Source organism: Pantoea sp. A4 (genome assembly GCF_000295955.2).
GTDB classification, from domain to species: Bacteria; Pseudomonadota; Gammaproteobacteria; order Enterobacterales; family Enterobacteriaceae; genus Pantoea; species Pantoea multigeneris.
On sequence record NZ_ALXE01000049.1, the window covers coordinates 1 to 56,355 of the forward strand.

At 52.7% G+C, this 56,355-nt stretch carries 54 protein-coding genes, 1 tRNA gene and 1 pseudogene (1 of these 56 only partly in view); 27 read left to right on the forward strand and 29 right to left on the reverse strand.

Going from position 1 to position 56,355, the window contains the following annotated elements; translation table 11 throughout:
* The 5 genes and pseudogenes from B880_RS27150 to B880_RS0120320 all read left to right on the forward strand — a co-directional run.
* Window positions 1-432: RHS repeat-associated core domain-containing protein (locus B880_RS27150; RefSeq protein ID WP_237761032.1), on the forward strand; the 432-nt coding region annotated here is incomplete at its 5' end.
* Between the two features lies 1 nt (window position 433).
* Complete coding sequence (locus tag B880_RS25350; RefSeq protein WP_017349301.1) at window positions 434-757, forward strand: hypothetical protein; 324 nt, start codon at window positions 434-436, stop codon at window positions 755-757.
* Window positions 758-846: 89 nt separating this feature from the next.
* Window positions 847-994, forward strand: a pseudogene (locus tag B880_RS27395) (RHS repeat-associated core domain-containing protein); the annotation flags it as partial.
* Between the two features lie 333 nt (window positions 995-1,327).
* Complete coding sequence (locus B880_RS0120315; RefSeq protein ID WP_036646548.1) at window positions 1,328-1,678, forward strand: hypothetical protein; 351 nt, start codon at window positions 1,328-1,330, stop codon at window positions 1,676-1,678.
* Window positions 1,679-1,875: 197 nt separating this feature from the next.
* Window positions 1,876-2,235, forward strand: coding sequence for a hypothetical protein (locus B880_RS0120320; RefSeq protein WP_017349303.1), 360 nt, complete (start codon window positions 1,876-1,878; stop codon window positions 2,233-2,235).
* Window positions 2,236-2,317: 82 nt separating this feature from the next.
* Here the strand turns inward: B880_RS0120320 and dppF are convergent, their stop codons facing one another.
* The 8 genes from dppF to B880_RS0120360 all read right to left on the reverse strand — a co-directional run bounded on the left by dppF (window position 2,318) and on the right by B880_RS0120360 (window position 11,112).
* A complete protein-coding gene (gene dppF, locus B880_RS0120325; protein ID WP_017349304.1) occupies window positions 2,318-3,325 on the reverse strand; it encodes a dipeptide ABC transporter ATP-binding subunit DppF in 1,008 nt (335 codons plus the stop codon).
* Window positions 3,315-4,301 (reverse strand): dipeptide ABC transporter ATP-binding protein, encoded by a 987-nt coding sequence (dppD, locus tag B880_RS0120330; RefSeq protein ID WP_017349305.1) that lies wholly within the window; start codon window positions 4,299-4,301, stop codon window positions 3,315-3,317. The genes dppF and dppD overlap by 11 nt, the downstream gene beginning before the upstream one ends.
* Before the next feature lie 9 nt (window positions 4,302-4,310).
* Window positions 4,311-5,213, reverse strand: coding sequence for a dipeptide ABC transporter permease DppC (gene dppC / locus B880_RS0120335; RefSeq protein ID WP_017349306.1), 903 nt, complete (start codon window positions 5,211-5,213; stop codon window positions 4,311-4,313).
* Between the two features lie 9 nt (window positions 5,214-5,222).
* Entirely contained in the window at window positions 5,223-6,242 is a 1,020-nt protein-coding gene (dppB, locus tag B880_RS0120340; protein WP_017349307.1) for a dipeptide ABC transporter permease DppB, read from the reverse strand.
* A gap of 175 nt (window positions 6,243-6,417) precedes the next feature.
* Entirely contained in the window at window positions 6,418-8,028 is a 1,611-nt protein-coding gene (gene dppA, locus B880_RS0120345; protein WP_026042809.1) for a dipeptide ABC transporter periplasmic-binding protein DppA, read from the reverse strand.
* 722 nt (window positions 8,029-8,750) lie between these two features.
* A tRNA-Pro gene (locus B880_RS0120350) sits at window positions 8,751-8,827 on the reverse strand.
* Window positions 8,828-8,929: 102 nt separating this feature from the next.
* Window positions 8,930-10,621: a kdo(2)-lipid A phosphoethanolamine 7''-transferase gene (gene eptB / locus B880_RS0120355; protein ID WP_017349309.1), complete on the reverse strand. Its 1,692-nt coding sequence runs from the start codon at window positions 10,619-10,621 to the stop codon at window positions 8,930-8,932.
* Between the two features lie 200 nt (window positions 10,622-10,821).
* Window positions 10,822-11,112: an HTH-type transcriptional regulator gene (locus tag B880_RS0120360; protein ID WP_017349310.1), complete on the reverse strand. Its 291-nt coding sequence runs from the start codon at window positions 11,110-11,112 to the stop codon at window positions 10,822-10,824.
* A gap of 608 nt (window positions 11,113-11,720) precedes the next feature.
* Between B880_RS0120360 and B880_RS0120365 the strand changes: the two genes are divergently transcribed.
* The 5 genes from B880_RS0120365 to B880_RS0120385 all read left to right on the forward strand — a co-directional run bounded on the left by B880_RS0120365 (window position 11,721) and on the right by B880_RS0120385 (window position 17,073).
* Complete coding sequence (locus tag B880_RS0120365) at window positions 11,721-12,434, forward strand: DUF3053 domain-containing protein (protein WP_017349311.1); 714 nt, start codon at window positions 11,721-11,723, stop codon at window positions 12,432-12,434.
* Between the two features lie 454 nt (window positions 12,435-12,888).
* Entirely contained in the window at window positions 12,889-14,823 is a 1,935-nt protein-coding gene (locus B880_RS0120370; protein ID WP_017349312.1) for a PTS mannitol transporter subunit IICBA, read from the forward strand.
* Window positions 14,824-14,911: 88 nt separating this feature from the next.
* A complete protein-coding gene (mtlD, locus tag B880_RS0120375; RefSeq protein ID WP_017349313.1) occupies window positions 14,912-16,060 on the forward strand; it encodes a mannitol-1-phosphate 5-dehydrogenase in 1,149 nt (382 codons plus the stop codon).
* 41 nt (window positions 16,061-16,101) lie between these two features.
* A complete protein-coding gene (gene mtlR / locus B880_RS0120380; RefSeq protein WP_192841090.1) occupies window positions 16,102-16,647 on the forward strand; it encodes a mannitol operon repressor MtlR in 546 nt (181 codons plus the stop codon).
* A 63-nt stretch (window positions 16,648-16,710) separates the two neighbouring features.
* Window positions 16,711-17,073, forward strand: a complete 363-nt coding sequence (locus B880_RS0120385; protein WP_017349315.1) for a YibL family ribosome-associated protein — start codon at window positions 16,711-16,713, stop codon at window positions 17,071-17,073.
* On the opposite strand, the gene B880_RS0120390 is transcribed toward B880_RS0120385, so the two are convergent.
* The 3 genes from B880_RS0120390 to B880_RS0120400 all read right to left on the reverse strand — a co-directional run bounded on the left by B880_RS0120390 (window position 17,074) and on the right by B880_RS0120400 (window position 20,447).
* The gene (locus B880_RS0120390; protein WP_017349316.1) at window positions 17,074-18,039 is read right to left on the reverse strand and encodes a VirK/YbjX family protein; all 966 of its coding nucleotides are present in this window, start codon (window positions 18,037-18,039) and stop codon (window positions 17,074-17,076) included.
* Window positions 18,040-18,262: 223 nt separating this feature from the next.
* Entirely contained in the window at window positions 18,263-18,880 is a 618-nt protein-coding gene (gene sodA, locus B880_RS0120395; RefSeq protein ID WP_017349317.1) for a superoxide dismutase [Mn], read from the reverse strand.
* Window positions 18,881-19,106: 226 nt separating this feature from the next.
* Entirely contained in the window at window positions 19,107-20,447 is a 1,341-nt protein-coding gene (locus B880_RS0120400) for an aspartate aminotransferase family protein (RefSeq protein ID WP_017349318.1), read from the reverse strand.
* A 163-nt stretch (window positions 20,448-20,610) separates the two neighbouring features.
* Here B880_RS0120400 and B880_RS0120405 point away from each other — a divergent pair, with 163 nt between their 5' ends.
* Window positions 20,611-21,387, forward strand: coding sequence for a DeoR/GlpR family DNA-binding transcription regulator (locus B880_RS0120405; protein WP_017349319.1), 777 nt, complete (start codon window positions 20,611-20,613; stop codon window positions 21,385-21,387).
* On the opposite strand, the gene fdhD is transcribed toward B880_RS0120405, so the two are convergent.
* Window positions 21,384-22,196 carry a formate dehydrogenase accessory sulfurtransferase FdhD gene (gene fdhD / locus B880_RS0120410; RefSeq protein WP_017349320.1) on the reverse strand — a complete coding sequence of 271 codons (813 nt, stop codon included), beginning with the start codon at window positions 22,194-22,196 and terminating at the stop codon, window positions 21,384-21,386. The two genes, B880_RS0120405 and fdhD, sit on opposite strands and share 4 nt — an antisense overlap.
* Before the next feature lie 214 nt (window positions 22,197-22,410).
* Here fdhD and fdhE point away from each other — a divergent pair, with 214 nt between their 5' ends.
* Both fdhE and B880_RS0120425 read left to right on the forward strand, forming a co-directional pair.
* Window positions 22,411-23,340, forward strand: coding sequence for a formate dehydrogenase accessory protein FdhE (gene fdhE / locus B880_RS0120420; protein ID WP_017349321.1), 930 nt, complete (start codon window positions 22,411-22,413; stop codon window positions 23,338-23,340).
* 26 nt (window positions 23,341-23,366) lie between these two features.
* The gene (locus tag B880_RS0120425) at window positions 23,367-23,975 is read left to right on the forward strand and encodes a glutathione S-transferase (RefSeq protein WP_017349322.1); all 609 of its coding nucleotides are present in this window, start codon (window positions 23,367-23,369) and stop codon (window positions 23,973-23,975) included.
* Between the two features lie 7 nt (window positions 23,976-23,982).
* Here the strand turns inward: B880_RS0120425 and B880_RS26775 are convergent, their stop codons facing one another.
* From B880_RS26775 to glyQ, 3 genes are all read right to left on the reverse strand, one after another.
* On the reverse strand, window positions 23,983-24,345 hold the full coding sequence (locus B880_RS26775) for a hypothetical protein (RefSeq protein WP_071524426.1): 363 nt from the start codon (window positions 24,343-24,345) through the stop codon (window positions 23,983-23,985).
* A gap of 213 nt (window positions 24,346-24,558) precedes the next feature.
* Window positions 24,559-26,628, reverse strand: coding sequence for a glycine--tRNA ligase subunit beta (gene glyS, locus B880_RS0120430; protein WP_017349323.1), 2,070 nt, complete (start codon window positions 26,626-26,628; stop codon window positions 24,559-24,561).
* Window positions 26,629-26,637: 9 nt separating this feature from the next.
* Window positions 26,638-27,549: a glycine--tRNA ligase subunit alpha gene (gene glyQ / locus B880_RS0120435; protein ID WP_017349324.1), complete on the reverse strand. Its 912-nt coding sequence runs from the start codon at window positions 27,547-27,549 to the stop codon at window positions 26,638-26,640.
* Between the two features lie 229 nt (window positions 27,550-27,778).
* Between glyQ and B880_RS0120440 the strand changes: the two genes are divergently transcribed.
* Window positions 27,779-28,774 carry an acyltransferase gene (locus B880_RS0120440; protein WP_017349325.1) on the forward strand — a complete coding sequence of 332 codons (996 nt, stop codon included), beginning with the start codon at window positions 27,779-27,781 and terminating at the stop codon, window positions 28,772-28,774.
* Window positions 28,775-28,806: 32 nt separating this feature from the next.
* Here the strand turns inward: B880_RS0120440 and B880_RS0120445 are convergent, their stop codons facing one another.
* The 4 genes from B880_RS0120445 to dnaT all read right to left on the reverse strand — a co-directional run bounded on the left by B880_RS0120445 (window position 28,807) and on the right by dnaT (window position 33,041).
* Complete coding sequence (locus B880_RS0120445; RefSeq protein ID WP_017349326.1) at window positions 28,807-30,063, reverse strand: carbohydrate porin; 1,257 nt, start codon at window positions 30,061-30,063, stop codon at window positions 28,807-28,809.
* A 454-nt stretch (window positions 30,064-30,517) separates the two neighbouring features.
* Window positions 30,518-31,651: an ROK family transcriptional regulator gene (locus B880_RS0120450; RefSeq protein WP_017349327.1), complete on the reverse strand. Its 1,134-nt coding sequence runs from the start codon at window positions 31,649-31,651 to the stop codon at window positions 30,518-30,520.
* Window positions 31,652-31,764: 113 nt separating this feature from the next.
* Window positions 31,765-32,505, reverse strand: coding sequence for a DNA replication protein DnaC (dnaC, locus tag B880_RS0120455; protein ID WP_017349328.1), 741 nt, complete (start codon window positions 32,503-32,505; stop codon window positions 31,765-31,767).
* Entirely contained in the window at window positions 32,505-33,041 is a 537-nt protein-coding gene (dnaT, locus tag B880_RS0120460) for a primosomal protein DnaT (RefSeq protein WP_017349329.1), read from the reverse strand. The genes dnaC and dnaT overlap by 1 nt, the downstream gene beginning before the upstream one ends.
* A 203-nt stretch (window positions 33,042-33,244) precedes the next feature.
* Here dnaT and B880_RS0120465 point away from each other — a divergent pair, with 203 nt between their 5' ends.
* The 6 genes from B880_RS0120465 (at window position 33,245) to B880_RS0120490 (ending at window position 39,451) form a co-directional block, all read left to right on the forward strand.
* Window positions 33,245-33,811, forward strand: coding sequence for a DNA-3-methyladenine glycosylase I (locus B880_RS0120465; RefSeq protein WP_017349330.1), 567 nt, complete (start codon window positions 33,245-33,247; stop codon window positions 33,809-33,811).
* Between the two features lie 97 nt (window positions 33,812-33,908).
* Entirely contained in the window at window positions 33,909-34,574 is a 666-nt protein-coding gene (locus B880_RS0120470) for an OmpA family lipoprotein (RefSeq protein ID WP_017349331.1), read from the forward strand.
* Between the two features lie 218 nt (window positions 34,575-34,792).
* The gene (locus B880_RS0120475) at window positions 34,793-35,821 is read left to right on the forward strand and encodes a LacI family DNA-binding transcriptional regulator (RefSeq protein WP_017349332.1); all 1,029 of its coding nucleotides are present in this window, start codon (window positions 34,793-34,795) and stop codon (window positions 35,819-35,821) included.
* A gap of 150 nt (window positions 35,822-35,971) precedes the next feature.
* Window positions 35,972-36,946 (forward strand): glyoxylate/hydroxypyruvate reductase GhrB, encoded by a 975-nt coding sequence (gene ghrB, locus B880_RS0120480; RefSeq protein ID WP_017349333.1) that lies wholly within the window; start codon window positions 35,972-35,974, stop codon window positions 36,944-36,946.
* An 80-nt stretch (window positions 36,947-37,026) separates the two neighbouring features.
* Window positions 37,027-38,274 (forward strand): valine--pyruvate transaminase, encoded by a 1,248-nt coding sequence (locus B880_RS0120485; RefSeq protein ID WP_017349334.1) that lies wholly within the window; start codon window positions 37,027-37,029, stop codon window positions 38,272-38,274.
* A gap of 268 nt (window positions 38,275-38,542) precedes the next feature.
* Entirely contained in the window at window positions 38,543-39,451 is a 909-nt protein-coding gene (locus tag B880_RS0120490) for an O-acetylserine/cysteine exporter (protein ID WP_017349335.1), read from the forward strand.
* Between the two features lie 36 nt (window positions 39,452-39,487).
* Here the strand turns inward: B880_RS0120490 and B880_RS0120495 are convergent, their stop codons facing one another.
* Complete coding sequence (locus B880_RS0120495; RefSeq protein ID WP_017349336.1) at window positions 39,488-39,937, reverse strand: nuclear transport factor 2 family protein; 450 nt, start codon at window positions 39,935-39,937, stop codon at window positions 39,488-39,490.
* 143 nt (window positions 39,938-40,080) lie between these two features.
* Window positions 40,081-40,497, reverse strand: a complete 417-nt coding sequence (ibpA, locus tag B880_RS0120500) for a small heat shock chaperone IbpA (protein ID WP_017349337.1) — start codon at window positions 40,495-40,497, stop codon at window positions 40,081-40,083.
* Window positions 40,498-40,783: 286 nt separating this feature from the next.
* Between ibpA and B880_RS25355 the strand changes: the two genes are divergently transcribed.
* Window positions 40,784-41,179 carry a YceK/YidQ family lipoprotein gene (locus tag B880_RS25355; protein WP_017349338.1) on the forward strand — a complete coding sequence of 132 codons (396 nt, stop codon included), beginning with the start codon at window positions 40,784-40,786 and terminating at the stop codon, window positions 41,177-41,179.
* On the opposite strand, the gene B880_RS0120510 is transcribed toward B880_RS25355, so the two are convergent.
* The 6 genes from B880_RS0120510 to dnaA all read right to left on the reverse strand — a co-directional run bounded on the left by B880_RS0120510 (window position 41,157) and on the right by dnaA (window position 49,725).
* Window positions 41,157-42,413: a DUF3748 domain-containing protein gene (locus tag B880_RS0120510; protein ID WP_017349339.1), complete on the reverse strand. Its 1,257-nt coding sequence runs from the start codon at window positions 42,411-42,413 to the stop codon at window positions 41,157-41,159. The two genes, B880_RS25355 and B880_RS0120510, sit on opposite strands and share 23 nt — an antisense overlap.
* Before the next feature lie 3 nt (window positions 42,414-42,416).
* Window positions 42,417-43,226: a sugar-phosphatase gene (gene yidA, locus B880_RS0120515; RefSeq protein WP_017349340.1), complete on the reverse strand. Its 810-nt coding sequence runs from the start codon at window positions 43,224-43,226 to the stop codon at window positions 42,417-42,419.
* Between the two features lie 144 nt (window positions 43,227-43,370).
* Window positions 43,371-45,776 carry a DNA topoisomerase (ATP-hydrolyzing) subunit B gene (gene gyrB / locus B880_RS0120520; protein ID WP_017349341.1) on the reverse strand — a complete coding sequence of 802 codons (2,406 nt, stop codon included), beginning with the start codon at window positions 45,774-45,776 and terminating at the stop codon, window positions 43,371-43,373.
* 17 nt (window positions 45,777-45,793) lie between these two features.
* Window positions 45,794-46,879: a DNA replication/repair protein RecF gene (recF, locus tag B880_RS0120525; protein WP_017349342.1), complete on the reverse strand. Its 1,086-nt coding sequence runs from the start codon at window positions 46,877-46,879 to the stop codon at window positions 45,794-45,796.
* Between the two features lie 340 nt (window positions 46,880-47,219).
* Window positions 47,220-48,320, reverse strand: a complete 1,101-nt coding sequence (gene dnaN / locus B880_RS0120535) for a DNA polymerase III subunit beta (protein WP_017349344.1) — start codon at window positions 48,318-48,320, stop codon at window positions 47,220-47,222.
* Window positions 48,321-48,324: 4 nt separating this feature from the next.
* A complete protein-coding gene (gene dnaA, locus B880_RS0120540) occupies window positions 48,325-49,725 on the reverse strand; it encodes a chromosomal replication initiator protein DnaA (protein ID WP_026042810.1) in 1,401 nt (466 codons plus the stop codon).
* 581 nt (window positions 49,726-50,306) lie between these two features.
* Between dnaA and rpmH the strand changes: the two genes are divergently transcribed.
* From rpmH to mnmE, 5 genes are all read left to right on the forward strand, one after another.
* Entirely contained in the window at window positions 50,307-50,447 is a 141-nt protein-coding gene (gene rpmH / locus B880_RS0120545; RefSeq protein WP_000831330.1) for a 50S ribosomal protein L34, read from the forward strand.
* A 15-nt stretch (window positions 50,448-50,462) separates the two neighbouring features.
* Window positions 50,463-50,822 carry a ribonuclease P protein component gene (gene rnpA, locus B880_RS25360; RefSeq protein WP_036646554.1) on the forward strand — a complete coding sequence of 120 codons (360 nt, stop codon included), beginning with the start codon at window positions 50,463-50,465 and terminating at the stop codon, window positions 50,820-50,822.
* On the forward strand, window positions 50,786-51,043 hold the full coding sequence (gene yidD / locus B880_RS26240) for a membrane protein insertion efficiency factor YidD (RefSeq protein WP_071524427.1): 258 nt from the start codon (window positions 50,786-50,788) through the stop codon (window positions 51,041-51,043). Before rnpA ends, yidD begins: the two co-directional genes overlap by 37 nt.
* A 2-nt stretch (window positions 51,044-51,045) precedes the next feature.
* Window positions 51,046-52,692: a membrane protein insertase YidC gene (yidC, locus tag B880_RS0120560; RefSeq protein WP_017349348.1), complete on the forward strand. Its 1,647-nt coding sequence runs from the start codon at window positions 51,046-51,048 to the stop codon at window positions 52,690-52,692.
* Window positions 52,693-52,760: 68 nt separating this feature from the next.
* Window positions 52,761-54,125 (forward strand): tRNA uridine-5-carboxymethylaminomethyl(34) synthesis GTPase MnmE, encoded by a 1,365-nt coding sequence (gene mnmE / locus B880_RS0120565; protein ID WP_017349349.1) that lies wholly within the window; start codon window positions 52,761-52,763, stop codon window positions 54,123-54,125.
* A 42-nt stretch (window positions 54,126-54,167) separates the two neighbouring features.
* Here mnmE and B880_RS0120570 read toward each other — a convergent pair whose 3' ends face one another.
* Window positions 54,168-55,502, reverse strand: a complete 1,335-nt coding sequence (locus tag B880_RS0120570; RefSeq protein WP_017349350.1) for a HipA domain-containing protein — start codon at window positions 55,500-55,502, stop codon at window positions 54,168-54,170.
* Complete coding sequence (gene hipB / locus B880_RS0120575) at window positions 55,499-55,756, reverse strand: type II toxin-antitoxin system antitoxin HipB (protein WP_017349351.1); 258 nt, start codon at window positions 55,754-55,756, stop codon at window positions 55,499-55,501. Before hipB ends, B880_RS0120570 begins: the two co-directional genes overlap by 4 nt.
* A gap of 308 nt (window positions 55,757-56,064) precedes the next feature.
* On the opposite strand from hipB, the gene B880_RS0120580 reads away from it, so the two are divergent.
* Window positions 56,065-56,355 carry the 5' end (the start) of a malonic semialdehyde reductase gene (locus B880_RS0120580; protein ID WP_017349352.1) on the forward strand. Its footprint extends 300 nt past the window's final position, so the window shows 291 of its 591 coding nt (coding positions 1-291); it begins with the start codon at window positions 56,065-56,067; the stop codon falls past the right edge of the window.

The following is a 56,355-nucleotide window of genomic DNA, read 5'->3' on the forward strand; positions in this document are numbered from 1 at the left end:
GCCGGACAGTACGAAGACAGGGAAACCGGTCTACACTACAACCTGTTCCGCTACTACGATCCGCAGGTCGGCCGCTTTACGACCCCGGACCCGATAGGGGTTCTGGGTGGAACGAATCTTTATCAGTATGCGCCGAATCCAAATGGGTGGGTGGATCCTCTTGGACTGAGTTTCCTTGAGATAATGGGTGATGCAGCTACAACGATAGGGAAAAAATTTCAGGGAGCTGAAATTTACAAATTAACTAGTAAAGTTAAAGTCGGGGGTGTAAATTTCAAAAAAGGTGATTATTTCTATCTTGATAATCTTCATAAAGATCATCATGAAACCTTTTCATCGTTAGATAAATCTAAAGGTGTATTTAATTTAGATGGTTCTTACAACGAAAGAAAATCATTAAAAGCTACAAAAAGAAAAGGGCCTGGCTGTTAAGATGGATAAAAAATTAAAAATTGAGATCCTTAATAATAAAGATGACCTCACTGAGGGAACCTTCTGCTACCTTCTGTTCGAGGATGGAGTTTTCGATGAATCATTGTTGATAAATTTAATAGAAAATACGAGGGACTACCTTTCAAGAAACATTGGCGACAGAGAAATAATTGATTTCTTAAAATGGCTTGATACATGTACAAACCAATGCTTCTCATCTCACAATGAAAAAGATGACTTATACACTATAAGTAATTATAAAATTGAAATGGAAAAAAAATGGCATAATACATGGGAACCTATGATTTTAAGATTAATAAATTAGAATTTAAAGTAATTCTCATCAATAATTTTCGCAAGTTATGGTTTTTAGTGATGCGACATTTTTAAAAAAGAATAACAAGGTTCGAGGAGGGCCAGTTCGGTAGTTTTGGCGAGGTTGTAGGCAGAAGGAAGCCTTCAGCCGCTGCGCTATGACGGACAATATGCCTAAAGAGAGGCGGGCCTGCACTATAATTTTTTCCGGTGTTATGACCCGCAGGTGGGTTATGATGCAGTGCAAACAGGGAGCGTCACGGCCAAGCGGTAGCGTGCGTACCAAAAGTGCGCATCGGTGAAAATCCTGGCCGCAACCGGTAATCCCGGCGTCAAAAAATAAAATTATATCAACCTTGCCGCAAATGAGTGATATTTTAATAAATTCCGACTTGGAATTTATTAACACAGAAGAACTAAAGGGCATGAAAGTATTCCACACGAGTAAGAAGCCTCATGAAGTCATACCCTATCCATTATATGATTACGGGTGAATAATAACGCACAGACAAATAAACCCATGAGGATGAGATGTGGTAAAAATACACCATTGATCTTGAAGTTTTCTTGAGACTATAAAATGAAAAGTGAATTGCAATCAAGATTAAATTTGTTATCAGAGAAAATGAATAACTTTTATTATAAGAAGTTTTCATCTGAAGCAGAAGAATACATTGAGAATAAAAGTATAAAATCCGATATTATCGAAGTGATTATAAAATCCAATGAGTTGGGTGAGTTTTCTCTTGTGCAGGATGCCTTATTTTTCATTTTTGAAAACACTGGTTGCAAGGAAGATTTTGAAATATTGGATGAAATAATCTCACCTTTATTAAAAAATAACATTCTCGATGAGAAGCTACTGAAAAAACACTTTGGCAACTCTCCATTATCAAGATGGAAAGAGTGGCATGAAACCGAAAAAAATTAATCCACCATGACTTTGTCATTGTTTAATTTGATTTTTTCAGCACGCTAAACATCACGTTCTGTATCACCTTGACCATCTGTATCACAGATAACTGCCTACGCCACTGGCTGAAAGCAGCACGATGATAAGGAAATCGGACTACACTATAATCTGTTCCGCTTTTACGATCCGCAGATCAGACGCTAAAGGAATAAATTGTGAGCAATTTAATGGAAAAAGAAAAATTTATTATATATGAAACCGTATTAAAAGAAGAAGGGTCATTCATATATGATCTTCATAACAATCAAAACTTCCAGAAAGAAAAAATTAATTTATTGCTTACAGAATGTCGAGAACTGCTAGGTATATACAAAGATAACGGAAAGTCTAATAAATACGCTACTATTCTAACAGGCATGACTTCAACACTCCAACATACCCTTTTTTTAATTTCATGCCACTTTATGCCGGATGATGAATTTACAATCAAGAACTATGAACGTGATCTATCATCAGAGATAGTCTCCGACTACTACATAAAATTTAGAGTGGTATTACATGATTTAATTTTTTAAATTAAATATTTCTTCTAGGCTCTACCACACCCCCACCAAAAACGGCAGCAAACAGCCTGCCGTTTTCAGTGACTGCGTGAAGCTACGACTCCACTCGTTGATGTTCGTCTTCATCGACGGCGAAGCAGGCAACGGCCTGATCGCCGTAGGTTTTTAGCTGCGGCTGGAACTGGGTGCAGGTGCCGAAACGACGACGGCAGCGGGCGTTAAAAGCGCAGCCGGGAGGTGGATTGAGCGGGCTGGGCAGTTCGCCGGTGAGCTTGATGCGCTCACGCCGCTGCTCTGGGTTGAGGCGTGGCGTGGCCGATAGCAGCGCCTGTGTGTACGGATGCCGTGGATGGGCAAACAGCTCTGCCTTGCTACTTTTCTCCACGCAGCGTCCGAGATACATCACCATCACCTCATCGGCAATGTGTTCCACCACCGACAAATCGTGGGAGATAAACACATACGAAAGCCCCATCTCCTGCTGGAGATCCATCATCAGGTTTAGTACCTGAGCGCGCACCGAAACATCCAGGGCTGAAACTGGCTCATCGGCAATCAACACGTCCGGGTCGAGCATCAGGCCGCGTGCAATGGCAATACGCTGCCGCTGTCCACCTGAAAACATATGCGGATAGCGATCGTAGTGCTCGGTTTTCAGGCCCACTTTCGCCATCATCTCCAGCGTTTTTTCCCGCCGTTCCGCTTTGGTCAGTGACGTGTTGATCAACAGCGGCTCTTCCAGAATCTGGCTGATTTTTTTACGCGGATTCAGCGAGCCATAGGGATTTTGAAAGACGATCTGAATCTTTTGCCGCCGCAATTTTTGCGCCTGCGGATCGTGTTTCAATAAATCCTGGCCGTGCCAGTAAAGCTCGCCCGCGGTGGGGGTTTCGATCATGGTGAGCAAACGTCCCAGCGTCGACTTACCGCAACCCGACTCCCCTACCACCGCCAGCGTCTTGCCGCGCTCCAGATTAAACGACACGCCATCCAGCGCTTTAACCAGCCGTTGTTCACCAAACAGCCCTTTTTTCACCGGGTAGTGCTTTTTCAAATCAACGGCCTGTAACAGGAAATCCTGTTGGCCTGCATTAGTGCTCATAAGTGGGTCTCCCGGCGTCATCCAGCGGAAAGTGGCATTTAGACTGGCGGCCTGGGATATCCCGCAGTGCAGGCTCCTCCTGGCGGCAACGGTCAGTCACATAGGGGCAACGCGGATTCAGCAAACAGCCGGTTGGTCGGTCATATTTTCCCGGCACCACTCCCGGCAATGAAGCCAGACGCGCCTTGTCACTGGAAAACTCGGGCAGCGCGCGCAGCAGCGCCTGGGTATAGGGGTGACGCGGCGCACGGAAAATATCCGCCGCTTTGCCGCTCTCCACCACCTGCCCGGCGTACATCACAATAATATGGTGTGCCGCTTCAGCCACCAGCGCCAGGTCATGGGTGATCAGGATCAGCGCCATGTTCTCCTGCTGTTGCAGCTCCAGTAACAGCTCAATAATCTGCGCCTGAATGGTCACATCCAGCGCGGTGGTTGGCTCATCGGCAATTAACAGTTTGGGTTTACAGGCTATCGCCATCGCGATCATCACGCGCTGGCTCATCCCGCCCGAAAGCTGGTGCGGATACACATCCAGCCGCGAGGCGGGATCGGGAATACCCACCTGCGTCAGCAGGTCTATCGCCCGTTGGCGGCGAGTGCGGCGATTTCCTCCCTGATGCACCTTCAGCGCTTCCATGATCTGGAAGCCGACGGTGTAACACGGATTCAGGCTGGTCATGGGGTCCTGAAAAATCATCGCCACTTCCGCCCCTACCAGCTGACGACGCTCTGCTTCTGAAATCCGCTGTAAATCGCGCTGATTAAATTGCAGCGAGTCGGCCTTCACCTTGCCCGGGAAATCAATCAGCCCCATTATCGCCAGCGAACTGACCGATTTACCGGAGCCGGATTCGCCGACAATCCCCACCACCTGACCTTCATCCACCTGATAGCTAATGCGATCAACCGCGCGGAACGGGTGGCCTTCATCGCCAAAATGGACCGAAAGTTGTTCTACCTGAAGTAATGACATTTTCGGCCCCTACTGCTTAAGTTTTGGATCGAGCGCATCGCGTAAACCATCGCCCATCAGGTTAAATGCCAGTACCGTCAACAGGATCACCAGCCCAGGGAACGTCACCACCCACCACGCGCTTTGCGCATATTGCAGCACGTCAGAAAGCATGGTGCCCCACTCTGGCGTCGGCGGCTGTGCGCCCATGCCGAGGAAGCCCAGCGCCGCCATATCGAGGATGGCGTTGGAAAAGCCCAGTGAGGCCTGCACGATCAGCGGAGCAAGGCAGTTCGGCAGAATATTGATAAACATCTGACGCAACATGCCAGCACCGGCCACGCTGGAGGCGGTCACATAGTCGCGATTGACCTCTACCAACACCGCAGCGCGGGTCAAACGGATATAGTGCGGCAAGGCGACAAAGGTCAGTGCCAGTGCGGCATTAACGATCGAAGGGCCGAATATGGCCACCAGCACCAACGCCAGCAGCAGGCTTGGCAGCGCCAGCATGATATCGACGATGCGCATGATCACCGCATCCACCACGCCGCCAAGGTAGCCCGCCAGCAGACCAAAAATGACACCCAGAATCAAAGAAAGCACCACCACCAGGCAGCCCACCAGCAGCGACAGACGCGCACCGTACATCAGGCGCGTCAGGACATCGCGGCCAACGTCATCAGTCCCGAGGATGAATTTCCAGCTGCCGCCTTCCTGCCACACCGGCGGGTGCAGCAGCGCGTCACGAAACTGCTCAGCAGGGGCATGAGGCGCGAGCAGACCGGCAAAAATAGCCACCAGCAGCATCAAAACGATATAAACCAGACCGACAACCGCACCATGATTGCGCCGGAAGTAGTGCCAAAATTCCTGAATCGGGGTCATTGGCTTGGGTGCAGCGTTTACGCTTGCAGGATCAACAACACTCATTTTTCCCCCTCACTTCTTATGGCGGATGCGTGGGTTAACCACGCCATACAGCAGATCAACCAGCAGGTTGACGAGGATGATCAGGATAGCGACCAGCAGCACGCCGCCCTGCACCACCGGATAGTCACGGCGTTGCAAAGCTTCAATCAGCCAGCGGCCCAGACCTGGCCAGGAGAAAATGGTCTCTGTGAGGATCGCCCCCGCCAGCAGCGTTCCCACCTGCAAACCAATCACGGTGACAACCGGCAGCATGGCGTTACGCAGCGCGTGTACCACGATGACGCGCATCCGCGTCAGCCCTTTGGCCCGCGCGGTACGGATGTAATCTTCTCCCAGCACTTCCAGCATGGATGAGCGGGTCATACGCACAATCACCGCGAGGGGGATAGTGCCCAGCACAATGGCAGGCAATAGCATGTGCATCACCGCATCTTTGAAGTCGCCAGGCTCACCCCAAAGCAGCGTGTCGATCAGCATAAAACCAGTCAGCGGGTGGCTGTCATCGAGGAACAGCGTATCGCTGACGCGCCCGGAAACCGGTGTCAGGTTGAGCTGCACCGAGACCAGCATGATCAGCATGATGCCCCACCAGAAAATCGGCATGGAATAGCCGGTCAGGGCAATGCCTACCGCAGTGTGATCAAAGATGGAACCACGTTTTACCGCCGCCAGCACGCCCACCGGAATGCCCACCGCAATCGCAAACAACATGGCGCAAATGCCCAGTTCCAGCGTGGCTTTAAAGCGCGGCACAAACTCATCCCACACCGGAATACGACTTTTCAGGGAGATGCCCAAATCGCCATGCAGCACCCCATTGACGTAGGTGAGGTATTGTTTCCACATGGGCTGATCGAGACCAAACTGCGCCAGTAACTGAGCGTGGCGCTCGGGGGAGATACCGCGTTCACCCGCCATGATCAGCACCGGATCACCGGGGATCAAATGGACAAACGCGAAGGTCAACAGCGTGATGCCGATAAACGTTGGGATGACAAGGCCCAGACGCCGGAGTACGAACTGCAGCATAAGCCAAATTCTCACTTTTCCCGCACAAACAACGCGGGTACTGATTGCTCACAAACGCGCCCGACAAAAACAGCCGAACGCCACGCCTTACGCGCGCAAATAAAAGGAAGTGACCGGAGCTGGGCGATAACCTCTGGCACCCGGGTAAGTGCCGTTATCGCCCGGTCCGCAAAGGTTATTCCTGAATATCGACGTTTTCGAAGTGATGTTTGCCCAACGGATCAACCACATAGCCAGTGACTTTCTTACTGACCGGTTCATACACCGTTGAATGGGCAATGATCAGAGCCGGAGCCTGGTCATGCATCACTACCTGCGCCTGTTTGTAATACTCAATCCGTTTATTGTGATCGGCTTCAGCGCGCGCGGGCTGAATCAGGTCTTCAAACGGTTTGTAGCACCAGCGGGAGTAGTTGGAGCCGTCTTTGGCTGCTGCACAGCTGAACAGCGTTGCGAAGAAGTTATCCGGGTCGCCATTGTCACCGGTCCAGCCCATCATCACGGTCTGATGTTCACCGGCTTTGGCGCGTTTCAGGTATTCGCCCCATTCGTAAGTCACGATGTTGGCTTTCACACCGATTTTCGCCCAGTCAGCCTGAATCATCTCTGCCATACGGCGTGCGTTCGGGTTATACGGGCGCTGAACCGGCATTGCCCACAGGTCAATACTGAAGCCATCTTGCATGCCTGCTTCTTTCAGCAGGGCTTTCGCTTTGGCAGGGTCGTAAGGATAGTCTTTGACGTCATCGTTGTAGCCCCACATGGTAGGTGGGATCAGGTTTTTCGCCGCCTGGCCCGCCCCTTGATAGACCGCATCAATGATCGCCTGCTTGTTCACCGCCATGGTCAGTGCCTGACGCACTTTGACGTTATCCAGCGGTTTTTTCTCGGTGTTGAATGAGAGATAGCCCACGTTCAGGCCTGGCTGCTCCAGCAGATTGATATTGGTATCTTTCTTCATGCTGGCGATATCTGCCGGGTTGGGATACGGCATCACCTGGCACTCGCCTTTCTGCAATTTGGCGTAGCGCACGGAGGCATCCGGGGTGATGGAGAAGACCAGACGATCAATTTTCGGCTTGGTGCCCCAGTAGTCCGGGTTGGCTTTATACAGGATGCGCGAATCTTTCTGGTATTGCAGCAGCACAAACGGGCCAGTACCGACCGGATTAAGGTCGACTTTTTCTGGCGTACCCGCTTTCAGCATGTTATCCGCGTATTCCGCAGACAAGATGGAGGCAAAGTCCATGCCCAAATCGGCGAGGAACGGCGCTTCAGAACGCGTCAGGGTGAAGCGTACGGTATGGTCGTCCACCTTCTCAATTTTGCTAATCAACTTCGGCATGTCCATGCCTTCGAAGTATTCGTAGCTGCCGCCAGAGACACCGTGATACTTGTTGTTTTTGTCGAGCTGGCGTTCGAAGGAGAACACCACGTCATCAGCGTTGAAGTCGCGCGTGGGTTTAAAATCTTTGGTGGTTTGCCACTTCACGCCCTGGCGCAGGTGGAACGTGTAGGTTTTGCCATCTGCGCTGACGTCCCATTTTTCTGCGAGGCCAGGTTGCAGTTCAGTGGTGCCAGTTTTGAACTCGACCAGACGGTTGTAGATCGGTACTGAGCTGGCATCGTAGGTGGTGCCGGAAGTGAAGAGCTGTGGGTTGAAGCCTTCCGGTGAACCTTCTGAACAGTAAACAAGGGTTTTAGCCTGAACACCGGCGGCCACGGTCATAGCCAATAGGCTAAGACCGACCTTCAGCATCCTGGATTTTGCCAGGGAGTTGCTCATGTCGTTGCTCCATCGTGATGTGTTGTTGTGTGCTTCGTCCGACCTCTGTTTTTTTTGTGCGGTTCGGACAGGTCACGTCAAATGACCCCTGCGCGTGGCGATTTTTTTAGTAAACCGTTCTGGTAAGACGCGGTTTATTTGACCACTGCGCAGCGTGACGACTCAATTTGTCAACAGTTGCAATCAACGTCAATACAAGCACAAGTTATTTACATAGAGTGTGAGTAACCGCAAGCAACGATAAAAAAGTGAAAAAAACGTGACCAGCAGTGATTAATTTTATCTTTCAGTGGAAAAATCCAGTAATCACGCTGTGAACTATCCCCTTATTAGCCATTTTTCATCGCTAAAAAACCTTAGTATATTAGCGGCAATTGCTGACAATATGAGCGATATCGCGTGCGTTATGACGTTCAGACAGCAAAATATGCTGCTTTGCGTGTATAAGAATCAGGCACGTGGTCGATTTTTATCATAAGAAAAATGTGTCACGAATTAAGATTCGAGCGCAGATACCGCAAGGGCTGAGAAGAGATTGATCTGCTTTTTTACGCTTTGAACTAATGAAAAGCCGCTAAGCCGGATTTTTTGGTAATTACTGACAACGGTGACAAAACATGACGTAAGCGCGCCACTCGCGGAGGAAGTCTGGGGAATTTACACCGGCGGGATAAAAAATGGACGAAAAAAAACCTGCTTTTTCAAGCAGGCTTTCTTAAAGATGGTCGGCGAGAGAGGATTCGAACCTCCGACCCACTGGTCCCAAACCAGTTGCGCTACCAAGCTGCGCTACTCGCCGATGGGGGCGCATGTTACTGCTCCCTCATGGGAGCGTCAACCGCTTTTTAATCCCCCCGGTTTGATTGCCTGAAAAGCAGCCAAATCAGAGCCAAAACACCGTTTAAAGTGGATGCGCCACAGGTTTTGCCGGTGGCTGGCACCAGTTGTTCGCCGGGTTGATCCCGCCGTTTGGCGAGGTATAACCGAGGCAACCCAGAATGGAGTCAAACAGCTCGACGTGACGATGGGGTTGGCCCGCACGCTGTTCTGCCTGCAAACGCTCAAAGCGAGCGCGGTTCTGAGCGTCCGCCAGATAGCTATCGGAAGCCCACACCAGCATAGGCACGCGGAACTGCTCTGGTGGAGCCATTTCGCGTGGCGTCCCGTGCAGGTGCATATTTTCGCTGATCGACTCACCGTGATCCGCCGCGTAGAACACAATCGCTTTCTTGTTACGTAGCTGGTCAAACACGCTATCGAGCATGTTATCGACGTACATCACCGAGTTGTCATAAGCGTTGATCAACTGTGCCTTGCTACAGAAATCATCCACACCGATACATTCTGGCTGGTAGTGGGCAAAGCTGCGTGGATAGCGCTGAGAATAGAGATAGTGCGAACCCTTGGTATGCAGGATCACCAGATGCTTGCCCTGCGGATAGCGTTCCAGCGACTTTTGCAATTCAGGCACCAGTAGCATGTCATCCACGGCTTTCCCTGCATTGTCTTTTTCCGAGCCAATCTGCTCGCGGAAGGCAAAGTTGTTGACGTTGGTGTTGTCGTAGAACCACACCTCACTCTGCATCGCAAAGAGCTCAGAGGTGAACCCCAACGATTTCATCACTGCGAAGACGTTTTCCTCTTTCAGGGTGCGGCCTGGGTTATCCATGGTGCCGCCCTCGCGCACAAACATGCAGCGTAATGAAAGCTTGGTCGCGGTATCACATGACTGACCACGGAAAGCCACCAGGTTCTTCTCCTGTGAAAGCTTCGGCGTGGTATTCCGCTCATAACCAAGAATGCCCATGTGATCCCAACGGGTGGTTTCACCGATGACAAAGACCACGTAGGTGTCATCAATACCCGCAGGGGCTACGTAAGTGAAGGCTTTGGCCGGATCGAACAGTGACGATTTATCCATTTTTTCGTCGATGCGCGTCCAGGTGAACAGCCCCAGAGCCGCCAGCCAGTTCGAAGGCAAGTAAGAGTGGGCAACCACACCGCCATAGCTGGGTAAATCGATATTGGTGATTTTCTCCTGCGCTTTTTGCAGGCGATCAAAATAGCGGATAGGCAGCCAGACCAGTGCCACGCACAGCAACAGCGTCAGCGTTGGTCGCAGGCGCTGCCCCGGCGTGCGCAGCTGTTCGAGCAGGGTATTGCGGAGATGACTGCGCCAAATCAGCAGCAACGGCAGCGCACTGACCAGCACCATCCACAGCACATAGTGAAAACCCACCACCTCTTTGGATAAGTCGGTATCGGTGGTCATCACCGAGGCGACAATCCCGTAGCCAATCACCACGTTGAAGAAGGTCATGTAATAGGCGGCAGCCACCGAGATCAGCACCAGCAGGCTGGCGAGGATGCGCCAGGCCAGCTTCCCGCCCACAGAAAAGAGGCGAATTAAGAAGAACGGTAACAGCACACTCGCCATGATTTCAGCGAGTGCAGAGAACAGGTTGGTCAAAGAGGGGTACTGCAAATAACCGTCAAAACGGCGGTAAAAAATCGGCAAATTCAATAAGATGCCGATATAGAGAGCCAGCAGCATTGAGAGCTTTTGCTGGCTCAGAGTTTTAATAAAATTCATTGAACACAGGTATCCCGAGGTAAAGAAAATAAACAACAAGCCTTACTGTGACTAAAGCGACACGCCAGAGTTCGTTTTATCAGCAAATTGTGAGCGGATTGTCTCATTCTGGTGTGGATTCTGAAAGGAAGCAAAACGCGATATGAGTGACATAAAAAAACCCGCCAACGGCGGGTCATTTCATCTCTCTTTGATACTTTTCAATCTAACAGCTGACGTCCCAAATATGGGTTTGCATGTAACAGCTTCATCAATTTCTGAGCCGTAGCAGAAGGACGGGTACGACGTGCTTCCCAGCTTTTTACTGAAGAGACACTTACGCCCATGACTCGGGCAAATTCATCCACCTGCATCCCGGTCAGTTCACGTAAGCGCTGCGGCTCAGGAAGTGATGGGGTTGGTACCTGCACCGCAGGCTTCAGGCTGTCACGCGTTAAAACAATCTGTTCAAGGCTACTCAGTAATTCAAAAACAGGATCTTTTACTTCCATAGAGAACTCCTTAAAACTCACTATGAATCACGCGAAAGTAGGAAGATAAGAATCTGCAAGGAGATCCAAAGACCAGGACCGCAGGCTGCATCCCGCAAGGGTTTATAATTTTTAGTGTAAAACCCCTACGGGACACAGCCTGCCCGTACCACCCGAAACAGCGGTACCAATGCATGTTGGCCTGGGAAGTAATTATGGATAAAGAAAGCGAATTCTGCCGGGCAAAACAGGGAGATTATTTCAGCTTTACTTTTCATTTACATTGCAAAGCCGCTAACGCTTTATTGCGTCTGGATATTCTTCCTACCGCTACGCTTTCATAGCCAAAGCTGATATAGCATAAATTGCTACAACACCGGTCCACCGGCCAGGCCATCACCGGAGAGTAAAGCAATAAACGCGCCATTTTCACCCAGCAGGCCCGCATGGCCTTACGCAGCTTAAGGGCCACCCCGCTGCGCTGTTTTTGTGCAAAATCGCACTAACATGCAGCAACTGCGCCAGTTACCCCTCACCGCCATTGTGCCGACTCAGGCCTTTGTTCTATCCTTTAAGACTGTTCTTATCCCAGCAGATTTTTCGCCATTTTACTGACAGGAGTTGCAGACATGGCAATCGGACTAACCCGCATCGGGAAACGCGCAGGTTTGCTGCTCGTCACCGCGCTTATGGTTGTGCAGCTCACGGGCTGTGGCGACAAACAGGGCGATCAACGCAAAGCATTTATCGACTTCCTGCAAAACACCGCCATGCGAAGCGGCGAGCACCTGCCTTCACTGAGTGAAAGCCAAAAACAGAGCTTTGGCCCCTACGTCAGCGATTACGCCATCATTTATGGTTTCTCACAGCAGGCGAGCAAAGCGGTTGATCAGGGGATTCGCCCAGTGGTCGATGAGCTGGCCGCCATTCATGTGCCACAGGATTACCTGACCCGCCGTGATTCCCTGCGCCAGGCGAGCGGCGCGTTAACGGTGGTCACACAGCAGGTTGAGAGCGCTAAATTACAGGCCGACAGTGCGAAAGCGACCCTGAAACAGCCGGACGACCTAAAAAGCGTGTTTGATAAAGCGTATGACCAGGTTGTCACGCTGCCATCAAACCAGCTGACGCCGCAATTGACCCAGTTGCAGAGCCTCAGCCAGTCTGCGGTTCAGGCAGGCGATCTGCTCCAGGCACAAGGAACCCACGTCAGCTTCAATAATGGTGGCGTGCAGTTCTCCAGCCAGGATCCTGCGACGCAGTACAACGCACTGATGAGCCAGATTGCCACCGATGCCCCCGCATTAGTGCAGGCTCAGCGCACGGTGCAGAGCGCGCAATAACTGAATAGCGGTTAAGCCAATAACTGGGTTTAACCGCTCTCCTGCTATTAGTTACCACCCCGCCGATTCACCAACGCACCCACACGTGACCAAAGTGTGATCTGCGGCATTTTTGACCAAAAATTGTTTGTGATTCAGATCACATTAATGAAACAAACACCCGCCACACAAAAGTGACACAAATCACAAAAACACCTCTGATTTGTACAGAAAAAAACCACATCGCCGCACTTATCGCATTTATGTGTGATCACGATCACGCAAAATGGCCTCCACCCCGGGGGGTTAAAGTGATCCAGATCACACTAAAGTGCACCGCTACGCAGCGTCATATTCGCGTGATAGAGTCCGCGTGCATACAGTAATAGCGACGGCTCCCCGCCGTAACGCCTAAACAAAAACAAACGCGCTCTCCTGGTTTGCAGCGCGTCTCGAGAAGAGAAGGGGTGGATTTATGTCCTCATCAGCTAAGGTCAAAGTTCAAAGCTTTGGTCGTTTCCTGAGTAATATGGTGATGCCTAACATCGGTGCGTTTATCGCCTGGGGTATCATCACTGCGCTGTTCATTCCAACCGGTTGGATCCCCAATGCCACGCTGGCTAAGCTAGTTGGCCCGATGATCACCTATCTGTTACCTCTGTTGATCGGCTTTACCGGCGGTCGTTTAGTGGGTGGCGATCGCGGTGGTGTGGTGGGTGCAATCACCACGATGGGGGTTATCGTCGGTGCGGATATGCCGATGTTCCTCGGTGCGATGATCGCAGGCCCGCTGGGTGGCTGGGCGATTCGCGCGTTTGACCGTGCCGTTGATGGCAAAATCAAAAGCGGCTTCGAAATGCTGGTAAACAACTTCTCCGCAGGCATCATCGGTATGCTGCTGGCGCTGTTGTCTTTCCTCGCCATTGGTCCGCTGGTTGAAGGGCTGTCACATATTCTGTCGACCGGCGTAAACATCATGGTGCAGCACAACCTGCTGCCGCTGACCTCCATCTTCGTTGAGCCAGCAAAAATCCTGTTCCTGAACAATGCCATCAACCACGGTATCTTCTCACCGTTGGGCATTCAGCAGGCCAGTGAAGCAGGCAAATCGATCTTCTTCCTGATTGAAGCGAACCCAGGCCCAGGTATGGGCGTACTGGTAGCCTATATGCTGTTTGGTCGCGGTAGCGCGAAACAGTCTGCGGGCGGTGCGGCAATCATTCACTTCCTTGGCGGTATCCACGAGATCTACTTCCCGTACGTGCTGATGGCTCCGCGCCTGCTGCTGGCGGTGATTTTAGGCGGGATGACCGGCGTGTTTACCCTGACCCTACTGAATGGCGGTCTGGTTTCCCCAGCTTCACCAGGTTCTATCCTGGCCGTGCTGGCGATGACACCTAAAGGTGCCTACTTCGCAAACATCGCAGCGATTATTGCCGCCTTTGCCGTCTCCTTTATCGTCTCTTCTGTCCTGCTGAAAACCAGCAAAGTCAAAGAAGATGACGACATCGAAGCGGCGACCCGTCGTATGCAAGAGATGAAAGCACAGTCTAAAGGCCAGAGCAGCACAGGCAGCACCGTGGTGGCAGATGCCAACAGTGTTGATCTGACCCACGTGCGCAAAATTATCGTGGCCTGTGATGCCGGTATGGGCTCAAGCGCCATGGGTGCTGGCGTACTGCGTAAAAAAGTCCAGGATGCGGGTCTGACTAACGTTTCCGTCACCAACAGCGCGATTAATGCGCTGCCGGGCGATGTTGATCTGGTGATTACCCACCGTGATTTAACGGAACGCGCTATTCGTCAGGCTCCGCAGGCACAGCACATTTCACTGAATAACTTCCTTGATAGCGCGCTGTATACCAATCTGACCGACCGTCTGGTGCAGGCTAATCGCAGCGAAGGCCATCGCGAGAAAGTCGAGCACACCCTGGCAGACAGCTACGATGACGGCCAGTCTCAGCTCTTCAAACTCGGCGTCAGCAACGTGTTCCTGAATCTGCGTGCGGATAACAAAGAGCAGGCGATCCGCTTTGCCGGTGAGCAGTTGGTGAAAGGGGGCTACGTTGAGCCAGAATACGTTGATGCCATGCTGCAACGTGAAATGCTGACACCAACCTATCTCGGCGAATCCATTGCTGTGCCACACGGCACCGTGGAAGCTAAAGATCGCGTGCTGAAAACCGGTATCGTGTTCCTGCAGTATCCAGAAGGGGTGCGCTTCGGTGAAGAAGAAGATGATATCGCCCGTCTGGTGATCGGTATTGCAGCACGCAATAACGAACACATTCAGGTCATCACCAGCCTGACCAACGCCCTGGATGATGAAGGGGTGATTGAGAAGCTGGCGACCACACACAACGTGCAGGAAGTGCTGGACCTGCTGTCTGGCAGCACAGCGGCTTCATAAACAGGCTGTTTTTCCTGGGGCGGGTGAGCCCGTCCTGAATCCGGGGCGGGCCTGCCTGCCCCATTGTCATTTGCAACGGGTCTCTACTATGAAAGCGTTACATTTTGGTGCGGGCAACATTGGTCGCGGCTTTATCGGCAAATTACTGGCAGATGCGGGCATCGAACTGGTGTTTGCCGATGTGAATCAGGTGGTGTTAGATGCGCTGAATGCTCGCCATGAATACCCGGTGAATGTCGTAGGCGAGCAGCAGCAGGTTGAGATAGTGCGCGGCGTGAGCGCCGTGAACAGCACCAGTGATGACATTATCGGCCTGGTGGCTGAAGTGGACCTGGTGACCACCGCCGTTGGCCCTACCGTGCTGCAACGTATCGCACCGGGCGTGGCAAAAGGGTTGATTCAGCGTCACGACAGCGGCAACACAAACCCACTGAATATTATCGCCTGCGAAAACATGGTGCGTGGCACCAGCCAGTTTAAGCAGCATGTACTCCAGGCCTTGCCAGAACAGTACCACGCCTGGCTGGAACAGCACGTTGGCTTCGTCGATTCAGCCGTAGACCGTATTGTTCCGCCTGCCGACAGCGCCAGCAACGATCCGCTGGAAGTGACGGTAGAAACCTTCAGCGAATGGATTGTGGATAAGACGCAGTTCAAAGGCACTCTGCCGGTGATTGCGGGCATGGAGTTAACCGACAACCTGATGGCGTTTGTCGAGCGCAAGCTGTTCACCCTTAACACCGGCCATGCTATTACGGCTTACCTCGGCCAGTTGGCAGGTAAACAGACTATTCGCGATGCCATTCTCGATCAGGCGATCCGCAGTGTGGTACTGGGTGCAATGGAAGAGAGTGGCGCAGTGCTGATCCAGCGCTATGGCTTCGATGCGGCTAAGCATGCGGCTTACATCCAGAAAATTTTAGGCCGTTTTGAAAACCCGTGGCTGAAAGATGATGTAGAGCGCGTTGGCCGTCAGCCACTGCGCAAACTCAGCGCAGGCGATCGTCTGATCAAGCCCACGTTAGGTACGCTGGAATATCAGCTCCCGCACAGTAACCTGGTGCAAGGTATTGCTGCCGCGCTGCACTATCGCAGTGAGCAAGATCCTCAGGCGCAGGAACTGGCTGCATTGATTGCAGAGAAAGGAGTGAAAGCCGCACTGGTCGAGATCTCCGGCCTGGATGCCGATAGCGAAGTGGTCGCCTCTGCGGTAGCCGCCTATCAGGCTACGGCTTAAGGTACTGGGCACAGCTTTGCTGTGCCCGTTTTACAGCAAATATGCAGGCAATAATGGAAGAGAAGCAGGCTTTTGAGAACCGGGTGCTGGAGCGTCTCAACGCTGGCCGCTCGGTGAGAAGCTTTTTAGTGGCCGCTGCCGAACTGCTGGCGGAAGCGGTGCATCTGCTTGTCCTGCAGGTTTTCCGTAAGGACGATTACGCGGTTAAATATGCCGTTGAGCCACTGCTGTTGGGCGACGGTCCGCTCGGTGAACTGGCGGTGCGACTAAAGTTAATTTACGGCCTCGGCGTGATCAGTCGCCACGAGTATGAAGATTGCGATCTACTGCTGGCACTGCGTGAAGAGTTGAATCACGATGACGCCGACTATCGCTTTACCGATGATGAAATTCTTGGCCCATTCAGTGAGTTACACTGCGTGGCAGCCTGGCCACCCAAGCCGCAATTTCACGCCGAAGACAGCGAACTGCATTTGATGCAGCAGCAGCGCTATTTACAGATGGTGCGCTCAACCATGGTACTTTCACTCACTGAGCTCATCTCCCGAATCTCTCTGAAACAGGCATTTGGTAAATCCTCAGGTTGAGTCTGTCACCTGTTGCTCGGTTTTGCTGTATGCTTTGCCTGTTTTCCCTAACGAGTTGTTGTCATGAAAGAGCCAGAAAAGAACGAAATTAAACGTCTCAGCGATCAGCTGGATGCCCTGAATCGCAAAGAGCCACAGCTGCTGGAATCCGGTGAAGCCGAGAAACTGGGCGAGCTGTTGAAAGAGAAAGAAGCGCTGGTGGCGGAGATTGAACGTCTGCGTGATGTCCGCGATCAGAAGCTGAGCAAAGAAGCAGAAAAGCTGATGAAGCTGCCTTTCTCGCGTGAAATCACGAAGAAAGAGCAGGCTGATATGGGCACACTGAAAAAAACCGTACGCGGCATCGTGGTGGTTCACCCAATGACCGCGTTAGGTCGCGAGCTGGGTCTGAAAGCCATGACCGGCTACGCGAAAAAGGCGTTCTGATCACTCAGACGCGGGGACGATGTACTCCTCGCCTGCCGCTGCCATCACCTGCTGCGCTAAGCTGTCCAGCAGGCTGTAGCGGCGGCGGTATTCTGCCCGCTTTTTGCTGGCAATCTCTTCCAGTGATTTGCGCGTCATGTTGAGCGGTAGCTGGAACATGCCGTCTTTACGCCCTTCCCCACCCAAAGATAACCAAAATTCACTGTAGCTGGCGTGGAAATGCTGACCCTTGCTGTGACGATAACGCAGGCTGCGGAAGACGTGTGTGTCATCGCCTACCGCGGAAATCGCCTGCGCGCCCGTGACTTTAGCCAGTAAAAATACCGCTTCCATCACCAGACGTTTTGGGAACAGGCCATGCGCGGATTTTGTCGCATCGCGGACCGCTTCCGCATAGATATGCTTGCGTGGCCCCTGTAAGCCGCCAATCAGCAGCGTCGGAACACCCAGTTCCTGCACCAGTGAGAAAGAGAGAGAAGCGATCAGATGCTCCTGGAAACGCAATTCCAGCGTGGCTTCCCCTTCACGGTCAAACCGGCCAGGACAGCAGTGGATCTGGAATACCTCTTCGTTTTTACCACTGAACTCAGCCAGCAGGTGATCCCCTGGATGCTGTAGCAGGTAACGCAGAGCGGGGTTAGCGATCTTAGCCACCGTGCGATAGTGATGAATAATGGCTTCGGCACGTTCCGCTACGCTAATCCCTGCGCGCAAATAAGGTCGGTGTAATTTCACCGGCAGCAACCCCTGCACTTGCAACAAGGCCGGGAGTTCGGGAAGTTGAGAAAGCGAGTTAAGGTAGCGCAGCGTGCTGACCGGGAAAGCCAGGGTACGCAGGGCAAACTTAACGCGAAAGCCTTTACTGAGCCACATGTGGTTCGCAGGGACAACTTTGCCGTTCAGCAGCTGTACAAACAGTGAAGCGGACGTGCGCGGGTCCGCCGCCGGAGTGGTCAACATAGACATGAGAATTCTTTATTTGCTCAAAGTTGATTAAATTACCGGCAGGTTAAGGCAGGTATCTTCAACGGCAATTGAATATCACGTCGAGAAACTACTCTTCCGAGTGAAAATTCACTTCTGTTTAGTGTGGGTTTAAGAAAAGTTCAAGGCGTTAAAAAACCGGTGCCTGAAAGGCTACCGGTTTTGGTGAGGGGCACTGCTAATTCAGCAGGTGCGATCGCATCACTTATTTAGCAGAAGCGAAACGTGCAGCGGCTTCGTCCCAGTTCACAACGTTCCAGAACGCTTTGATGTAGTCAGGACGCTTGTTCTGATACTTCAGGTAGTAAGCGTGTTCCCACACATCCAGACCAATGATTGGGAAGCCTGATGCGCCAGAGATGGCTTCGCCCATCAGTGGGCTGTCCTGGTTAGCGGTAGAAACCACAGCCAGTTTGTCGCCTTTCTTAACCAGCCACGCCCAGCCTGAACCGAAACGCGTTGCTGCTGCTTTCTCGAATTCAGCCTGGAAAGCTTCTACGCTACCGAAATCTTTTTCGATGGCCGCTTTCAGGTCGCCCTGCAGAGAGGTACCCAGTTTCAGGCCTTTCCAGAAGAAGCTGTGGTTAGCGTGGCCGCCAGCGTTGTTACGCAGTGGGCCTTTTTTGTCTGCTGGCAGTTGATCCAGTTTAGCGATCAGCTCTTCTACCGGCAGGTTTGCGAATTCAGTACCTTCCAGCGCTGCGTTAGCGTTGTTCACGTAAGCCTGGTGGTGTTTAGAGTGATGGATTTCCATCGTCTGCTTGTCGAAATGCGGTTCCAGTGCGTCATAAGCGTAAGGCAGGGATGGCAGTGAGTAACTCATGTTCTTCCTCTCCATTTAGTATTGGGCAACGCCTCTCAGCGGGCGCGCCGCGTAAGCAGTCAGGTCATTATAGTGAAATTCTTGATCGGTAACAGCGTAATCAATGCCCTAATGTTGCTAAGGTTTTCCACCGTCTGGCAAAAGGAATTGTGCTGAAGAATGAGGGAGATAGCAGCGGGTCTGGCAGAATAATATGCGGGGTTGTATCGACAACCCCGCTTGTCAGTTAGTGCCCTAATGCGGTTAAAGAGGCATCCAGCGCACCGACCAGCCAGTCGATATCGCTTTCCTGGAACGCCAAAGGTGGACGCAGTTTCAGCACGTTGCCATAAGGCCCGGCCACGGAGGTCAGTACGCGGTGTTCGCGCAGTTTTTCAATCAAGTCCAGCGCCAGCGCTTTATTTGGCACTTTGCTGTGACGATCTTCCACCAGCTCAAAGCCAATAAACAGCCCGGCACCGCGCACATCGCCGATGCACTCGTGGCGATCCATCAGCTTGCTCAGCTCTGCCAGCAATTTCGCGCCCACTACGCGGCTATGCTCTTGCAGCCCCTCTTCTTTGATCACTTTCAACACGGCCTGGGCCGCCGCCATCGCTACCGGGTTGCCGCCAAAGGTGTTGAAGTAGGGGATATTGTCGCTGAATGAGGCCAGTACATCGCTTTTTGCCAGCAAGCCAGACACTGGAATACCGTTACCCATCGGTTTGCCGGTGGTAATCACATCCGGCACCACCCCATGGCGGCCAAAGCCCCAGAAGGCATCGCCGGTACGGGCAAACCCAGGCTGCACTTCATCGGCAATAAAGATCCCGCCGTTGGCGTGCACCACATCCACCGCTTTTTTCAGGAAGCCGCGCGGGTTAGGCAATACGCCATCAGAAGAGAAAATGGAGTCCGCCAGGAAGCCGGCAAATTTGATGCCGTGCGCTTTCATATCATCAATCTGCCGCTGAATCTGATCGGCAAACCACTCGCCAAGATCCGGTGCATTCACGCGGTAAGCATCCGGTGGTGACACCAGGCGCGTCGTCGGGGCCAGAGGCTGACCCGAACCCAGTGCCGGAGATGCGCCAGAGGTCAGTTCACTGGTGCCGTGATAGGCTTCCTGCGTCACGATGATGCCGGTGCCGCCACTCCAGGCCCGCGCCACGCGCATTGCCAGGTCATTCGCTTCTGAGCCCGTACACATGAACATGGCACGATCGATTTCTTCAGGCGCGGTGGCCAGCAGTTCTTCGCTGTAATTCAGAATATTTTCATGCAGATAGCGCGTGTGCGTATTCAACATTTTCATCTGCTGATTCACCGCTTCAATCACTGCCGGGTGGCAGTGACCAATACTCGCGACGTTGTTATAAACGTCGAGATATTTATCTCCCGCAGCATCCCACAAATATTGCCCTTCACCGCGCACCAGGTGTACCGGCTTGCGATAGAACAGGCGATAGGATTCGCCCAGCACTTTGCTGCGTTTTTCGGTTAGTTTGCGTGTGTCGTCGTCCAGCGCCGCAGCATGTTCAGCGCGAAAGCTGTTGGTATCCATGATAGTAGAGCGAGTGACCATGGGAACTCCCGTTGCGAAGGTGAAAAGGGGTGGTTGATGGTTTTACTATGCCTGCTTTTTTATAAAATGCAACCAAATACACAAACGCAACCAAATACACATGACGCCATTCACCGACTACGATAAACTTGCTGCCATTCGTGTTTAATCAGGAAGCATCATCATGTTGCAGGAGACCCGTTTACACCGCATTCGCGCACTGCTCACTACGCTGCATCAGGTGAGCACCGAACGCATCATTACCGAACTGGGGATCTCCCGCGAGACCGCTCGCCGCGACATCATTGAGCTAGAAGCTCAGGGCGTAGCGCGGCGTGTACATGGCGGGCTGGTTGCGGTTGAGAGCCAGGAAGAAGCCCCGCTGCGCGTGCGTCTGAGCGCACAGGCCAAAGAAAAACGGGCGATTGCGCGGGCTGCCGCCTGCTTATTGCAGCCAGGGCAGACGCTGTTTTTGGATGCAGGCAGCACCACCACCATGCTGGCTGAAGAGCTGCGCACCATGTCCGGCCTGACAATCATTACCAACAGTTTGCAGGCTGCGCTGGCGCTGAGCGCAGGAGAAGAACGGGATACACTGAATAACGAGGTGATTCTACTGGGAGGCGTGATGGGCGCAGGCGCTCAGCAAACGCGGGGGGAATCTACCATCGCAGAAATTTGCCGTTTCCGTGCCGATGTTGCCCTGCTCTCTCCCGTCGGCATTGACGCCAAAGCCGGGGCCAGCAGTTTCTATCCCCACGAAGCCGCGATTGCCCGCGCGATGGTACAACAGGCAACGCGCACCGTGCTGCTGGCCGATCACAGCAAAATTGCCGTAGTCAGCCGCGTGGTTTATGCGTTGCCGTCGAACATCAGCGTACTGGTGACCGATGCCGGAGGCCAGCATCCTGCGGCGCTGAAAGCGCTACGCCAGGCATTGCCAGACGTGATCAGCGTTTAAACCAACCGTTGTGGATGGGTGTAAATGATGCCTCGTCCCGGTTTGGCGAAGCCGACCAGAGTCAGGTTAGCACGTTCTGCCACCTCCACCGCCAGCCGGGTCGCGGCGGAGACGGCAAACAGAATCTCGACGCCACACATCGCCGATTTTTGCACCATTTCATAGCTGGCGCGGCTGGAAACCAGCACCGCGCCCTGCTGCCACTGTGCCTCGCTACGTAGACCCAGTAGTTTATCCAGCGCCACATGACGACCCACATCTTCACAGCCACCGCTCAGGCTGCCGTCTGGGGCGATCCACGCTGCGGCATGCGTGCAGCCGGTTTTCTCGCCAATCGGCTGGAACTGGCGCAACTGCTGTAATGCACTATCCAATTGCGCCAGCGCGAAGGTTTGGGTAAAGGGTAAAGGTGCGATGGGGCGTGCAATATCAGCCAATTGCTCCACGCCACACACACCGCAGCCAGTACGGCCAGCCAGATTGCGGCGGCGCTCCTTCAAGGCCATAAAACAGCGACTCGCCAGCTCAATCTGCACTTCAACGCCTCCACACTGCATCACCACCTCAATGCCATAAATGTCACGTGGATGCGCAATGATGCCCTCTGAGAGAGAAAAACCCAGCGCAAATGCAGCAAAATTGCCGGGTGTGGCCATCATCACTACGTGGGAAATGCCGTTGTAGACCAGCGCTACCGGCACTTCATCGGCCAGCCAGTCTTGCTGAGAATTGTGCTGATCTGCTCGTGACCAGACATTGCGCTGTGCCAGCCCTTGAGCAGCTTCAGCGGGTAAAATTTCATCACTCATTTTCACGCTACGCGCTCCTGAAAATCCGGCCCGGAGCCAGAAAATAACTGGCAAGTCATGGGCGAATACCTCTATTCTGAACCTGACAGGCAAGGAGGACAAGGAGACGCGCTGCGGGGAAACTGGCGCAGATGCACAGCCGCTTTCATGCTGGCATCAGCAAACGCTGGCTATACTGGCCATTTCGCCCAACCATCAACACAAAAGGTTTCTGATGACAATTCGCATCATCCCGCACCCGCCGCTGGAGAAGCGCGATAGCTTGCTTAATCAAGAGACACCGCTGTTACTGTTCCCTCAGCTCAAACCGCTGTATCAGCGCCGTACCGCACGCCTGCGCCATCTGGCAGAGCGCAATCCGCTGGGTGACTACCTGCGTTTTGCCGCCGTGATTACCACGGCTCAGGAGATCGTCCTGTACGATCATCCGCTGCATTTCAATATTGTCGAGCAACTTACCGACAGCGCCGCCCGGCAAAAACCGCCGCTGGATATCACCACGTTAGCGCGCAGCGATCACTGGCAGCGTTTACTGCACTCCCTGATCGCCGAGCTAAAACCGGAGATGAGCGGCCAGGCACTGGCGGTGCTGGAAAATCTGGAAAAATCCTCCGCCAGCGAGCTAGAAATCATGGCTGAATCGCTGCTAAAGCATGAGTTTGCGCAGGTGAGCAGCGATAAATCGCCATTTATCTGGGCTGCACTCAGCCTGTATTGGGCGCAAATGGCTGCGCTTATCCCAGGCAAAGTCCGCATAGAACAGGGCGAGCACCGTCAGTTCTGTCCGGTGTGCGGTAGCCTGCCGGTTTCTGGCATTATTCCGCTGGGCGGCAAGCAGGATGAGACACGTTATCTACACTGTAATTTGTGTGAGTGTGAATGGCTGGTGGATGAAGGTAAATGCTCGAACTGTGAAGAGGAGAGCGAGCTGCACTTGTGGTCGCTGGAGGGTGAGCAGTCCGCCGTGAAGGCAGAGAGCTGTGGCGTTTGTGGCACCTACCTTAAACTGCTGTGGCAAGCGCGTGACCCGGCGATTGAACCGGTGGCCGATGACCTTGCGTCACTGCTGCTGGATGCCAGAATGGAGCAAGAGAGCTTCTCACGCAGCAGCCTGAATCCCTTTATGTTCCCCGGAGACAGCTAATTTCTGCGTCAATAACGGAGGTGAAAATGAAACTGATCGGCAGCTATACCAGCCCTTTTGTGCGGAAGATCTCCGTTATGCTGTTGGAAAAAGGCATCATTTTCGAGTTTGTGAACGAATCTCCGTGGCTGGAGGAGAGCGAAGTCCCGCGCTACAACCCGCTGGGGAAAGTTCCGGCGTTGGTGGATGACAACGGACAGTGCTGGTTTGATTCGGCAATTATTGCCGATTACCTCGAGCTACAGCATACACCTCCCGCCTTTTCGCCCGCCGACCCGCTTAAGGCATTGCAGGTACGCCAGTTGGCGAAGCTGGCGGATGGCATTACGGATGCTGCCGTGCTGATCGTGCGTGAGCAGCAGCGACCGGGCAATCAGCAATCCGAAGCGCTGCTGATCCGCTGTCGCGGCCATATTCTACGAGGACTTGATCGTCTGGAGCAGGAAGCCCGCGACGGGCAGTGGCTGCATGGCGATACCCTGAACCTGGCGGACATTGCGACCGGCTGTATGCTCGGTTACCTCAACTTTCGTCGGATTGTGCCGGACTGGTGCGTGGAACGCCCGGCACTGGTCAAACTGGCAGAAGATCTGTTCCAGCGCGCCAGCTTTGCGCGCACCGTTCCGGCATGTTAAGGCAGAATCATCCGCCTGTTCCACTCTCTTGCAGTAACACATGCCCCTTTTTCATCACCAGTAGCTCCCACCGTGAGCTATCTTTATCTGAGGGAATTAAGCGATACAAATACTCTCCGTTAGGAAAGTCATAGCCACGAAAGTCTTGCGAAGGGCCAACGTTAATTGTTGCCCCTTTTAATGTTAAAGTTACTCCCGTTTTTTTATTGACTGAAGTATAAGTAACATTATTACAAGCAATATCATATTCTGAGCAATGCTCATCAATAAATATTTTATAATGCGGCGTAATTAAAAATGGTGATTTATCGCCCGCATAAGACATTGTTGAAAACAAAAAAAACAAAGCAGAAAAAAATATTTTATTCATAATTTCTGATAAACCCCATTATGATAAACGTTGAGTTCTGACTTTCTTCTGTTTAATAACCCACGAGAGCGCTCACCTCTAAGTAAAAATAAGCAAGCTGGGTTTTATTTTACATATAAAAAAATAGTTATTCATATGCCATTTTTTGAGTGGTAAATGAATAGCTACAAATGTATAAGCCAGTCACAATAATGACTGGCTTATACTAAACCGTTACTGCAGCAGCGAGATATCCGCGACTTGCAGGAACAGCTCACGCAGCTGGTTCAGCAGTGTCAGGCGGTTGATGCGTACTGCCTCTTCTTCGGCGTTAACCATAACATTGTCGAAGAAGTTATCTACCGCTTCACGCAATTGCGCCAGTTCAACCAGTGCGTCCTGATAGCGGCCTTCCGCGAAGTACGGCTGGAGCTTATCACCCAGACCGGTCACGAAGGTAGCTAACTGAATCTCAGCATTCTCTTTCAGCAGGGCTGCCTGCACGCTTTCGTTCAGCGTTTCGGTGGATTTTGCCAGAATGTTAGACACACGTTTGTTGGCTGCGGCCAGCGTGGATGCAGCTTCCAGAGTACGGAAGTGCGAAACGGCTTTCATGCGCGCATCGAAATCAGCCGGTCGGGTTGGACGACGCGCCAGTACCGCCTGAATGGTGTCAACGCTGTGACCCGCTTCCTGATACCAGGTACGGAAACGACCCAGCATGAAGTCGATCACTTCATCGACCACTTTTGCGTTGCTCAGCTTGCTGCCGTACAGACGCACTGCTTCTTCTGTCAGGGTTTGCAGATCCAGCGGCAGGTTCTTCTCGACGATAATACGCAGCACGCCCAGCGCAGCACGGCGCAGTGCGAACGGGTCTTTATCGCCTTTCGGATGCTGACCAATACCAAAGATACCCGCCAGGGTGTCCATTTTATCGGCAATAGCGACTGCACAAGCAACCGGGTTAGAAGGCAGATCGTCGCCCGCAAAACGCGGCTGATACTGCTCGTTCAGTGCAACTGCAACGTCTTCCGCTTCACCGTCATGGCGCGCGTAGTGCATGCCCATCACACCCTGGGTGTCCGTGAACTCGAATACCATGTTGGTCATCAGGTCACATTTGGACAGCAGGCCAGCACGGGTAGCGTGATTCACATCTGCACCGATCTGAGCGGCAACCCAGCCCGCCAGGGCCTGAATGCGATCGGTCTTGTCTCGCAACGTTCCCAGCTCTTTCTGGAACAACACGGTTTCCAGACGTGGCAGGTTATCTTCCAGACGCTTTTTACGGTCGGTATTGAAGAAGAACTCAGCATCGGCCAGACGTGGACGTACCACCTTCTCGTTACCGGAGATAATTTGCTGCGGATCTTTCGACTCAATATTGGTCACAAAGATGAAGTTTGGCAGCAGTTTGCCGTCAGCGGCATAGACCGGGAAGTATTTCTGGTCACCCTTCATGGTGTAAACCAGGGCTTCTGAAGGTACTGCCAGGAACTTCTCTTCAAATGTCGCCGTCAACACCACTGGCCACTCGACCAGCGAAGCAACCTCTTCCAGCAGGCTATCGCTCAGGTCAGCTTTACCGCCCAGTTTCACCGCGGCAGCTTCAGCATCGGCCTTGATTTTGGCTTTACGCGCAGCAAAGTCGGCAACGACTTTACCGCGTTGTTCCAGTACCTGTGGATACTGATCGGCATTTTCCAGCGCAAATTCAGGCTCACCCATAAAGCGGTGGCCGCGAATGATGCGGTCAGAAGCAACACCCAGAATCGTTGCCGGAATCAGCTCTTCACCCAGCAGCAACGTCACGGTGTGTACCGGACGCACGAACTGAACATCGCTGTCTGCCCAACGCATCAGTTTAGGAATTGGCAGCTTAGTAAGTGCGGTGGCGATCATGGCTGGCAGCAACTGCTGAGCCGTCTCGCCTTTCACCTGCGCACGGTAAACCAGCCACTCACCTTTGTCGGTGCTCAGGCGTTCAGCTTCATCAACAGTGATGCCATTACCACGCGCCCAGCCTTCCGCTGCTTTAGTGGCTTTGCCGTCAGCATCAAACGCTGCCGAGACTGCCGGGCCACGCTTTTCTACTTCACGATCTGGCTGCGCGGCACTCAGGCTAGCCACTTTTACCGCCAGGCGGCGCGGCGATGCAAACCAGTTAATCTCGCCGTGGCTCAGGCCTGCGCTATCCAGTTCGCTGGTAATCTGTGCAGCAAAGGCTTCCGCCAGGCTGCGTAGGGCTTTTGGTGGCAGCTCTTCGGTGCCAATTTCCACCAGGAAAGTTTTTTCGGTCATGGCTGCCTCTTACTTGTTGTTATTGCACATCGGGAAGCCCAGTGCCTCACGCGAGGCATAGTAGGCTTCGGCCACTGCTTTGGTCAGTGTACGAATGCGCAGGATGTAGCGCTGACGCTCAGTGACCGAGATGGCCTTACGCGCGTCCAGCAGGTTGAAGCTGTGGGCGGCTTTCAGGATGCGCTCATAGGCAGGCAGTGGCAGCGGTTTTTCCAGCGCCAGCAACTGCTGAGCTTCTTTTTCATACTGCTCGAAGCAGCTGAACAGGAAATCCACGTCTGCGTATTCAAAGTTGTAAGTGGACTGTTCCACTTCGTTCTGGTGGAACACGTCGCCATAGGTGGTGGTGCCAAATGCGCCGTTGCTCCAGACCAGATCGTATACGCTGTCAACGCCCTGGATATACATCGCCAGACGCTCCAGACCATAGGTGATCTCACCGGTTACCGGTTTGCACTCCAGTCCACCTACCTGTTGGAAGTAGGTAAACTGCGTCACTTCCATCCCGTTCAGCCAGACTTCCCAGCCCAGTCCCCAGGCACCCAGCGTTGGGTTTTCCCAGTTATCTTCGACAAAGCGGATATCGTGCACAGTAGGATCCAGACCCAACTCTTTCAGCGATCCGAGATACAGCTCCTGAAGGTTGTCCGGGTTAGGTTTAATCATCACCTGGAACTGGTAGTAGTGCTGTAAACGGTTAGGGTTTTCACCGTAGCGGCCATCGGTTGGACGGCGGGAAGGCTGTACGTAGGCGGTCGCCATTGGCTCCGGCCCAATTGCGCGCAGGCAAGTCATTGGGTGTGAAGTGCCAGCGCCGACTTCCATGTCCAGCGGTTGAACAATGGTGCAGCCCTGACGCGCCCAGTAATCCTGCAAGGTCAGGATCAGGCCCTGAAAGGTCTTGGTATCAAACTTTTGCATGTTGAATTCGCACGCGTTGGGTAGATGAAAAAAGTGTGCGCCAGTATACCCTTTGACCGCGCGATGTGCAGCCGGAAATCCTGCGCCCGGTGCGGCTGTTGAAGCAAGGTTACACGACAGACAGCTCTGAAAAGACGGATGGATAGGTTGTCGTCTGCTATACCGCTGCTACCCTTGGTGACGGAGTATCCTGCCAACAGGCTTCCTGACAGCAAAAACGCAACGGATTATGACGCAGAAAATTCACTGGATTAGCAACTTACGCGCGGTAGCCTGTCTGATGGTGATCGTGATTCACACCACCACCTGGTACATCACCGGCCCCGAAGCGGTGCGCGGTTGGAGCTGGGATCTGGCAAACTTGCTGAACTCCGCCTCACGGGTCTGCGTTCCGCTGTTCTTCATGATGTCAGGCTACCTGTTTTTCGGTGAGCGCAGCGCGCAACCGCGCCATATGTTGCGGCTGGTGGCCTGTTTACTGTTTTACAGTGCTGTCGCCCTGGCCTATATCACCCTGTTGACCCCCATTAACGAGGGGCTTTCACTGCTGCACCTGCTGCAAAAACCGGTGTTTTATCACCTGTGGTTCTTCTTTGCCCTGATCGGAATTTACCTTCTCTCACCGCTTATTCAGGTGAAACCAGTACAGGCTCGTTACGTCTTACTCGTGGTATTGGTACTGGCTGTGCTGGCGAATCCCAATACTGCCAGCCAGTCGGTCGGCGCTTTCCACTGGCTGCCGCTGAATCTGTATGTCAGCGGCGACAGCTTTTATTACCTGCTGTATGCGCTGTTAGGTCGTGCCATCGGCACTATGCACACGGAACGGCGAGGCATAACGCCACTGGCACTGTTAGTCTTCGCTGGCTGCGTCATTGGCATCATGTTGGGCACCCGGCAAGAACTGAAGATCAATGGTGCATTCAACGATACCTGGTATCTTTACTGTGGCCCGCTGGTATTTATTGCGGCGATGAGCCTGCTGGTGCTGTTTAAGAATGCGTTTAACCAGCGCCCGCTGCCGTTGCTGGCGATGATTTCACACTACTCTCTGCCTATTTATGGCTTTCACGCACTGTTCATTCATTTCATTCGCACCCACCACTATGACGCGATGTACTATCCGCTGCTGGATTTACCCTGGGTGTTTGGCGTGACGCTGGCGGGCAGCTTACTGCTGGCGTGGGGGGTAAAACGCGTCGACCGTTATCATCTGGTCAGCTGATACATTCCCCCTGTCTCCAGGGGGCGTTCGGTTTAGAAGTGGTACTTCATGCGCAGGCGCGCACCGTAACGAGGATCGCTATGGGAACTGTCCGCCATCTCACTGTTAATCATGGAAGCGTAACCGCCAAGGTAGATAGCAAAGTTGTCCATCTGCAGTATATCTGGCAATTTCCATGACGCATGCAGCGTGTGAATATTGTAGCTGCCCGGCTTGGTTAACCACGGCCCGGCCCCGCCAAAAGCAGCGGGATTGAGCTTATCGATTTTGTTGTGGGCGAAGATATAGCCCAGTTCAACATCACGCCACAAGCCGTTAGCGCCCAGCGACAGATCGCGTTCATCCTTTGCATCCAGCATGGCGGCATTAAAGTTCATCACCAGGTTGTCACGGGGATCAGGCTGCGCCGCCAGCCACTTCATCGTCAGACCATAACCGGTGCGGCGGGACTGGTCGACCCATTGACCACGGGTATCATGATAGCCCCAGGCATTGCGCATCAGATTGCTTTCCATACCTGCGGCCACAGTGACGTTCTCACCACGCCATGCCAACACCGGACGCATCCGCAGGCTGTTTTTACGATTTTCCAGTTTATAGCCATGGTAAGAGCCATCAGCAAACAGCGCACTGCCATCCTCCAGCACGGTATTCACTTCAAAATACCAGTTATCCCACTCTTTATTGACTAACAGGTTGCCCCCATTTTTACTGCGGCCACGCCCCTCTTTCATCATATAAATGTAGCCATAGCCATCACTGTAAAGATCGTTAGCCGTATTGCCTGAGTGCTCAATAAATGTGTCCTGGTTAAACGCAAACATGTCCCAGGCTTCAAAGCGACCCGCTTTTATTTGCCAGTTTTTCGTTTCACCAAAATAGAAAGCGGCATCATCAAGCCCCATTTCGCCGTTGACTTTTGCCAGTGGCTGCACACTAAATCCAGCATAATGGCCATCAGCCATTTCTCGTTTTCCATCAAACCCCAGTAATATTCTGCCGCCAATATTCAGGCGTTCGTTATTACCTTCCCCCCAGAAACCCTGCGCGTGCTTGTTTGAGGTCAACCGTCCGGTATGGCTGGCAGCATCGAAATCAAACTCCACATCGCCATAAAACTTAAGGTTATTTTTACTGTCACTGCTATTTACAAACCCGGTTCCCGGCTGTTGTGCCAGGCGGCGTTCAATTTCATTTAATCGGGATTCAATATTGTTGTCTTTTAAACTTGCAGACGCGGAGATCGGGAAAAGGGCACAGATTAAAATCGCCAGAGCATTTGCTTTCATAGAAATAATCCTTATGAAAATAAAAAATCCTGATTCTTGATCAGAAGATAACATCAGAGTGTCTTTTTGGTTGTCATGACACAGTAATAATTCACTGCGAGGCGATAATAAAAGGCAACCATTAATTATTCAAGGAGGCTAATTTCACGATATAAAGATAACTTAAGTTACCAAAATATTAAATAGGTTGCATTAAATGCAAAACACAAACACTTCATACACTTAGTGGAAAGTTAATTATTTAACTAACTTTTTCCGCTCATAATAAAATATAAGAAATTAGTAAGTACGTAATCATGGAATTGTGTTGGGGATCACATCCATTAACGTTGAGCTTAAAAGAATAACTTTGCATTTAAGTTTTGTATATTCGCGTGCAAACTGCCCTGACAGGCAGTCAACACGGATGACTGGATGTGTACAGAAACCGCCGCCCAGTGCGGGCGGGGAATCGCTAAATCAATAACTCTTCGTCATGCAAGGTGACTGCCAGCGCTAACCCTTGCGCAGGCGCAACCCGTTCGGGCAAGAAATGCAGTGCGGTATGTTGTGACACCAACGGCAGTGAACAAGCATTGAAACTTTCGTATACGGCCTGGATAAAATGCGTATCTTCACTCCACGGCGCATCAATAATGATATTGGCTGGATCGATCAGTAGCGATAGCTGACTGAGCACTTTGCCCAGGCTGTCTCCCGCCAGTTGCATCACCTCTGCAACGATTTCGGGTGCCAGATGGCGCGACTCCCAGCTCAGCCCAGCCTGACGCAGTGCCAGTCTGCTGTTGACGGCTGCCACGCTGATTAACCCCTCCAGGCATCCCCGGCGGCCGCAAAGGCACATGTCGCCTTCTGGATCGACCGTTAAGTGCCCCACTTCGCCTGCCGTCCAGCTGTCGCCATACATCAGCCGACCCTGCTGTACCAGTGCCCCTCCAACCCCTTCAGCTATTCGCAGATAGAAATGGCTGCTGGTGTGGTCCAGCTGCGCCTGTTGCACGGCGAACAGCGCAGCAGCTTTGACATTGTTCAACATCATCAGCGGTAACCGGGTGACAGGCTGCAAATAGCCCATCAGATCAACGTCCTGCCAGCCAAGGGGAAGAGAGAGATGTAACCAGCCGCGGCTCGTATCGACAATCCCTGGGAATCCGATCGCAATCCCCTGTAGCGCTGGCCACGCTTTGGTGAGAGAGCGGCAGATATCTGCCAGCTGTTCCAGAACACTTTCGACCTGGTGGTTATGCAGTGGGATAAATGCTTCTTCAACCACCACAGAGAAGCAGTCACAGATACTCCAGTGAATGCGATCCCTTTCCAACATAATACCTGCACTAAGCAGTTTATCTGCGCGTAGGCTGATCTCGATTTTAGGTCGCCCAACTAACGGTTTATTCAGCGGGCCACGTTCATCAACCACGCCGAGCGCGAGTAAATCATCGATGATCAGAGAGACGGTGTTCTTACTGAGGGTTAACGCAGCAGACAAATCCTGTCGAGACGTAGCTTTACGCCTGCGCATCTCTGCAATGACGCGTCTTTGGTTGTGCGATCTGAGTAACGCCGGACCTTTACCTGGCTCTTTCATTATGCTCACCACCGGAAGAGAGTGTAATAAGCAGTGTAACAGCGAGTGGGCCGACATCATCTGAGTCTTTTAAAACTATTTTTTTGGTTACTTTAACCAATCTTAAGGATTATTTAATATTCATCGCCCCGCACGCGGCTGCGATAGCTTTCCCAGTCAAATCTTACCCAAAGGCTATTCCCTAGCCTCATTCGGTCCATTACACGCTCTCCCAGCAGTGTGTTCATACCGGCATGGTCGAGGTTGGAGAGCATCCCAGTGGGCCTCTTGGACGACGAACGTCGGTCAACAATCTGATTGATAATCACTTTTTCATAACGTGATTCGCTCTGCATACCAATTTCATCGATCACTAACAGATCAACGCTGCTGAGATCCTGTAGCAGTCGCTCTTCGGTGATATCGCTGGCCCCGCTGAAGGTGCCTTTCATGCTCGACATCAAATCGGCGACGGTCACGATCAGGACGCTTTTTCCTCGCAGGATCAGATCGTTGCCAATGGCCGCAGCCAGGTGGTTTTTACCGGTGCCCGGACGACCAGAAAAAACAAAGCTGGCAATACTGCCATCAAACTCTGCCGCATATTCACGCGCCAGCGCCAGGGCTTTGCGCTGCCCCTCATTTTCGACCCGATAGTTGTCGAAAGAGCAGTTGATGTGCAGTTCACGAATGCCTGAACGCCCCATGATGCGCTGCATTTTCATCGCGCGGTTTTCCCGCACAATCGCTTCTGAACGGCTGCGCCCCTGCTCCTGATTCCAGTTGAGCAGTTCTTCACCCGAAGTAAATTTCGGTTTTACGCCGTCAGGCATCATTCTTTTTAAACGGCGAAACAGATCGTCAGGCGTTTTCATTAGTCACCTCGGAAGCCATCGGGAGTGGTGCGATCGGGATCGGTGATGCGCGTGATATCGCGTTTAGGCTGACCACCTTGTGTTGCACGCTGCATTTGCACACTGCGAGCCAGTTTTTGCTGCCATTGCACATGGTGAAACAGCCGCCCTTCTGCCTGCCAATAGGCCGTGAATCCAGCCAGTTCAGTGGCCGTTAACGGCTCGCTGAGGGCGATGCCCCAAATGGCAGCCTGGCGTTCAAAGTCAGCATCGGGCTGCCATTGAGGATACATCGCAAATTTCCCGGCAGGTATGGCCACTGGCGCGCTCTCAGGGCTAAATAAGCTCTCATCTAACATCACATCATTGGGTTGCTGCGCGGCGGCTTCCAGCGCCAATAGCTGAGCTAATCGCTCAGGCGTAATGGCGTACATTACCGGGGCATACTGCTCCAGCACCGCGAGCGTACCCTGTTCGGCATGTTGCAGCGCAGCCACGGGATCCTGGCGGAACTGATCAAGGCCAATGAGTGTTGAGGTTAAAATTTTGACTGCCATGAGGAAACCTGCGGTGAAGAGATCAAGTCCGCCAAATACCGGACGCTACGACATTAGTGTAACTTTTTTCCTGAGCGGGATCGCCTAAAAAGTCGAACCCACCGCCGCATTGCCGCTATAAAAGAGTACGGTATAACTATTATTCGGCTGACGGTAATATCAAGCTCTGGCCGAAAATTTCCCCGGAAATAAGGAACATGACAATGCAACGCTGCGGTTGGGTAACACAAGATCCACTCTATCTGGACTACCATGACAACGAATGGGGTCGCCCACAAAGGGATAAACACAGCTTGTTTGAGATGATCTGCCTGGAAGGACAGCAAGCGGGCCTCTCCTGGATTACGGTGCTAAAAAAACGGCAGAATTATCGCCGAGCCTTCTTCGATTTTGATGCGCAGAAAATTGCATTGATGGATGAAGCGGCGCTGGCAGAAAGAATGAGCGATTCAGGCCTGATTCGCCACCGGGGTAAGCTGGAAGCCATTATCAGTAATGCCCGTGCGTTTCTTGCGATGGAAGCCGCAGGCGAGTCATTTTCGTCGTTTGTCTGGGAATTTGTCGGCAACCAGCCGCAAATCAGCCACTTCACCAGTTACCGCGATGCCCCGACCACGCTGCCATGCGCAGAAGCGCTTTCTAAGGCACTGAAGAAACGCGGCTTTAAATTTGTTGGCCCGACCACCTGCTACTCTTTTATGCAGGCCTGTGGGTTGATCTGCGAACATCAAACCGACTGCTTTTGTCACCCCGCTAACGTTTCGGGATGAAACTTTACACATTCAGACCAAACCTCAACCCTTTCCTTATTCTGGCACGGCATAATTACGCCGCTTTTAGTGTTCTGGCGAAGCCATAGAGGAAAAAATGCAGAAGAAAAATCTAATTTGGGCGCTTACTTTGAGCGCCACCATGGTTCTGACCGGTTGTACGGTCAATCCTTATACCGGTGAATCAGAAGCGGGCAAATCGGGCATTGGTGCCGGAATTGGTGCGGCACTCGGTGCTGGCGTAGGGATGCTCTCCTCATCACGCCACGATCGCGGTAAGGGTGCATTAATTGGTGCTGCTGCCGGGGCTGCATTGGGCGGAGGTGCAGGCTATTACATGGATGTGCAGGAGAAAAAACTACGCGACAAAATGCGCGGCACTGGCGTCAGCGTAACGCGTCAGGGCAACAACATCGTGCTCAACATGCCTAACAATGTGACCTTTGATTCCAACAGCAGCAACCTGAAACCGGCGGGCGCCAACACCCTGACCGGCGTAGCGATGGTGTTGAAAGAGTACAAAGACACGGATGTTAATATAGCTGGCTTTACCGACAGCACCGGTACCCGCTCGCTGAATATGCGCCTGTCTCAGCAGCGCGCAGACAGCGTGTCCAGCGCACTGATTTTACAGGGCGTTGACAGCGGCAGGTTGCGTACTCAGGGCATGGGACCAGACAACCCGGTTGCCAGCAACAGCACTGAGGCGGGTAAAGCGCAAAACCGCCGTGTTGAAATCACCCTGTCTCCACGCAATAGCTAATCGTTCGGCTCACCTCTGCTGGGTGAGCCTTTTCTCTCCTGGCGCTATATCACGATTTTGTACCCGTGATTGGTCAAGACTCGCCAAATGTATCGGGTTAATTCTGAGACGGGTCGGAAACCCAAGCGCGGTGACAACGGTTTACCGCGACCAGCGCCCTGATTTTTGCCTGGTGGCTGTGCTAGTCTCTGGCAGTCTTCTCCTTACAGGTATTTTTAATGAACAGCAGACCGCCGCGTGCCACCATCACGGACGTCGCTAAAACCGCTAAAACCGGCAAAACCAGCATCTCCCGTTATCTGAATGGGGAAAAACATTTGCTGTCTGATGACCTTCAAAGGCGTATCGAGCAGGCAATTGCCTTGCTGAACTATCGGCCCAATCAGATGGCTCGTGGCCTTAAACGCGGCAGAACCCGGTTGATTGGTGTGATCATTGCGGATATCACCAATCCCTATTCGGTTGAGGTGGTCTCGGGAATCGAAGCCGCCTGTCGCGAGCGCGGCTTTACACTGCTGATGTGCAACACCAACAACAGAGTCGATCTCGAAGAACACTATTTGCAGCTGCTGAATAGCTACCAGGTGGAAGGTGTGGTGGTGAATGCTGTCGGTATGCGGGAAGAGGCGCTGAATCGCCTGCAAGAGTCAGCGCTACCGCTAGTGCTGATTGACCGTAAAATTCCTGACTTTACCTGTGATGCGGTTGGCCTGGATAACGCCGCGGCCACCCATGTTGTCACTCGCCATTTACTGGATAATGGCTTTAATGCGTTGCTGTTTCTCAGTGAACCGCTCGGTAGCGTCAATACGCGCCGTGAGCGCCTTGCTGCCTTCCATGACTGCTTAAGTCGTTTCCCTGACATTGCCCATGAGCATGCGGGCGTGCCGCTACACCAGCCAGAAAATATTGACCAAATCCTCAAAGATTTTTACCAGCGCCACGGTGAAAAGCGCTGCGCTGTCATTGCCGCTAACGGCTCGCTGACGTTACAGGTGGCCCTGGCCATGCAACGCTGCCAGCTTAAGCTGGGTGAGCATATGGGTTTGCTAGGCTTCGATGAACAAGAGTGGGCTGCGCTGGCGGGCCCTGGTATTACCACCTTAAAACAGCCCACCCGGCAAATGGGCTATGCGGCTCTGGAACGCGTGATCGCACGTATTGAAGGCGACGAACATCTGCCCCTCAGCGAGCAAATGTTTGAGGGTGAGCTGGTCATTCGCGGCTCCAGCCAACCGCTGGGCTAAGCAACATGCTGTAGGATTTCGGTTGTAGCGCTCTGCACGCCAATAGTGTTAACTGTTCGGGCTAAAACAACTCAACATCACTGCACCATGCACACGTTTTTTGCGGGTAGCGCACACCCCCTACCCACCGCAATTCACAAGGAACCTGCAATGAAGCCGAATGTCATTTTGTACAAAACACTCCCGGACGATCTGCGCCAAAAGCTGGATGCCCAGTTTAACGTGACAGAAATTCCCGATTTGTCCGCTGAGAATCAGAAAAAATATGCTCACGCGTTGGCGGAAGCGCAGGGTCTGTTAGGGTCTGGCGACAAAGTGGATAGTGACCTGCTGGCAAACATGCCGCATCTGCGTGCCTGTTCGACCATTTCAGTTGGCTATGACAACTTTGATGTTAACGCGATGAGCCAACGTAACGTGGTATTGATGCATACGCCCACGGTACTGACCGAAACAGTAGCCGATACCCTGATGGCGCTGGTTTTGAGCAGCGCACGCCGCGTCACCGAACTGGACGCCTGGGTCAAAGCCGGGCAGTGGAAAGAGAGCGTGACGCCAGCGGAATATGGCGTGGATGTCCATCATAAAACGTTAGGCGTTGTGGGAATGGGCCGCATTGGTCTGGCACTGGCTCAGCGTGCCCACTTTGGCTTCAGTATGCCCATTCTGTATAACGCGCGCAGCGTACATAAAGAGGCTGAAGACCGCTTTGGCGCACAGCGTGTTGACCTCGAAACGCTGCTGAAAGAGAGCGATTTCGTCTGCATCATCCTGCCGTTAACCGAGCAGACTCATCACTTGATTGGTGCCGAACAGCTGAAGTTAATGAAGAAAAGCGGCATTCTCATCAATGCTGGCCGTGGCCCGGTAGTCGATGAAAACGCACTGATCGCGGCCCTGCAAGCTGGCACTATTCATGCGGCAGGTCTGGACGTCTTTGAGCAGGAGCCGGTTCCGGCAAACTCCGAACTACTCAAGCTGCCAAACGTCGTCGCATTACCGCACATTGGTTCCGCTACCCATGAAACCCGCTATGGCATGATGCGTGATGCGGTAGATAACCTGATTGCAGCGCTTCAAGGCAAACTGGAGAAGAACTGCGTTAACCCTGAAGCCGCGTCGTAAAACCTTCGGCTCCCCATTGCACCTGCGTCTGGCGGGCGTTATGGTGGAGCCCCATTCCGCAGGAAACGTTATAAACCGCTATGTCTTTTTCTCAGTTCGGCGACAAATTCACGCAAAATTCCGGTATTTCACGTCTGATGGAAGATATGGGCGAAGGACTACGCACGCCTGGCACGATTATGCTTGGTGGCGGTAATCCCGCGCAGATCCCCGCCATGAATGACTATTTCCAGCAGCTGCTGGCGCAGATGTTAAGCGAAGGCAAGCTCACCGAGGCGCTGTGCAATTATGATGGCCCGCGCGGAAAAGCGGTGCTGTTGGAAGCATTAGCTGGCATGCTGCGTGAAGAACTTGGCTGGCCAGTTACGGCAAAAAATATCGCCCTGACCAACGGCAGTCAGAGCGCCTTTTTCTATCTGTTCAATCTGTTTGCCGGACGCCGGGCGGATGGCAGTAAAAAACGCGTACTGTTCCCACTGGCCCCTGAATATCTCGGTTATGCCGATGCGGGCCTGGATGAAGGCCTGTTTGTCGCGGCCAAACCCAATATTGAACTGCTGCCGGAAGGGCAGTTTAAATACCATGTGGATTTCGAGCATCTGCCGCTACAGGATGATATTGGCCTGATTTGCGTCTCACGCCCGACCAACCCAACCGGCAACGTCATCACCGATGATGAACTGCGCCAGTTGGATGCCCTGGCTCAACAGCGGCAAATTCCGCTGTTGATTGATAACGCTTACGGTATCCCCTTCCCTGGCATTATTTTTAGCGACGTTCGCCCTCTGTGGAACCCTAACGTGATCCTGTGTATGAGCCTGTCCAAACTGGGGCTGCCAGGCGCACGTTGCGGTATCGTCGTTGCCGATGAAAGCACCATTGATGCTATCAGCAACATGAACGGCATTATCAGCCTGGCACCGGGTAGCGTGGGGCCAGCCATGGCGTGTGAGATGGTTAAACGTGGCGATCTGCTACGCCTGTCCGAAACGGTAATTAAGCCTTTCTATCAGGAAAAAGTGGCGCGTACGCTGGCCATTATTCGACGTCATATTCCCGAGGAACGTTGCCTGATCCACAAACCAGAAGGGGCAATTTTCCTTTGGTTATGGTTCCGCGACCTGCCAGTCAGCACCGAAGTGTTGTACCAGCGCCTCAAGGCGCGCGGTGTGTTGATGGTTCCAGGTCACTTCTTCTTCCCAGGTCTGGAACAAGAGTGGCCGCATACCCATCAATGTATGCGTATGAACTACGTGCCGGATGACGCGCAAATTGAACAGGCGGTCGCGATTCTGGCTGAAGAGCTGGAACTGATCTGGCAAGCTTAAGCCAGACTGACGGCACTTAAGCGTTAGCGGGTTAATCCAGCGCTTCACTCCCTCTTCGCACCTTGAGCAAGGTGCGAAGAGTCTTCTTCCCCTCTGTCACAGAAATCCGCCTGCCAGCCGCGATTCGCCCACGACATCGGTTATGATGATGAATATGTACAAGCTTTGTTCGCGTTAACACCGCGATCGGGTGTATTGTTTAAATTGCATGCTTCTTTAATTACATCATTGATAAAAATGGATATCTCAATTAACAAGGAACAAGACAATGTCAGTCAAAGATATGCTGCTAGCCCTGTGTGTCGTCGTTGCCTGGGGCATCAATTTTGTGGTGATCAAGGTTGGATTGCAGGGCATGCCCCCCTTTTTACTGGCCGGTTTGCGTTTTACCCTGGTCGCGTTTCCAGCGATTTTCTTTATTCGCCGCCCGGCCGTTCCGCTGCGTTGGCTGGTGCTCTATGGCATGACGATTAGCTTTGGTCAGTTCGCCTTTTTATTCCTCGCCATCAAACTCGGCATGCCAGCGGGCATCGCCTCTCTGGTTCTCCAGGCGCAGGCATTTTTCACGCTGGTGTTGGGCGCGCTGCTGCTAGCAGAGAAGCTGAGCTGGAATCACATCCTCGGTATGGTTATCGCTACGCTGGGTATTTTTCTCCTCGCAAGCGACGGAATGAGTGGACAGGCCGGGGCTGGCATTACGCTCACTACCATGATGCTGACACTGGCCGCCGCACTTTCATGGGGAATGGGCAACATCACCAATAAGATGATTATGCGTAACCACAGCGTCCCGGTCATGTCGCTGGTGGTCTGGAGTGCCCTTATCCCGATCGTACCGTTTTTTGCCTGCTCGCTGCTGTTTGACGGCAAAGCCGCGATGATAAACAGCCTGCTGAATATCTCTCTGCAAACCGTGCTGGCTCTGGTCTACCTCGCTTTTATTGCCACCATCGTCGGCTACGCGATTTGGGGCAACCTGTTGAGTCGCTATGAGACGTGGCGAGTTGCGCCTCTCTCGCTGCTGGTTCCGGTGATCGGATTACTCAGTGCAGCACTGTTGCTGGGTGAGACGTTAAGTGGCCAGGAGTTGGCTGGGGTGTGCGTGATTGTCATCGGTCTGCTGGTCAATGTCTTTGGCGGCGTGATTAAGCAGCGCTGGCTGAATTACGCTGAGTAGTGGTGAGCAGACAGCGCCGCATCCGGCGCTGCTCTGTCAGAACATGCTGTTACCGCTGACGGTTTTGTCAGGCACCACTTGGGTTACGTCCCAGTGCTCAACAATTTTATGCTGCGGGTCGAGACGGAAAATATCGACAATCGCCTTCGTTTCACCCGCTTCACGACCGGTCGTTTTAACGTGCAGAATCACATAGTCGCCATCGGCGAAGGTGCGCACAATTTCACTGTGCGAATGCGGGTATTTTTGCTGGAGAAACGCGACGAAGTGACGAAAGCCTTCAATGCCATCCTGCGCGCCAGGATTGTGCTGTTTGTAGTCATTGCCAAGATATGGTCGCGCGGCATCAAAGTTCTTCTCATTCAGCCCCTTATTGTAGAAATTCACTACATTTTGAATGTTTTGCTTTTCAGCTGGGCTTTCGGCGGCCAGTGCACTGCCGCTCAGAACGGCAAACGCCAGCAGGGCGGTAAGGGTTCTCTTCATCGCTTGCTCCGGTTGAGTTTTCCTTTCGGCAGCATAGCACTTCCTCGCGCGGCATCAGCCTGACAACGCACGGGTTGAGAAAACAAAAAACCCGGACTTCTCAGCCCGGGTTTGCTCACCATGATTTACGCTACAAACTTCGCTTATTTAAGGATTTCAATCCGGCGCGGTTTGGCTTCTTCAGGAACGATACGTTCCAGATCGATACTCAGTAAGCCATTTTCCAGCTTCGCATCGCGCACAACGATATGATCAGCCAGTTGGAATTTGCGTTCAAAATTGCGTTCGGCGATACCCTGATAGAGGTATTTACGCTCCGGCTGCGCTTCCGGGTGGGCACCGCGCACAATCAGCACGTTGTCATGGGCAGTAATCTCCAGTTCAGCCTGGGAGAAACCGGCCACGGCAATGGTAATTCGGTAGTGGTTCTCATCCACCAGTTCTACGTTATAAGGAGGGTAGCCGCCGTTGGTCTGGCTCTGATTAGATTCCAGCAAATTGAACAGGCGATCAAAACCGATAGCAGAACGATAAAGTGGGGAGAGATCAAAATTACGCATGTTAAGACTCCTGAATTTCAGCAAGTTTTTTGCGACCTTCCACAATGGACAGATCGTTGATTGAACAGCCATCCCTGTCGGCAATGGCTTTCGCATCTGAACTATAAATGGGCGCTGACCACCATAATTCAACCCTCGATGTGCATTTTTTTTCGCCATCCTGCGGAAATGGCATACACTCAGATTTCAACTCTTTTGAACCCCGCGCACATCGCCGCAGAGTGAAGGCGCTTTCAGAAGGACATTCTCAGCCACCGCGATACCGTGACTGAAGGGATTAAATCTAATGAAGAAGATGATAAAGAAAATGCCGCTGGCAGGGATGTTGGTGTGCTGTTCTGTCACCTCGGGTTGCGCCAGTGTGATGTCGCATACGGGTGGTGAGCCTGGCTATTACTCCGGCACCCGCGCCAGCGCTGATGTACTGTCTGATGGTAATGCCAGTTGGGCAATGAAACCTCTTGCTCTGATCGATCTTCCTTTCTCTGCGGTTATGGATACGGTTTTACTGCCGTGGGACTATTTCCGTGACGGCAGTAAAGATCCTGCACACCAGTCAATACGCGATCGCGTACTGACCAGCGAGCAGCAAAATCACACCAGTGAAAGCCTTGCTCAGGCAGCTACCGGTCCTGGTGGCCCCGACCACGGCGGCCCGGCTAGCGGTGGGCATCGGCCATAAAGAGCTGCCGCCACCCATCAACATCCCGCATAAAGGCGATATGCTGCCCGTCCGGGGACCAAACCACAGCATCTGCCGAAGGGGGCTGTTCGCTACGCGCGGTTAAACGCTGACAGTCGCCGGTTTTGATGTCACAACGCATCACGCTGTTATCCGCCACGAAAGCCACCGCCTCACCTTGTGGGTGCCAGCTAAAGGCCGACTGAATGCTGCTGGTCAGATGGGTTATCTGCTTCGGTGTTCCACCGTTGGGTGACACCGTCCAGAGCTGAATACACCCACGGTCATCGGCCTGTAAAAAGGCAATCGCACTGCCATCCGGCGAGGCGCGCAGCCAATGACGCGGTTGCAAGGCCAGGCCACGCCCAAAGGTGAGTCGCCGCTGCTCTACGCCCGCGGGTGGCGCTGGCAATCGCCGTTCGCTGCCTTCCAGTGGCGCATGACCAGCGCGGGCATAGTCAGACAGCGCTTCTGGCAGGTCGACAATAAACACTTCTGGCACTTTTTCCCCCGAGGCTGAAAGCGTGTCGCCAATAAAGGCAATCGCCCATCGCTGCCAGCTTCCATCACTTTTGCGATAGCCTTGGGTACCAATCCAGCCCTCTTCATATGCCCGGTTGATTTGATCGCTTCCTGCGACAGGCGTTGACGTCGTCTGGCTGACCAGCACGCAGAAGTGGCTGCCGCCATATTCACGTGGGTGCTGTTTTACTGGCTCCACGGCACGCAGTGGGACAGCAACACCAACATTACGTAGCTCTTCAGCCGGGTTTTGCTCATGCAGCACATGATCGTTGTAGGTAAAACTCAGACGGGTGCCATCCGGGCTAAACACATGCACATGGGATCCACCGCGCAATGCGCCGGGCGTGAAAGGCGCAGTGATGTCACAGGCATCAAGATTCTCCGCCTGCTGCTGCTGGATTATCACACCGCGCCGATGGTGAAAATCATACTGCCACTGGGCATCAGGATGTTCCGGGCCATGAATACAGACATAACGCGCGGGCAGGTCGGGACTGACCGTCACGACCCCGACATGTGCACCATCGCGGGCCTGGTACAACAGCTCCACCGCACCACTCTCTACATTGACGCGTTCAATGGTCAGGCCGGTAAAGGATGCCCCGGACGGACGGACATCAAATGCCAGCCACTGGCTATCTGCTGTCCAGACGTTGATATTGGTTAACTGATGGTGGCGCTGTGCGAAAGTAAGCTGTTTTTCCTGCATGAGTTACAGCACCAGCTCTTCAATGGCGTAGGCAACACCATCTTCCATATTGGTTTTGGTAATGAACTGGGCGATCTGCTTCACTGAATCAATGGCATTACCCATCGCGACACCCATGCCCGCATACTCAATCATCGACAGGTCATTTTCCTGATCGCCAATTGCCATCACTTCGTGCTGCTGTAATCCCAGCTTTTCTGCCAGCATTTTGACGCCCTGGCCTTTATTCACACGCGGGTCGAGGATTTCGAGGAAATACGGCGCACTTTTCAGGATGGTATAACGCTCACGCGTTTCGGCAGGCAGGCGACGAATCGCAGAATCCAGCAAATCAGCGCGGTCGATCATCATGAGTTTAGGGAAACGGGTCTGCGGGTCCATTTCCTCTACCGCACGATAGCGCAGGGCGATACCGGTCAGGCTGGCTTCATGAATGGTGTATTCACTGATGTCTTTGTTGGTGGTGTAGAGATAATCGCGCTCAAAAGCCTGGAAATGGACGCCAAGATCCCGTGCCAGCTGTTCAACGTAGAGATAGTCGTCAAAACCCAGGGTCACTTCAGCGACGGGTTCCCCACTGGCCGCTTGCTGAACTAACGCGCCATTGAAGGTGATGCAGTACTGTCCAGGCAGTGCTAAATCCAGCTCCTCTAAGTAGCGCTGCACGCCAACATACGGACGGCCCGTTGCCAGTACCACCGCTACACCCTGATCGCGGGCGCGCGTAATTGCCGATTTTACTGCTGGGGTAATCAAATGCTGCGGATTGAGCAGCGTGCCATCCATATCGATTGCTACCAGTTTTATCGCCATAACCGCCTCGTCAGTTCAGAAAGTCTTTCAATGCTAGCGCGATTCAGCTCACATTGACCAGTTACCACTCATGGTTTCATAGCGCAGCGCAAACAAAAAGGGCAGAACTCGCGTTCTGCCCTTCCGTATTTCATTGCTGACTAATCAGATATCGATATTGGCAGCACGCAGTGCGTTCTCTTCGATGAAGGCACGGCGTGGTTCTACCGCATCGCCCATCAATGTTGTGAACAGCTGGTCAGCCGCGATGGCATCTTTGATAGTGACACGCAGCATGCGGCGGCTATCTGGATCCATGGTGGTTTCCCACAGCTGCTCTGGGTTCATCTCACCCAGACCTTTATAGCGCTGTACTGAAAGGCCACGACGCGACTCTTTCACCAGCCACTCAATTGCCTGCTCGAAGCTGGCAACCGGCTGACGACGATCGCCACGTTCGATAAAGGCATCGTCTTCCAGTAAGCCGCGCAGATCGCCACCCAGATCGTAGATTTTCTGGTATTCCGGCCCCTGAATAAATTCGCTATCCAGCGTGTAATCGGTATCTACCCCGTGCGTGCGTACGCGCAGTACCGGTTCAAACTGGTGTAGCTCGTTTTCACGAACCTGTGCTGAGTAGGTGCTGCCGTGGACTTCGCGCTCGTTCAGATAAGCAACCAGGCCATCAATCCACGTTTTGACTGCGCTGTTATCTGTCAGATCGACCAGCGTTGGGTGGTAGATCAAGGCACGCAGCAGCGCAGAAGGATAGCGACGTTCCATGCGTTTGATCATTCGCTGGGTGCTGTTGAAGTTCGCCACCAGGTTTTCCAGCGGCTCGCCTGCAATCGCAGGTGCGCCCGCTGTGGTATGCAGCGTTGCACCATCCAGTGCGATGGAAATCTGATACTGGTCCATCGCTTCATCATCTTTGATGTACTGCTCTTGTTTGCCTTTTTTCACTTTGTACAGCGGCGGCTGAGCAATATACACATGACCACGTTCGATAATTTCTGGCATCTGACGATAGAAGAAGGTCAGGAGCAGTGTGCGGATGTGTGAACCATCCACATCGGCATCGGTCATGATGATGATGCTGTGATAGCGCAGTTTGTCTGGGTTGTACTCGTCACGGCCAATGCCGCAGCCCAACGCAGTGATCAGCGTAGCGACTTCCTGTGAACCCAGCATTTTGTCAAAACGCGCTTTCTCAACGTTGAGGATTTTACCCTTCAACGGCAGAATCGCCTGGTTTTTACGGTTACGTCCCTGCTTAGCAGAGCCGCCCGCAGAGTCCCCTTCCACCAGGTAGATTTCAGACAGCGCCGGGTCACGTTCCTGGCAGTCCGCCAGTTTGCCCGGCAGGCCGCCAAGATCCAGCGCGCCTTTACGACGGGTCATTTCACGGGCGCGACGTGCAGCTTCACGCGCACGTGCAGCATCAATAATTTTGCCAACAACGGTTTTAGCATCACCTGGGTTTTCCAGCAGGTATTCGCTCAGCAGCTCGTTCATCTGCTGTTCAACCGCTGATTTCACCTCAGAAGAGACCAGCTTATCTTTGGTCTGTGAAGAGAATTTCGGATCCGGCACTTTAACCGACACAACCGCCACCAGGCCTTCACGGGCATCATCACCGGTCGCGCTGACTTTGGCTTTCTTGCTGTAACCCTCTTTATCCATGTAGGCATTCAGGGTGCGCGTCATTGCGGCACGGAAACCAGCAAGGTGGGTACCACCATCGCGCTGAGGGATGTTGTTGGTGAAGCAGTAGATGTTTTCCTGGAAGCCATCGTTCCACTGCAGCGCCACTTCCACACCAATGCCATCTTTTTCATTGGAGAAATAGAACACGGTTGGGTGAATCGGCGTTTTGTTCTTGTTGAGGTACTCAACAAACGCTTTGATACCACCTTCGTAGTGGTAGTGATCGCTTTTGCCATCGCGCTTGTCTTCCAGGCGGATGGAAACACCCGAGTTCAGGAATGACAGCTCACGCAGGCGCTTCGCCATAATTTCGTATTCGAATTCGATAACGTTGGTGAAGGTTGCGGTGCTTGGCCAGAAGCGGACACGGGTACCGGTTGCATCGGTATCTCCGGTCACGCTCAGCGGAGCCTGCGGCACACCGTGCTCATAGGTCTGCTGGTGCACTTTGCCTTCGCGACGGATAGTCAGTTCCAGCTTAGATGACAGGGCGTTAACCACAGAAACACCTACGCCGTGCAGGCCGCCAGAGACTTTATAGGAGTTATCATCGAATTTACCCCCGGCGTGCAGCACGGTCATGATGACTTCTGCTGCTGAAACACCCTCTTCCGGGTGAATACCGGTTGGGATGCCGCGCCCGTCATCCACTACGGAAACAGAGTTGTCGGCATGGATTGTCACTAAAATATCACTACAGTGACCTGCGAGCGCTTCGTCGATTGCGTTATCCACGACCTCGAATACCATGTGATGCAGACCGGTGCCGTCATCCGTATCGCCGATATACATACCAGGGCGTTTGCGTACTGCATCAAGCCCTTTCAGAACTTTGATACTTGAGGAGTCATAAGAATTCGACATCAACGTTTCTCGCTCATTTAATCTTCAGGTTGAACCGCTATTTTACCTTGTTCCACGCGGAACATCTTGCCCTTTTCGTCAGCCATGTCGATTACATGATCGGCGCTAATTGCACTGACAAAAACCTGCGCCTGGGTGGCTTTAAGCCGTTCAGCTAACAGGCGGCGGCGACTTTCATCCAGCTCGGAAGCAAAGTCATCAATAAGGTAAAGACAGCGGCGTCCGGTGTGGCGAGTCAGGAACTCGCCTTGCGCCAGGCGCAGTGCACACATCAGGAGTTTTAACTGCCCACGTGACAGCAGATCTTCTACTGGCGTGCCTTCAGCGCGAATACGGAAATCGGCTTTGTGCGGGCCGCTGGCGGTATACGTCAGGGCGCGATCGCGTTCAAAGTTACGTTCGAGCAGTTCCGCGTAGTCACTCTCTTTGTCCCAGCCGCGCTGGAAAGAGAATTGCAGCGCGAACTCCGGCAAAAACTGGGCGCAGGTGGCGGTGATATCATCACTAATGGCGGCGCTGTACTCCGCCCGCCACTGGCTAATTTGCTCAGCCAGTGGGATCAGTTCCTGATCCCACGGCCTGATCTGGCTGTAGCGCGAAACCTGACGCAGCGCGGCGTTGCGCTGTTTCATCAGGCGGCGTAAATTGCTCCAGGCAAGGAAAAAGCCCGGTGTATTGTGGAAGCATCCCCAATCGACGTAGGCTCTACGGTATTTGGGGCCACCATTGAGTAAAGTAAAGCCCTCCGGCGTAATGAGCTGCATCGGTAGCAGCTGCGCCAGCTCAGCGACCTTATGCCCGTCACTGCCATCAATGCGAACTTTACTTTCACCCGCACGATTTTTTGTCAGCCCAACCGCCTGCTCACGTTCGCTGCCTTCAATCCGACCATGCAGCACAAACGCCGCCTGATCGTGGCGAATCACACGGCCCGCCTGCAAGCTGCGAAACGCGCGCCCGTGGCCAAGCGTATACACCGCTTCCAGCACGCTGGTCTTCCCGCTGCCATTTGCCCCCACCAGGAAGTTGAATCCCGGCGCAAGGTTCAAATCAGCGTTTTCAATGTTACGGAAGTCTTTAATTAACAGGCGGGTTAAAGCCATATCAGCAGGCGATCCTGGAGGTTAACTTCATGATATTTCTCTTTTACCACCGCTTCCGCCTTCGGCTCGCGGCTTAACGCTATCCTGCCCAATGAGGATTGTGTCATGGTTTTGCCCCAGACCTTCCCCACAGTCCCTGTCCAACGAGAATTATGCCCGGGTTTTCCCTAAACCTTTCTCACAGCCCCTGCCCAACGAGGGCGTCGGCGGCGCAGGCAGTTCGGCGATAATTGGAACACAAAATTTGGGAGCATACTCTAGTATGTGACCAGATTTTGTGGGCCAATTATCGTCGAAATGGCAAGTAAGCCAGGCCGCTTAGTAGCCATGCCTACGCGCTTTACAAGCGCATCGGCATGACTACGTAAGATGCCGATTGGCTGGCTGCGTCTTCAATTTGAACACTTGAGACTGAGTCCGTTAGCAGTAGCCTTACGTTCTCGCACTTCAGCGCATTCAGCACATCCAGCACATAACTCACGTTAAAGCCGATCTCCAGTTCGCTGCCATCATAGGCCACGTCCAGCATCTCTTCGGCTTCTTCCTGTTCTGGGTTGTTTGCCGTGATTTTCAGCTGATTTTCAGTGATATAGATACGAACACCACGGAATTTCTCATTCGAGAGAATGGCTGCACGGGCAAAAGCCTGTTTCAGCAGATCGCAACCGGCTTCCAGTGTTTTATCAGGATTTTTCGGCAATACGCGGCGATAATCCGGGAAACGGCCATCAACCAGCTTGGAAGTGAAGATAAAATCACCCACATGCGCACGAATGTTGCTGCTACCAATCTGCACTTGCAGGGGTGTTTCACCGCCATCCAACAGGCGTACCAGCTCAATCACGCCTTTACGCGGCACGATCACCGAATGGCTCGGTAGTGACTGACCAATCGGCAACGAACACACAGCCAGACGGTGTCCGTCAGTTGCTACCGTACGCAGTTCTTCACCCTCGGTTTCGAACAACATACCGTTAAGGTAATAACGCACATCCTGATGCGCCATCGAGAACTGGGTGGCTTCGATCAGGCGTTTTAACGTCGCCTGCGGCAAAGTAAATTCGACCTCGCTCTGCCAGTCATCCAGATTCGGGAAGTCGCTGGCAGGCAGCGTGGAAAGGGAAAAACGGCTGCGGCCTGAACGCACCAGCATCCGTTCACCTTCCAGCGTTACACTGATCTCTGCCCCATCCGGCAAGCCCCGGCAAATATCCAGAAACTTGCGCGCCGGTACAGTAGTCGCACCAGGCTCATGTGCCTGCGTCAATGCGACCCGTGCCACCATCTCCATTTCGAGATCGGTTCCGGTTAGCGACAGGCTGCCTTCGTTAACCTGCAACAGCAGGTTACCGAGAATCGGAAGGGTTGGGCGACCACCCAACGGGCCGCTCACCTGTTGCAGCGGCTTTAGCAACTGCTCACGTTCTACAATAAATTTCATAGCGTCAGGAAGATAATGTCCGAATGAGATTAGAGAAATCTTCTTTGATATCATGGCTCTCTTCACGCAGCTGCTCGATTTTACGGCAAGCGTGAAGCACCGTGGTATGGTCGCGACCACCAAATGCATCGCCAATTTCTGGCAGGCTATGGTTGGTCAACTCTTTAGCCATCGCCATCGCCATCTGACGGGGTCTTGCAACCGAGCGTGAACGGCGTTTAGACAGCAAATCCGCCACTTTGATTTTGTAATACTCAGCGACGGTTTTTTGAATATTGTCGATAGTGACCAGCTTCTCCTGTAACGCCAGCAGATCGCGCAGCGCTTCACGCACGAAATCAATAGTGATGGCGCGGCCAGTAAAGTTGGCATTCGCGATGACACGGTTCAGTGCGCCTTCAAGCTCACGGACGTTTGAACGCAGGCGCTTAGCAATAAAGAAGGCCACTTCTCCCGGCAGACGGATGTCATTTTCATCGGCTTTTTTCATCAGGATCGCGACGCGGGTTTCCAGCTCCGGCGGCTCAATAGCAACCGTCAGTCCCCAACCGAAACGCGATTTAAGGCGATCTTCTACGCCGTTGATCTCTTTCGGATAGCGATCCGATGTCAGGATGATCTGTTGATTGCCTTCCAACAGCGCGTTAAAGGTATGGAAAAACTCTTCCTGAGAACGCTCTTTGTTGGCAAAGAACTGAATATCATCGATCAATAAGGCATCCACCGAGCGGTAGTAGCGCTTAAACTCTTCTATGGCGTTATTTTGCAGCGCTTTAACCATGTCCTGCACAAATCGCTCGGAGTGCATATAAACGATTTTGGCATTCGGCTTACGGGCAATAATGCCATTGCCTACTGCGTGCAGCAGGTGCGTTTTGCCGAGACCAGTGCCGCCATACAGGAACAGCGGATTGTAAGCACCACCAGGGTTATCAGCCACCTGACGCGCCGCAGCACGGGCGAGCTGGTTTGATTTACCCTCAACGAAGTTGTCGAAATTATGGCGACCATTCACATTCGAACGGTAGGTCACGTCTGCTGGCGCGGGCACGTTATCCCAACTCGGGCGCAGGTTTTGCGCAGGAGCAGGACGAACTTCTGCTACCGCAGGTGCAGCAACACTGGCCAGCACCGGGGCCGCGGCAGCCACCTGGCTCACCGGACGCGTGCCTACTTCAAAGCGCAACAGCGGTACATCTGGCCCGCAGAATTCATTGAGCAGGCCATTGATACTATTCAGGTATTTATCACGAACCCAGTCCAGTACAAACCGATTTGGTGCATACAACGCCAGCGTGTTGTCGTTTAACTCAGCCTGCAGTGGACGAATCCACATACTGAATTCGGTGGCAGGTAGCTCATCCTGCAAACGGGCAAGACACTGTTGCCAAAGCGTAAGTGACACGGCGGACTCCACTCGTACGAAATCGATAAGAAACGGGCGCAAAATTAGAAGCGTTCATTTTTGATACAGACGCAAGAGCACGCCTGCGACCGCCGTTATGGTTATCCTGTGCCTGTGAACAAAGGCAGGATCATCAGCGGAATGGCGGATCATAACGCAAAGCGCGCCAGAGATCTTCACTTTCTACACAGTTTTGATCCATTTTATCCACAGGCCTATTCCGCGCTGTTTAGTTTACGCACAGCCAGAAAAAAACCCTCGTGATTCCGTAAAATTAGTCTGATTTTCCGGCGTGGCTCGCATGCTGTGCAAAATGATCACAATAAGATCCCGCGCGATCCTTGCGCTTTACCCCCAAGCCCGTATAATTCTCCCCCCGGCGTTGTCGCATCTGCCCAATGCCCGGATGTAACGGGCTGTGGACGGTTTTGCGTCAGCGTAAGCTGCGAAGTAAATTGACTCTGGACTGTACAATTATTACAATCCCGCCTCTTTATTTATGACTCATTGAGGCGTTGGTCGGTTTACTGGCTCAAAAACGCGTCACCCAGTGAAATTTTCAAGTTTAGGTAGAAATCGCCATGAAACGCACTTTTCAACCGTCCGTACTGAAGCGCAACCGTTCACACGGTTTCCGTGCTCGTATGGCAACTAAAAATGGTCGCCAGGTTCTGGCACGTCGTCGCGCTAAAGGCCGCGCACGTCTGACCGTTTCTAAGTAATAAAAGCTAACCCTAGTGGTTAAGCTCGCATTTCCCAGGGAGTTACGTTTGTTAACTCCCACTCATTTCACTTTCGTCTTCCAGCAGCCACAACGGGCTGGCACGCCGCAAATTACCATCCTCGGCCGCCTTAATTCGCTGGGGCATCCCCGCATCGGTCTTACCGTCGCAAAAAAACATGTGAAACGTGCTCATGAGCGTAATCGGATCAAGCGATTGACCCGAGAAAGCTTTCGTCTGCGTCAACATGAATTGCCAGCGATGGATTTTGTCGTGCTGGTGAAGAAAGGGGTTGCCGATCTCGATAACCGTACGTTGACGGAAGCGTTGGAGAAATTATGGCGTCGTCACTGTCGCCTGGCGCGCGGCTCCTGATCGTCCTGATTCGCGTCTATCAACGCGCCATCAGCCCCTTACTGGGACCTCATTGTCGGTTTCAGCCTACCTGTTCTCATTATGGTATTGAGGCATTACGCAGGTTTGGGGTGATAAAAGGCAGTTGGTTGACGGTGAAACGCGTATTAAAATGCCACCCTTTGAACCCGGGTGGCGACGATCCTGTTCCGCCAAAAACATTTGATACCAGAGAACATTAACGATGGATTCGCAACGTAATCTCTTTCTCATCGCTTTTCTGTTCGTGTCTTTCATGATCTGGCAAGCCTGGCAGACGGACCACAATCCGCAGCCACAGCAAACACAGACCACGCAAAACGCGAACGGTGCAGCAGGTGATGCCGCCAGTCAGGGTGTTCCGGCCAGCGGTCAGGGCCAAACGATCACCGTTAAGACCGATGTCCTGTCTTTAAATATTAACACCCGTGGTGGTGACGTTGAGCAGGCACAACTGCTGACTTACCCGAACAAACTGGGTTCAAGCGAGCCTTTCCAGCTGCTGGAAACCTCTCCATCGTTTGTCTATCAGGCACAGAGCGGCCTGACTGGTCGTAACGGCCCGGACAACCCAAACAATGGTTCACGCCCACTCTATACCGCTACGCAGACCAACTTCGAACTGGCTAACGGCCAGACCGAACTGCGCGTTCCACTGACCTGGACCGGCGAGAATGGCGTTGTTTACACCAAGACTTTCATCTTCAAGCGTGGCGAATACGCGGTTAACGTTGATTACACCATCAACAACACCAGCGCACAGCCGTTGGAAGTGTCGCTGTTTGGTCAGTTAAAACAGACCATCGACCTGCCTAAAGAGCGCGATACCGGTAGTAAGAGCTTCGCGATGCACACCTTCCGTGGTGCCGCGTACTCCACTTCCGATGAGAAGTATGAGAAGTACAAATTCGATACCATCTCAGACAACGAAAACCTGAACAAAACCACCAGCAATGGTTGGGTAGCGATGCTGCAGCAATATTTTGCTACTGCATGGGTTCCGCGTACTGAAGGTGCAAATACCCTTTACACCACTAACCTGGGTAACGGTATTGCAGCGATTGGCTACAAATCTGCTCCAGTAACGATTGCTGCTGGCACGCAGAAAGATCTGGCAGCGACCCTGTGGGTTGGCCCTGAAATTCAGGACCAGATGGCTACCGTCGCTCCGCATCTGGATCTGACTGTAGACTACGGCTGGTTGTGGTTCATCTCTCAGCCGCTGTTCAAACTGCTGAAATTCCTGCACAGCTTCATCGGTAACTGGGGCTTCTCCATTATCGTTATCACCTTCATCGTGCGTGGCATCATGTACCCGCTGACCAAAGCGCAGTACACCTCGATGGCAAAAATGCGCATGCTGCAGCCAAAAATTCAGGCGATGCGTGAGCGTTTGGGCGATGACAAGCAGAAGCAGAGCCAGGAAATGATGGCGCTCTACAAGTCGGAGAAAGTGAATCCACTGGGTGGCTGTCTGCCGCTGGTGATTCAGATGCCGATCTTCCTGGCACTGTATTACATGCTGTCAGGATCTGTTGAGCTGCGTCACGCTCCGTTTGTGTTATGGATCCATGACCTGTCAGCGCAGGACCCGTACTACATTCTGCCGATTCTGATGGGCTGCACCATGTTCTTCATCCAGAAGATGTCACCGACCACCGTGACTGACCCGATGCAGCAGAAACTGATGACCTACATGCCGGTGATCTTCACCGTGTTCTTCCTGTGGTTCCCATCAGGTCTGGTTCTGTACTACATCGTGAGTAACCTGGTGACCATCCTCCAGCAGCAGCTGATCTATCGCGGCCTGGAAAAACGTGGTCTGCACAGCCGGGATAAGAAGAAAGCATAATTGCTTATCCAGCGTTAAAGTAGAGGCGGTCATTTGACCGCCTTCTTTTTTTTATAAGAGAGTTCAGCATGAGCCATCACGACACCATCGTCGCGCAGGCTACGCCACCGGGGCGCGGCGGCGTTGGTATACTGCGTATTTCTGGCCAACAGGCGGCAGAAGTTGCTCGCATCCTGTTAGGTAAGTTGCCAAAACCGCGCTACGCCGACTATCTGCCGTTTATGGATGCCGATGGCAGTATTCTCGATCAGGGCATCGCTCTGTGGTTCCCAGGCCCTAATTCGTTTACTGGCGAAGACGTGCTGGAACTGCAAGGCCATGGCGGTCCGGTGATCCTCGATCTGCTGCTGAAGCGCATCTGTGCCCTACCCGGCTTGCGTATCGCTAATCCAGGCGAGTTCTCCGAGCGCGCCTTCCTTAATGACAAGCTGGATTTAGCCCAGGCAGAGGCAATCGCCGATCTCATCGATGCCAGCTCTGAGCAGGCAGCCCGTTCAGCGGTTAACTCCTTGCAGGGTAAATTCTCTGCTCGCGTTAATCATCTGGTGGAAGCGTTGACCCATCTACGTATCTACGTGGAAGCCGCGATTGATTTCCCGGATGAGGAGATCGATTTCCTGTCAGATGGCAAAATCGAAGCGCAGCTGAATACGGTGATCGACGACCTGAACGCAGTGCGCAATGAAGCACGCCAGGGCAGCCTGCTGCGCGAAGGGATGAAAGTCGTGATTGCGGGTCGTCCTAATGCGGGCAAATCGAGTCTGCTGAATGCACTGGCTGGCCGTGAAGCTGCGATTGTGACGGATATTGCCGGAACCACGCGTGATGTGCTGCGTGAGCACATTCATATCGATGGAATGCCACTGCATATCATCGATACCGCGGGTCTGCGTGATGCCAGCGATGAAGTTGAACGCATCGGGATTGAGCGCGCCTGGCAAGAGATTGAGCAGGCCGATCACGTGCTGTTTATGGTCGATGGCACCACCACCGATGCCACAGAAGCTGCGGCTATCTGGCCCGACTTTGTTGCCCGTCTGCCGGCTTCTCTGCCGGTTACCGTGGTACGCAACAAGGCGGATGTGACAGGAGAAGCGCTGGGCATTTCTGCGCTGAATGGCCACTCGCTGATTCGTCTCTCTGCACGGACCGGTGACGGTATTGATGCACTCCGCGACCACCTGAAGCAGACCATGGGCTTCGCGGGGAATGTCGAAGGCGGTTTCCTCGCACGCCGTCGTCACCTGCAGGCTTTAGAACTGGCCGCAACGCATCTTGATCAAGGCAAACAGCAGCTGCTGGGTGCCTGGGCTGGGGAATTGCTGGCAGAAGAGCTGCGCGTGGCACAGCAAGCCTTAAGTGAGATCACTGGCGAATTTAGCTCCGACGATCTGCTGGGACGTATCTTCTCCAGCTTCTGCATCGGTAAGTAACGCCATCCTCCACGCCGTGCGGGCATCAAGCCTGCGCGGCGATCACCTTTCATCCCCTTCAACTGACCATGATTTCAGTCGCTGCATCATTTTTTCTGCGTTCGCCACAATAGGTTCGACAATCTTCACAGGAAAATTATGAGGTAAAGCCGACTTCACTCTGATTACGGCAGCGTCAAATTCTTGTACAAAGAACATGAGTATCTGATTCATGCGTTCAACTGAAAACTGCACAGATTTTGCCGTTGCGAGAAAATGACGGGGCTGGATGTCATAAATAGCCTCTTTTTTTCCCTTGGTCGCTTTCAACCCCATCGACAGCTTTAGCTTTCGTATATTAAGGCCAGCACCATTTATCAGTGGATATGCAGAAAGAATGTCATAGAAGGGTGTGAGCCGATAACTCCCCCCACGTTCAATAAAAAGCGAGAAGTTTTTGGCGTGCCCATCAGTGGCTCCCATAACCCACTGAAAAACCTGAAATTTCATAAAGTTATATTGATCTTCAATGGCATTACTCGACCCCATAAGAATCTGCATAATGTCTTTAATTCCTGGGCCACCATCTGATTCATACTTAACAGACGAAGGTAGCCCTAAAGCCTGGCACATATCCTCTTGCGGTAGCCGTAACAACGCGCGTCCGCCATCCACCCATCGTCTATCAAACCTTTCTACGGCTAAGGCTCTGATACTTCCGGCATCCACAATAGTCGCGGTGGGTACTTCAAATCCCAGCTCACGTGCCATAAGCAGACAAAAGTATTCATTCTCTACGCTTTGGCTCATATCCAACGTTGCTGCGGGCTGTTTGATCTCACCGATGGGTAATTTCAAGATATGCGTCGTAGGTGTAGGCCCCTGTGGGATAGCCCATCCGCTACTGGTTTTTAACAGCGCCGTTTTCTCCTGCGCGCCTGCAACAGAAATACGAAAATCCTCTTCCTCGCGGATCATTCCCAGAGGAATATCAATTTTGTACGCCGATAAAACCTGCTCAAGTCTGGCAGCAGAGAGCACTTCATAGTTCACCGTAAGATCAGGGGAATTATGCTCAACATCAAGCAGCATGATTGCACCCACACTATCTCTGCCAATTTCTTTAAGCAGATCAAAGGGCTGATCTGTTTTTACCCGATAACGAGCCACTATGCGATCCCGGACTTTAGGACTATCTGGCAAGAGATTATCGAAGAAATTATATACAGCAGGGGTAGTGAGTGTAGAAAGCTGGAGTGGTAACGACAAGGATACTGGCCTGGCGAGCGGATTGCTCAACCACCCGGAAAAATATTCGAAAGTGTGGGCACCATTTTTATGTTTAGTCAGCACACCCACCTTTTGCCCGTTCATCCAGGCAACCAATTCCTGTTTCACCAATCCATATCCTCATCACGTTTGCCGTCAGAATCTTTAACGATCGCTATTTGCTCCTTGATTGCCATATCCATTTCTAACGATTGCAATATACGAAAAAGAGTAGAAAGCGTTGTTTTATCAGGATTGTTTTCAAAGTGCGAAATAGTAGCTTGCTTTAAACCCACTCTCTGCGCCAGCTCACTCTGTGTCCAGCCATGTTTTTGCCGTTCCAGCCGGATGTAATTCGCAAGTTGTCTTGGGCTATAAATCATCGTGGCTATTCCTGATTGAGCCATCAGCAATCGGATGCTTAAATGACCGCGTGGTGTAGATAAAAACAACAATAGCGCATTTTATCCCTTCATGGGGATATTTTCTATTTTATCCCCACATAGGGATAATCCCCCCTTTATCCCTGTGTGGGGATAAACCGCCGCGCTCTCTCTCCTGTCACCACTGCTTTTGCCCTTATGTTATTTGGCGTGCAGCGGCGGTTGCAGTATAACGGTCAAGGTCATGTTTTAAACTCAAGACTGGTTAATTTCAGGCTCACACTGATGCCTGCTCAAAGGAGAGAAAGATGAGTACACCGCTCGATAACGTCGCCCTTGATGCCCTGTTTAACAACGCCCGTACCCATAGCTACTGGCAAAACAAACCGATCGATAAAGCGCTGCTGGAACAGCTTTATCAGTTGACGATCCTTGGCCCCACTTCCGCCAACTGCTTACCGGCACGTTTTGTGTTTGTCACTTCGCAGGAAGGGAAACAGAAGCTGGCACCGGCGCTGTCAGCGGGCAATCTTGAAAAGACCCTAGCCGCCCCTGCGACCGTGATCGTCGCCTGGGATGAAGAGTTCTATGAGCAACTG

What these genes read in the sequence shown, in the direction of transcription:
- B880_RS0120360 (WP_017349310.1), bottom strand. Translation starts at nt 11,112, where the DNA reads ATGGAAGTAAAAGATCCTGTTTTTGAATTACTGAGTAGCCTTGAACAG.
- dppA (WP_026042809.1), bottom strand. Translation starts at nt 8,028, where the DNA reads ATGAGCAACTCCCTGGCAAAATCCAGGATGCTGAAGGTCGGTCTTAGC.
- mtlR (WP_192841090.1), top strand. Translation starts at nt 16,102, where the DNA reads ATGCAGGCAATAATGGAAGAGAAGCAGGCTTTTGAGAACCGGGTGCTG.
- B880_RS0120495 (WP_017349336.1), bottom strand. Translation starts at nt 39,937, where the DNA reads ATGAAGAGAACCCTTACCGCCCTGCTGGCGTTTGCCGTTCTGAGCGGC.
- dppC (WP_017349306.1), bottom strand. Translation starts at nt 5,213, where the DNA reads ATGAGTGTTGTTGATCCTGCAAGCGTAAACGCTGCACCCAAGCCAATG.
- dppD (WP_017349305.1), bottom strand. Translation starts at nt 4,301, where the DNA reads ATGTCATTACTTCAGGTAGAACAACTTTCGGTCCATTTTGGCGATGAA.
- B880_RS0120365 (WP_017349311.1), top strand. Translation starts at nt 11,721, where the DNA reads ATGGCAATCGGACTAACCCGCATCGGGAAACGCGCAGGTTTGCTGCTC.
- B880_RS0120405 (WP_017349319.1), top strand. Translation starts at nt 20,611, where the DNA reads ATGTTGCAGGAGACCCGTTTACACCGCATTCGCGCACTGCTCACTACG.
- B880_RS0120510 (WP_017349339.1), bottom strand. Translation starts at nt 42,413, where the DNA reads ATGCAGGAAAAACAGCTTACTTTCGCACAGCGCCACCATCAGTTAACC.
- B880_RS0120390 (WP_017349316.1), bottom strand. Translation starts at nt 18,039, where the DNA reads ATGTCTATGTTGACCACTCCGGCGGCGGACCCGCGCACGTCCGCTTCA.
- glyQ (WP_017349324.1), bottom strand. Translation starts at nt 27,549, where the DNA reads ATGCAAAAGTTTGATACCAAGACCTTTCAGGGCCTGATCCTGACCTTG.
- dppB (WP_017349307.1), bottom strand. Translation starts at nt 6,242, where the DNA reads ATGCTGCAGTTCGTACTCCGGCGTCTGGGCCTTGTCATCCCAACGTTT.
- glyS (WP_017349323.1), bottom strand. Translation starts at nt 26,628, where the DNA reads ATGACCGAAAAAACTTTCCTGGTGGAAATTGGCACCGAAGAGCTGCCA.
- recF (WP_017349342.1), bottom strand. Translation starts at nt 46,879, where the DNA reads ATGGCTTTAACCCGCCTGTTAATTAAAGACTTCCGTAACATTGAAAAC.
- dnaT (WP_017349329.1), bottom strand. Translation starts at nt 33,041, where the DNA reads ATGGCAGTCAAAATTTTAACCTCAACACTCATTGGCCTTGATCAGTTC.
- eptB (WP_017349309.1), bottom strand. Translation starts at nt 10,621, where the DNA reads ATGAATTTTATTAAAACTCTGAGCCAGCAAAAGCTCTCAATGCTGCTG.
- yidD (WP_071524427.1), top strand. Translation starts at nt 50,786, where the DNA reads ATGGCGTCGTCACTGTCGCCTGGCGCGCGGCTCCTGATCGTCCTGATT.
- B880_RS0120440 (WP_017349325.1), top strand. Translation starts at nt 27,779, where the DNA reads ATGACGCAGAAAATTCACTGGATTAGCAACTTACGCGCGGTAGCCTGT.
- ghrB (WP_017349333.1), top strand. Translation starts at nt 35,972, where the DNA reads ATGAAGCCGAATGTCATTTTGTACAAAACACTCCCGGACGATCTGCGC.
- sodA (WP_017349317.1), bottom strand. Translation starts at nt 18,880, where the DNA reads ATGAGTTACTCACTGCCATCCCTGCCTTACGCTTATGACGCACTGGAA.
- yidA (WP_017349340.1), bottom strand. Translation starts at nt 43,226, where the DNA reads ATGGCGATAAAACTGGTAGCAATCGATATGGATGGCACGCTGCTCAAT.
- B880_RS25355 (WP_017349338.1), top strand. Translation starts at nt 40,784, where the DNA reads ATGAAGAAGATGATAAAGAAAATGCCGCTGGCAGGGATGTTGGTGTGC.
- B880_RS25350 (WP_017349301.1), top strand. Translation starts at nt 434, where the DNA reads ATGGATAAAAAATTAAAAATTGAGATCCTTAATAATAAAGATGACCTC.
- B880_RS0120485 (WP_017349334.1), top strand. Translation starts at nt 37,027, where the DNA reads ATGTCTTTTTCTCAGTTCGGCGACAAATTCACGCAAAATTCCGGTATT.
- mtlD (WP_017349313.1), top strand. Translation starts at nt 14,912, where the DNA reads ATGAAAGCGTTACATTTTGGTGCGGGCAACATTGGTCGCGGCTTTATC.
- ibpA (WP_017349337.1), bottom strand. Translation starts at nt 40,497, where the DNA reads ATGCGTAATTTTGATCTCTCCCCACTTTATCGTTCTGCTATCGGTTTT.
- hipB (WP_017349351.1), bottom strand. Translation starts at nt 55,756, where the DNA reads ATGATTTATAGCCCAAGACAACTTGCGAATTACATCCGGCTGGAACGG.
- B880_RS0120385 (WP_017349315.1), top strand. Translation starts at nt 16,711, where the DNA reads ATGAAAGAGCCAGAAAAGAACGAAATTAAACGTCTCAGCGATCAGCTG.
- gyrB (WP_017349341.1), bottom strand. Translation starts at nt 45,776, where the DNA reads ATGTCGAATTCTTATGACTCCTCAAGTATCAAAGTTCTGAAAGGGCTT.
- dnaC (WP_017349328.1), bottom strand. Translation starts at nt 32,505, where the DNA reads ATGAAAACGCCTGACGATCTGTTTCGCCGTTTAAAAAGAATGATGCCT.
- B880_RS0120470 (WP_017349331.1), top strand. Translation starts at nt 33,909, where the DNA reads ATGCAGAAGAAAAATCTAATTTGGGCGCTTACTTTGAGCGCCACCATG.
- dppF (WP_017349304.1), bottom strand. Translation starts at nt 3,325, where the DNA reads ATGAGCACTAATGCAGGCCAACAGGATTTCCTGTTACAGGCCGTTGAT.
- B880_RS0120450 (WP_017349327.1), bottom strand. Translation starts at nt 31,651, where the DNA reads ATGAAAGAGCCAGGTAAAGGTCCGGCGTTACTCAGATCGCACAACCAA.
- rpmH (WP_000831330.1), top strand. Translation starts at nt 50,307, where the DNA reads ATGAAACGCACTTTTCAACCGTCCGTACTGAAGCGCAACCGTTCACAC.
- yidC (WP_017349348.1), top strand. Translation starts at nt 51,046, where the DNA reads ATGGATTCGCAACGTAATCTCTTTCTCATCGCTTTTCTGTTCGTGTCT.
- dnaN (WP_017349344.1), bottom strand. Translation starts at nt 48,320, where the DNA reads ATGAAATTTATTGTAGAACGTGAGCAGTTGCTAAAGCCGCTGCAACAG.
- B880_RS0120490 (WP_017349335.1), top strand. Translation starts at nt 38,543, where the DNA reads ATGTCAGTCAAAGATATGCTGCTAGCCCTGTGTGTCGTCGTTGCCTGG.
- B880_RS0120475 (WP_017349332.1), top strand. Translation starts at nt 34,793, where the DNA reads ATGAACAGCAGACCGCCGCGTGCCACCATCACGGACGTCGCTAAAACC.
- B880_RS0120445 (WP_017349326.1), bottom strand. Translation starts at nt 30,063, where the DNA reads ATGAAAGCAAATGCTCTGGCGATTTTAATCTGTGCCCTTTTCCCGATC.
- B880_RS0120400 (WP_017349318.1), bottom strand. Translation starts at nt 20,447, where the DNA reads ATGGTCACTCGCTCTACTATCATGGATACCAACAGCTTTCGCGCTGAA.
- B880_RS0120465 (WP_017349330.1), top strand. Translation starts at nt 33,245, where the DNA reads ATGCAACGCTGCGGTTGGGTAACACAAGATCCACTCTATCTGGACTAC.
- B880_RS0120425 (WP_017349322.1), top strand. Translation starts at nt 23,367, where the DNA reads ATGAAACTGATCGGCAGCTATACCAGCCCTTTTGTGCGGAAGATCTCC.
- fdhD (WP_017349320.1), bottom strand. Translation starts at nt 22,196, where the DNA reads ATGAGTGATGAAATTTTACCCGCTGAAGCTGCTCAAGGGCTGGCACAG.
- fdhE (WP_017349321.1), top strand. Translation starts at nt 22,411, where the DNA reads ATGACAATTCGCATCATCCCGCACCCGCCGCTGGAGAAGCGCGATAGC.
- mnmE (WP_017349349.1), top strand. Translation starts at nt 52,761, where the DNA reads ATGAGCCATCACGACACCATCGTCGCGCAGGCTACGCCACCGGGGCGC.
- B880_RS0120315 (WP_036646548.1), top strand. Translation starts at nt 1,328, where the DNA reads ATGAAAAGTGAATTGCAATCAAGATTAAATTTGTTATCAGAGAAAATG.
- B880_RS26775 (WP_071524426.1), bottom strand. Translation starts at nt 24,345, where the DNA reads ATGAATAAAATATTTTTTTCTGCTTTGTTTTTTTTGTTTTCAACAATG.
- B880_RS0120370 (WP_017349312.1), top strand. Translation starts at nt 12,889, where the DNA reads ATGTCCTCATCAGCTAAGGTCAAAGTTCAAAGCTTTGGTCGTTTCCTG.